Source organism: Bordetella genomosp. 2 (assembly GCF_002261345.1).
In the GTDB taxonomy this organism is placed as follows: domain Bacteria; phylum Pseudomonadota; class Gammaproteobacteria; order Burkholderiales; family Burkholderiaceae_B; genus Bordetella_A.
In genome coordinates, this window is sequence record NZ_NEVT01000009.1 from 281,342 (window position 1) to 336,064 (window position 54,723).

The 54,723-nt window shown below is 68.2% G+C and carries 58 protein-coding genes (2 of these 58 only partly in view); 26 read left to right on the forward strand and 32 right to left on the reverse strand.

Going from position 1 to position 54,723, the window contains the following annotated elements:
* The 3 genes in view from dapF to xerC are tightly spaced (at most 41 nt apart) and all read left to right on the forward strand, a layout consistent with a single transcriptional unit that may run on beyond the window.
* Positions 1-508 carry the 3' portion of a diaminopimelate epimerase gene (dapF, locus tag CAL24_RS22755; RefSeq protein ID WP_094808000.1) on the forward strand. The gene continues 407 nt to the left of window position 1, outside the view, so 508 of the gene's 915 nt are visible here — the last part of the coding sequence; its start codon lies beyond the left edge, outside the window; its stop codon occupies positions 506-508.
* 37 nt (positions 509-545) lie between these two features.
* A complete protein-coding gene (locus CAL24_RS22760) occupies positions 546-1,220 on the forward strand; it encodes a DUF484 family protein (protein ID WP_028354420.1) in 675 nt (224 codons plus the stop codon).
* Positions 1,221-1,261: 41 nt separating this feature from the next.
* A complete protein-coding gene (xerC, locus tag CAL24_RS22765) occupies positions 1,262-2,236 on the forward strand; it encodes a tyrosine recombinase XerC (protein WP_094808001.1) in 975 nt (324 codons plus the stop codon).
* Positions 2,237-2,249: 13 nt separating this feature from the next.
* Here xerC and CAL24_RS22770 read toward each other — a convergent pair whose 3' ends face one another.
* From CAL24_RS22770 to CAL24_RS24195, 7 genes are all read right to left on the reverse strand, one after another.
* Positions 2,250-4,325, reverse strand: a complete 2,076-nt coding sequence (locus CAL24_RS22770) for a TonB-dependent receptor domain-containing protein (RefSeq protein WP_170947153.1) — start codon at positions 4,323-4,325, stop codon at positions 2,250-2,252.
* Positions 4,326-4,467: 142 nt separating this feature from the next.
* Entirely contained in the window at positions 4,468-5,499 is a 1,032-nt protein-coding gene (locus tag CAL24_RS22775) for a nickel/cobalt transporter (protein WP_094808003.1), read from the reverse strand.
* Positions 5,496-6,086, reverse strand: a complete 591-nt coding sequence (locus CAL24_RS22780) for a DUF1007 family protein (protein ID WP_249278618.1) — start codon at positions 6,084-6,086, stop codon at positions 5,496-5,498. The genes CAL24_RS22775 and CAL24_RS22780 overlap by 4 nt, the downstream gene beginning before the upstream one ends.
* 41 nt (positions 6,087-6,127) lie before the next feature.
* Positions 6,128-7,141 (reverse strand): metal ABC transporter solute-binding protein, Zn/Mn family, encoded by a 1,014-nt coding sequence (locus CAL24_RS22785; protein ID WP_094808005.1) that lies wholly within the window; start codon positions 7,139-7,141, stop codon positions 6,128-6,130.
* A gap of 12 nt (positions 7,142-7,153) precedes the next feature.
* Positions 7,154-7,981 (reverse strand): metal ABC transporter permease, encoded by an 828-nt coding sequence (locus CAL24_RS22790; RefSeq protein WP_094808121.1) that lies wholly within the window; start codon positions 7,979-7,981, stop codon positions 7,154-7,156.
* A 44-nt stretch (positions 7,982-8,025) separates the two neighbouring features.
* Positions 8,026-8,763: a metal ABC transporter ATP-binding protein gene (locus CAL24_RS22795; RefSeq protein ID WP_094808122.1), complete on the reverse strand. Its 738-nt coding sequence runs from the start codon at positions 8,761-8,763 to the stop codon at positions 8,026-8,028.
* Positions 8,763-8,912 (reverse strand): hypothetical protein, encoded by a 150-nt coding sequence (locus CAL24_RS24195; protein WP_170947154.1) that lies wholly within the window; start codon positions 8,910-8,912, stop codon positions 8,763-8,765. Before CAL24_RS24195 ends, CAL24_RS22795 begins: the two co-directional genes overlap by 1 nt.
* A gap of 153 nt (positions 8,913-9,065) precedes the next feature.
* On the opposite strand from CAL24_RS24195, the gene CAL24_RS22800 reads away from it, so the two are divergent.
* From CAL24_RS22800 to hslU, 5 genes are all read left to right on the forward strand, one after another.
* Entirely contained in the window at positions 9,066-9,575 is a 510-nt protein-coding gene (locus CAL24_RS22800; RefSeq protein ID WP_028354428.1) for a Fur family transcriptional regulator, read from the forward strand.
* 241 nt (positions 9,576-9,816) lie between these two features.
* Positions 9,817-10,917 (forward strand): CobW family GTP-binding protein, encoded by a 1,101-nt coding sequence (locus CAL24_RS22805; RefSeq protein ID WP_094808006.1) that lies wholly within the window; start codon positions 9,817-9,819, stop codon positions 10,915-10,917.
* A gap of 56 nt (positions 10,918-10,973) precedes the next feature.
* Positions 10,974-11,438 (forward strand): RNA polymerase-binding protein DksA, encoded by a 465-nt coding sequence (dksA, locus tag CAL24_RS22810; protein ID WP_012251620.1) that lies wholly within the window; start codon positions 10,974-10,976, stop codon positions 11,436-11,438.
* A 163-nt stretch (positions 11,439-11,601) separates the two neighbouring features.
* A complete protein-coding gene (hslV, locus tag CAL24_RS22815; protein WP_028354431.1) occupies positions 11,602-12,141 on the forward strand; it encodes an ATP-dependent protease subunit HslV in 540 nt (179 codons plus the stop codon).
* Positions 12,142-12,180: 39 nt separating this feature from the next.
* Entirely contained in the window at positions 12,181-13,515 is a 1,335-nt protein-coding gene (gene hslU / locus CAL24_RS22820) for an ATP-dependent protease ATPase subunit HslU (protein ID WP_028354432.1), read from the forward strand.
* Between the two features lie 41 nt (positions 13,516-13,556).
* Here the strand turns inward: hslU and CAL24_RS22825 are convergent, their stop codons facing one another.
* Positions 13,557-13,889, reverse strand: coding sequence for a copper-binding protein (locus CAL24_RS22825; RefSeq protein ID WP_432759303.1), 333 nt, complete (start codon positions 13,887-13,889; stop codon positions 13,557-13,559).
* 135 nt (positions 13,890-14,024) lie between these two features.
* Here CAL24_RS22825 and CAL24_RS22830 point away from each other — a divergent pair, with 135 nt between their 5' ends.
* The 4 genes from CAL24_RS22830 to rfbC are packed head-to-tail and all read left to right on the forward strand — an operon-like array spanning position 14,025 to position 17,110.
* On the forward strand, positions 14,025-14,585 hold the full coding sequence (locus tag CAL24_RS22830; RefSeq protein WP_094808008.1) for a cob(I)yrinic acid a,c-diamide adenosyltransferase: 561 nt from the start codon (positions 14,025-14,027) through the stop codon (positions 14,583-14,585).
* Between the two features lie 16 nt (positions 14,586-14,601).
* On the forward strand, positions 14,602-15,663 hold the full coding sequence (gene rfbB / locus CAL24_RS22835; protein WP_094808009.1) for a dTDP-glucose 4,6-dehydratase: 1,062 nt from the start codon (positions 14,602-14,604) through the stop codon (positions 15,661-15,663).
* Entirely contained in the window at positions 15,660-16,568 is a 909-nt protein-coding gene (rfbD, locus tag CAL24_RS22840; protein ID WP_094808010.1) for a dTDP-4-dehydrorhamnose reductase, read from the forward strand. The genes rfbB and rfbD overlap by 4 nt, the downstream gene beginning before the upstream one ends.
* Complete coding sequence (gene rfbC, locus CAL24_RS22845; protein WP_094808011.1) at positions 16,565-17,110, forward strand: dTDP-4-dehydrorhamnose 3,5-epimerase; 546 nt, start codon at positions 16,565-16,567, stop codon at positions 17,108-17,110. The genes rfbD and rfbC overlap by 4 nt, the downstream gene beginning before the upstream one ends.
* A 243-nt stretch (positions 17,111-17,353) precedes the next feature.
* Here the strand turns inward: rfbC and lipA are convergent, their stop codons facing one another.
* The 6 genes from lipA to CAL24_RS22875 all read right to left on the reverse strand — a co-directional run bounded on the left by lipA (position 17,354) and on the right by CAL24_RS22875 (position 22,325).
* Complete coding sequence (lipA, locus tag CAL24_RS22850; RefSeq protein WP_028354437.1) at positions 17,354-18,352, reverse strand: lipoyl synthase; 999 nt, start codon at positions 18,350-18,352, stop codon at positions 17,354-17,356.
* Between the two features lie 67 nt (positions 18,353-18,419).
* Positions 18,420-19,061 (reverse strand): lipoyl(octanoyl) transferase LipB, encoded by a 642-nt coding sequence (gene lipB, locus CAL24_RS22855; RefSeq protein WP_094808012.1) that lies wholly within the window; start codon positions 19,059-19,061, stop codon positions 18,420-18,422.
* A 17-nt stretch (positions 19,062-19,078) separates the two neighbouring features.
* Positions 19,079-19,354: a YbeD family protein gene (locus CAL24_RS22860; protein WP_094808013.1), complete on the reverse strand. Its 276-nt coding sequence runs from the start codon at positions 19,352-19,354 to the stop codon at positions 19,079-19,081.
* Positions 19,355-19,375: 21 nt separating this feature from the next.
* On the reverse strand, positions 19,376-20,242 hold the full coding sequence (locus tag CAL24_RS22865) for a D-amino acid aminotransferase (RefSeq protein WP_028354440.1): 867 nt from the start codon (positions 20,240-20,242) through the stop codon (positions 19,376-19,378).
* A 57-nt stretch (positions 20,243-20,299) separates the two neighbouring features.
* Positions 20,300-21,541: a D-alanyl-D-alanine carboxypeptidase family protein gene (locus tag CAL24_RS22870; RefSeq protein ID WP_051439412.1), complete on the reverse strand. Its 1,242-nt coding sequence runs from the start codon at positions 21,539-21,541 to the stop codon at positions 20,300-20,302.
* Between the two features lie 124 nt (positions 21,542-21,665).
* The gene (locus tag CAL24_RS22875; RefSeq protein WP_094808014.1) at positions 21,666-22,325 is read right to left on the reverse strand and encodes an alpha/beta hydrolase; all 660 of its coding nucleotides are present in this window, start codon (positions 22,323-22,325) and stop codon (positions 21,666-21,668) included.
* A gap of 89 nt (positions 22,326-22,414) precedes the next feature.
* Between CAL24_RS22875 and CAL24_RS22880 the strand changes: the two genes are divergently transcribed.
* Genes CAL24_RS22880 through CAL24_RS24200 form a run of 3 tightly spaced genes read left to right on the forward strand, consistent with a single transcriptional unit; the run spans position 22,415 to position 24,229 of the window.
* Entirely contained in the window at positions 22,415-23,266 is an 852-nt protein-coding gene (locus tag CAL24_RS22880) for a biotin--[acetyl-CoA-carboxylase] ligase (RefSeq protein ID WP_094808015.1), read from the forward strand.
* Positions 23,263-24,069: a type III pantothenate kinase gene (locus tag CAL24_RS22885; protein ID WP_028354444.1), complete on the forward strand. Its 807-nt coding sequence runs from the start codon at positions 23,263-23,265 to the stop codon at positions 24,067-24,069. Before CAL24_RS22880 ends, CAL24_RS22885 begins: the two co-directional genes overlap by 4 nt.
* Positions 24,070-24,079: 10 nt before the next feature.
* Positions 24,080-24,229, forward strand: coding sequence for a hypothetical protein (locus CAL24_RS24200; protein ID WP_094808016.1), 150 nt, complete (start codon positions 24,080-24,082; stop codon positions 24,227-24,229).
* Between the two features lie 29 nt (positions 24,230-24,258).
* Here CAL24_RS24200 and CAL24_RS22895 read toward each other — a convergent pair whose 3' ends face one another.
* Positions 24,259-25,140 (reverse strand): LysR family transcriptional regulator, encoded by an 882-nt coding sequence (locus tag CAL24_RS22895; protein WP_028354445.1) that lies wholly within the window; start codon positions 25,138-25,140, stop codon positions 24,259-24,261.
* 86 nt (positions 25,141-25,226) lie between these two features.
* On the opposite strand from CAL24_RS22895, the gene CAL24_RS22900 reads away from it, so the two are divergent.
* The 5 genes from CAL24_RS22900 to CAL24_RS22920 all read left to right on the forward strand — a co-directional run bounded on the left by CAL24_RS22900 (position 25,227) and on the right by CAL24_RS22920 (position 29,923).
* The gene (locus CAL24_RS22900; RefSeq protein WP_028354446.1) at positions 25,227-26,072 is read left to right on the forward strand and encodes an HpcH/HpaI aldolase/citrate lyase family protein; all 846 of its coding nucleotides are present in this window, start codon (positions 25,227-25,229) and stop codon (positions 26,070-26,072) included.
* Between the two features lie 25 nt (positions 26,073-26,097).
* Positions 26,098-27,306, forward strand: coding sequence for a CaiB/BaiF CoA transferase family protein (locus CAL24_RS22905; RefSeq protein ID WP_094808017.1), 1,209 nt, complete (start codon positions 26,098-26,100; stop codon positions 27,304-27,306).
* Between the two features lie 37 nt (positions 27,307-27,343).
* A complete protein-coding gene (locus CAL24_RS22910) occupies positions 27,344-28,348 on the forward strand; it encodes a cyclase family protein (RefSeq protein WP_094808018.1) in 1,005 nt (334 codons plus the stop codon).
* A gap of 58 nt (positions 28,349-28,406) precedes the next feature.
* Complete coding sequence (locus CAL24_RS22915) at positions 28,407-29,384, forward strand: tripartite tricarboxylate transporter substrate binding protein (RefSeq protein WP_094808019.1); 978 nt, start codon at positions 28,407-28,409, stop codon at positions 29,382-29,384.
* An 86-nt stretch (positions 29,385-29,470) separates the two neighbouring features.
* Positions 29,471-29,923, forward strand: coding sequence for a carboxymuconolactone decarboxylase family protein (locus CAL24_RS22920; RefSeq protein ID WP_028354450.1), 453 nt, complete (start codon positions 29,471-29,473; stop codon positions 29,921-29,923).
* 22 nt (positions 29,924-29,945) lie between these two features.
* Here the strand turns inward: CAL24_RS22920 and CAL24_RS22925 are convergent, their stop codons facing one another.
* The 11 genes from CAL24_RS22925 to CAL24_RS22970 all read right to left on the reverse strand — a co-directional run bounded on the left by CAL24_RS22925 (position 29,946) and on the right by CAL24_RS22970 (position 42,540).
* Positions 29,946-31,241 (reverse strand): 3-deoxy-D-manno-octulosonic acid transferase, encoded by a 1,296-nt coding sequence (locus CAL24_RS22925; protein WP_094808020.1) that lies wholly within the window; start codon positions 31,239-31,241, stop codon positions 29,946-29,948.
* A 53-nt stretch (positions 31,242-31,294) separates the two neighbouring features.
* The gene (gene waaC, locus CAL24_RS22930; RefSeq protein ID WP_094808021.1) at positions 31,295-32,317 is read right to left on the reverse strand and encodes a lipopolysaccharide heptosyltransferase I; all 1,023 of its coding nucleotides are present in this window, start codon (positions 32,315-32,317) and stop codon (positions 31,295-31,297) included.
* 78 nt (positions 32,318-32,395) lie between these two features.
* On the reverse strand, positions 32,396-33,484 hold the full coding sequence (locus tag CAL24_RS22935; RefSeq protein WP_094808022.1) for a glycosyltransferase family 2 protein: 1,089 nt from the start codon (positions 33,482-33,484) through the stop codon (positions 32,396-32,398).
* Positions 33,484-34,659 (reverse strand): UDP-galactopyranose mutase, encoded by a 1,176-nt coding sequence (gene glf, locus CAL24_RS22940; protein ID WP_094808023.1) that lies wholly within the window; start codon positions 34,657-34,659, stop codon positions 33,484-33,486. Before glf ends, CAL24_RS22935 begins: the two co-directional genes overlap by 1 nt.
* Positions 34,660-34,662: 3 nt before the next feature.
* Positions 34,663-35,841: a hypothetical protein gene (locus CAL24_RS22945; RefSeq protein ID WP_094808024.1), complete on the reverse strand. Its 1,179-nt coding sequence runs from the start codon at positions 35,839-35,841 to the stop codon at positions 34,663-34,665.
* Positions 35,842-35,970: 129 nt separating this feature from the next.
* A complete protein-coding gene (locus tag CAL24_RS22950) occupies positions 35,971-37,389 on the reverse strand; it encodes a glycosyltransferase (protein ID WP_094808025.1) in 1,419 nt (472 codons plus the stop codon).
* Positions 37,390-37,396: 7 nt separating this feature from the next.
* Positions 37,397-38,677 carry an ABC transporter ATP-binding protein gene (locus CAL24_RS22955; RefSeq protein ID WP_094808026.1) on the reverse strand — a complete coding sequence of 427 codons (1,281 nt, stop codon included), beginning with the start codon at positions 38,675-38,677 and terminating at the stop codon, positions 37,397-37,399.
* On the reverse strand, positions 38,667-39,494 hold the full coding sequence (locus CAL24_RS22960; RefSeq protein ID WP_249278620.1) for an ABC transporter permease: 828 nt from the start codon (positions 39,492-39,494) through the stop codon (positions 38,667-38,669). The genes CAL24_RS22955 and CAL24_RS22960 overlap by 11 nt, the downstream gene beginning before the upstream one ends.
* A 30-nt stretch (positions 39,495-39,524) precedes the next feature.
* The gene (locus tag CAL24_RS22965) at positions 39,525-40,307 is read right to left on the reverse strand and encodes a glycosyltransferase family 2 protein (RefSeq protein WP_170947155.1); all 783 of its coding nucleotides are present in this window, start codon (positions 40,305-40,307) and stop codon (positions 39,525-39,527) included.
* Positions 40,304-41,419 carry a hypothetical protein gene (locus CAL24_RS24205; protein WP_170947156.1) on the reverse strand — a complete coding sequence of 372 codons (1,116 nt, stop codon included), beginning with the start codon at positions 41,417-41,419 and terminating at the stop codon, positions 40,304-40,306. The genes CAL24_RS22965 and CAL24_RS24205 overlap by 4 nt, the downstream gene beginning before the upstream one ends.
* A gap of 11 nt (positions 41,420-41,430) precedes the next feature.
* Positions 41,431-42,540, reverse strand: a complete 1,110-nt coding sequence (locus CAL24_RS22970) for an MraY family glycosyltransferase (RefSeq protein WP_028354457.1) — start codon at positions 42,538-42,540, stop codon at positions 41,431-41,433.
* A gap of 386 nt (positions 42,541-42,926) precedes the next feature.
* Between CAL24_RS22970 and CAL24_RS22975 the strand changes: the two genes are divergently transcribed.
* From CAL24_RS22975 to CAL24_RS23000, 6 genes are all read left to right on the forward strand, one after another.
* Complete coding sequence (locus tag CAL24_RS22975) at positions 42,927-44,198, forward strand: O-antigen ligase family protein (RefSeq protein ID WP_051439421.1); 1,272 nt, start codon at positions 42,927-42,929, stop codon at positions 44,196-44,198.
* A 49-nt stretch (positions 44,199-44,247) separates the two neighbouring features.
* On the forward strand, positions 44,248-44,814 hold the full coding sequence (locus CAL24_RS22980; protein ID WP_028354459.1) for a CoxG family protein: 567 nt from the start codon (positions 44,248-44,250) through the stop codon (positions 44,812-44,814).
* 109 nt (positions 44,815-44,923) lie between these two features.
* Positions 44,924-46,297: an MFS transporter gene (locus CAL24_RS22985; protein WP_038853495.1), complete on the forward strand. Its 1,374-nt coding sequence runs from the start codon at positions 44,924-44,926 to the stop codon at positions 46,295-46,297.
* Between the two features lie 14 nt (positions 46,298-46,311).
* Positions 46,312-47,199 (forward strand): DMT family transporter, encoded by an 888-nt coding sequence (locus tag CAL24_RS22990; protein WP_028354461.1) that lies wholly within the window; start codon positions 46,312-46,314, stop codon positions 47,197-47,199.
* Between the two features lie 162 nt (positions 47,200-47,361).
* On the forward strand, positions 47,362-48,552 hold the full coding sequence (locus tag CAL24_RS24250) for a hypothetical protein (protein ID WP_212591754.1): 1,191 nt from the start codon (positions 47,362-47,364) through the stop codon (positions 48,550-48,552).
* Positions 48,525-48,929, forward strand: coding sequence for an SCO4402 family protein (locus CAL24_RS23000; RefSeq protein WP_028354462.1), 405 nt, complete (start codon positions 48,525-48,527; stop codon positions 48,927-48,929). Before CAL24_RS24250 ends, CAL24_RS23000 begins: the two co-directional genes overlap by 28 nt.
* A 222-nt stretch (positions 48,930-49,151) precedes the next feature.
* Here CAL24_RS23000 and clsB read toward each other — a convergent pair whose 3' ends face one another.
* The 6 genes from clsB to CAL24_RS23030 form a co-directional block, all read right to left on the reverse strand.
* Positions 49,152-50,363 (reverse strand): cardiolipin synthase ClsB, encoded by a 1,212-nt coding sequence (clsB, locus tag CAL24_RS23005; RefSeq protein WP_028354463.1) that lies wholly within the window; start codon positions 50,361-50,363, stop codon positions 49,152-49,154.
* A complete protein-coding gene (locus CAL24_RS23010; protein ID WP_028354464.1) occupies positions 50,360-51,220 on the reverse strand; it encodes an endonuclease/exonuclease/phosphatase family protein in 861 nt (286 codons plus the stop codon). The genes clsB and CAL24_RS23010 overlap by 4 nt, the downstream gene beginning before the upstream one ends.
* A 105-nt stretch (positions 51,221-51,325) precedes the next feature.
* Entirely contained in the window at positions 51,326-53,113 is a 1,788-nt protein-coding gene (gene aspS / locus CAL24_RS23015; RefSeq protein ID WP_094808028.1) for an aspartate--tRNA ligase, read from the reverse strand.
* 39 nt (positions 53,114-53,152) lie between these two features.
* Positions 53,153-53,794: a DUF502 domain-containing protein gene (locus CAL24_RS23020; RefSeq protein ID WP_028354466.1), complete on the reverse strand. Its 642-nt coding sequence runs from the start codon at positions 53,792-53,794 to the stop codon at positions 53,153-53,155.
* Between the two features lie 20 nt (positions 53,795-53,814).
* On the reverse strand, positions 53,815-54,129 hold the full coding sequence (locus tag CAL24_RS23025; protein ID WP_094808030.1) for an FmdB family zinc ribbon protein: 315 nt from the start codon (positions 54,127-54,129) through the stop codon (positions 53,815-53,817).
* 145 nt (positions 54,130-54,274) lie between these two features.
* Positions 54,275-54,723: the 3' end of a putative Na+/H+ antiporter gene (locus tag CAL24_RS23030; protein WP_094808031.1), read on the reverse strand. It continues 844 nt past the right edge of the window; only the last 449 of its 1,293 coding nucleotides appear in the window; the start codon falls outside the window, past its right edge — the gene reads right to left on this strand; it ends in the stop codon at positions 54,275-54,277.

Sequence of the window (54,723 nt, forward strand, 5' to 3'; positions counted from 1 at the left end):
GCCGTTCGACACCAGCGGGCTGGCCGCCACGGAACAGGGGCAGGATACCCTCTGGCAGCTCGACCTGCCCGACGCGCCCGCCGGCCTGCCGTGCAGCGTGCAGGTGTCGGCCGTGGCCATCTCCAACCCGCACGCCGTGCAACAGGTCGATGACGTCGACACCGCGCCGGTGGCCGCCATCGGGCCGCTCATCGAACGCCATCCGCGCTTCCCCAGGCGCGTCAACGTCGGCTTCATGCAGGTGGTCGACCGCCACGTCATCCGGCTGCGCGTCTACGAGCGCGGCGCCGGCGAAACCCTGGCCTGCGGCACCGGCGCCTGCGCGGCGGTGGCTGCCGGCATCCGGCGCGGCCTGCTCGACTCGCCCGTGCGCGTGCACACGCGCGGCGGCACGCTCACGGTCGACTGGAACGGCGAACGCCTGCGCATGACCGGCCCCGCCGCCTCGGTCTTTTCGGGCCAGGTCGATATCGACAAACTGGTCTTTTCCCTGGCCCTTGGCCGCTAGCGCGGCTCCCTTCAGCGCCAACAGGCCCTACACGCTCATGACTGACACCGCTCTCACCGCCCAGGACGTGGCGGCTTTCCTGCAGGACAACCCGGATTTCTTCGTCCAGCACGCCGAGGTCTTCGCCACGCTGCGCGTGCCTCACCCGCATGGCGCGCAGGCCATTTCGCTGGGCGAGCGGCAGATCCTCACCCTGCGCGAACGCAATCGCGAGCTCGAATGGCGGCTCAACGAGCTGGTGCACCAGGCCGATTCCAACGAGGCCATCGGCGATCACGTCGCGCAATGGTGCTGCCGCCTGCTCGGCGAGACCGACCCGCAGCACCTGCCCGGCGAAATCGCCCTGGGCCTGGCCCAGCAGTTCGACCTGAACCACGTGGCGTTGCGCTTGTGGAACCTGGCGGGGCTGCCGCCCACCGGCTACGGCGAACCGGTCTCCTCGGACGTACAGGCTTTCGCCGACAGCCTCAAGGCCCCCTATTGCGGCCCCGACACCGGTTTCGAAGCGGCCGGCTGGCTCGACGCCAAGCCCCAGTCGCTGGCCCTGGTCCCGCTGCGCCTGGAGGCCGACCAGCCCAGCGTGGGCCTGCTGGTGCTGGGGTCGGACGACCCCGAGCGCTTCAGCCCGGAAATGGGCACGGTCTTCCTCGAGGCCATCGGCCGGCTCTCCTCGGCGGCGCTGCGCCGCCTCGCCACCTCGGCCGACCGCTGATCCCGGCACATTCGGTGGCCGCCCATCCGTCCGCAACCGCCATGACGACCACCGAATCGCCCCCGCCGCTGCCGCAGCCGATGGACGCCTGGCTGCAGCACTTGCGGGCGTACCGGCGCTATTCCCCCCATACGCTGGACGGCTACCGGCGCGACCTGCGCCAGCTGGCCGCGCTGGCAGGCGCGGCGCGCCTGCCGCTGGAGCAGCTCGCCAACGGCCACATCCGCCAGTTCGTCGCGCGCCTGCATGCCCAGGGCCTGGGGCCGCGCAGCCTGGCGCGCACATTGGCCGCCTGGCGCGGCTTCTATCAATGGTGGGCGCCGGTCGCGGGGCTGCCCGGCAATCCGGCCAGCGGCGTGCGCGCGCCCAAGGCGGCGCGCGGGCTGCCCAAGGCCCTGTCGGTGGAACAGGCCCAGGCCCTGCTCGACAACACGCCCGCGCGGCTGGCCACCGAGCCCGCCGCGCTGCGCGACCAGGCCATGTTCGAACTGCTGTATTCCAGCGGCCTGCGGCTGTCGGAACTGGTCGGGCTGGACCTGCGGTACGAGCGATCGCCGGATTACGAATCGCGCAGCTGGCTGAACCTGGCCGACGCCGAAGTCACCGTGCTGGGCAAGGGCGGCAAGCGGCGCAGCGTGCCGGTGGGCCAGGCGGCCCTGGCCGCGCTGCAGCGCTGGATCGAAGCGCGCCCCCAGCTGGCGGCCGCGGCGGCAACGCCGTCCGACGCCGCCGCCCTGTTCGTCGGCGCGCGCGGGCGGCGCATCGCGCCGCGGGTGGTGCAGCTGCAGCTGGCCAAGGTCGCGCAGGCCGCCGGCCTGCCGGCCCACGTGCATCCGCACGTGCTGCGCCACAGCTTCGCCAGCCACGTGCTGCAATCCGCGCAGGACCTGCGCGCCGTACAGGAGATGCTGGGCCACGCCAACATCTCCACCACCCAGATCTACACCCGGCTGGACTTCCAGCACCTGGCCAAGGCCTACGACCAGGCGCACCCGCGCGCCGGCCGCAAGTCCTGACGCCGGCCCGGGGTCAGTACGTGACCCGTACCCCCAGCATCACGCTGCGGCCCGGCAAGGGGGCCACGCGCGAGATGAACGAGGCATGGTTGTAGGCCAGCTTGTCCAGCAGGTTGTTGCCGCGCACATACACTTCGTAGGCGGCCTCGGCGCCCAGTCCGCCGCGATAGCTGACCACCGCGTTGACCATGTCATAGCCGGGCGTGCTGGACTCGTAGTCGGCCAGGTCGTTCTGGCGGAACACATGGTAGTACTCCACGCCGCCCGACCACTGGCGCCATTTCGCGTCGGCGCGCAGGCCCAGGCGCGCGGCCGGGATGCGCGGCAGGTTGCCGTCGCCGCCGGTCAGCTTGCCGCGCACATAGTCGCCGAACACCGCCGCCGAGAACACCTTGGTGAACTGGTGGCGCACCTCGCCTTCCAGGCCGGCGAACTCCGCGTCGTGCTGCGTGTACTCGATCAGGCGGAAGTCCTCGAACTGGTCCAGCGTGTCGGCGTAGATGTAGTTCTTCACGCGGTTGTGGAAGGCGCTCAGGCTGAAGGTGGTATCGCCCGCGTGCTTGCGCAGCGTCAGGTCGATGTTGTGCGAGGTTTCCTTGCCCAGGTCGGGGTTGCCGATCTCATAGGTATTGGTGGCCAGGTGCACGCCGTCGGCGTACAGCTCCTGCGCCGACGGCAGCCGCTGCGAGCGCGACAGCGACAGGGCCAGCGAATACTGCGGCGCGAAGTCCCAGATGGCGGCGGCCGACAGCGAGGTGCCGGACTGGCTCGAGCGCGGCTGCCCGCCCTCGGGTGAAATGCGCTGCCAGTCCTGGCGCGCGCCCACCTCGAAGCGCCAGTCGGCCAACCGATACTCCTCCAGCAGGAAGATGCCGGTCGAACGCGTTTCGCTGCGCGGCAGGAAGGCTTCTTCACCGTCGGCGCTGAAATCGCTGAAGGCGTTCTGCATGCCGATGACGCCGCGCCAGCCGTACAGCGGCTTGTGCTCCAGCTCCAGGCGCGCATCGTAGCCGCGGTTCTTGAAGGTGGTGCCGACTTCGCCGCCTTCGATTTCCTGGTGCTGGTAGTCGGTCAGCCCGCCGCGGAAGCGCACTTTCTCAAAGCCGGCGAACGGCTCGCGATACTCGGCGCGCAGGTCGACCCGGTCGCTGCGCAGCTTCACATACGGCACGCCGCCGTGCTCATGCTCGTGATCGTGCCCGTCGCCGTGCTCATCGCCGTGCTCGCCTTCGCCATGATCGTGGCCGTCATGCCCGCCGCAATGCAGGTGCGAGCCGTGCGGGTGGCAACCCTCGTATTCATGATTGTGGCCGGGCAGGCCATACTTGCTTTCCAGGTATGTATAGGCCACGCCGACGTAGCCGCGCGGCGTCACCCAGGACAGGCCGACGCTGCCTTGCGCCGATTCGCTGTACGAGCCCTCCAGCTTGCCGCCAGGCCAATCGGGCACGTCGTAGTCGCTGGTGCGGCGCTTCATGCCTTCGACCCGCACCGCGAACTGGCCGGTGCCCGCGGTGATGCCGACCGCGCCCGCGCGCTCGCGAGTGCCGGTGGCGCCGCGCACTTCCGCCTCGGCCTCGACGCCGCGTTCCGGCACCGCGGTGGGAATCTTGCGGTCCAGCACGTTGACCACCCCGCCAATGGCCCCGCCGCCGTACAGCAGCGTGGCCGGCCCGCGCAGCACTTCGATGCGCTCGGCCAGCAGCGGCTCGGTCGTCACCGCGTGGTCGGGCGAAATGCCGGAAGCATCCATCAGCTCGGACCCATCGGACAGCACCTTGACGCGCGGCGCGGTCTGGCCGCGGATGACCGGCCGGCTGGCGCCGCCGCCGAACGTGTCGGAATGAATGCCCGGCAGGCCGTTCAGCGTATCGCCCAAGGTGCCCTGGCGGCGCTCGATCAGCGCGTCGCCATCCACCACCAGGGCCGGCAGCGCCATGCTGTCGGCGTCCAGTCCCAGCGGGCTGGCCGAGACGATGACCGGCGCCAGCGTGGGCGCCGCGTCCGGCGCGGCCGGCTGCTGCGCCTGGACCGCCGGCGCCAGGGCCAGAGACAAGGCAAGCGCCAGGGGCTGCGGTTTGAAATCCATTTCCCTTCCCATGAACGTTATATCATTTCAAAACTAGCGAATGATATAACATATCACCTCGATTTACAGCAGAAAATCGCGTGCCTGGGGAAGGCAGGCAGGGCCGGCCGCGCCACGCGCGGCGGCTGTCATGAAGGCGGGTTCAGGCGCCGCCGGCGAGCTGCCCGCCCAGCAACAGCAGGCCCAGCAGCAAAATGGAGAGGGCGGCCAGCGCCTCGATGGCCATGCGCGCGCGCGCCGCGCCGGCGGTAGAAAGGCGGGCGCTGAAGCGCGTGGCCGCGCTGCCGGCCAGCACGGCGAACACCGCCAGCAGCGCCACGGTCAAGCCCGTGCCCAGGCCCATCGCCAGGGCCGCTGCAATGCCGGCCACGAAAAACCCCTGCGACAAGGCGAACACCAGCACGATGAGCGCCCCGCTGCACGGCCGCAGGCCCATCGCCAGGATGGCTGACACGGCCTTGCGCCATTCGAGCGCGCCGGCGACCTGCTCCGCGGCGGGCGCGTGCGCATGCCCGCAACCGCAGGCGCCATGATCGTGCGCCGCGGCGTGCCCGTGAGCGTGGCCATGGCCATGGCCATGTTCATGCGCATGCGCATGCGCCGGTGCATGAGGAGGATCCCGCCGCGCGCCGCGGCGCAGCCAGGGCCGCACCGCCTTGGCCCAGACCAACCAGGCTCCCAGCAGGGTGATCAACACATAAGACGCGGTTTCCAGCCAGCGAGTGGCGCGGTTCATGGCCGGCGCGGTGGCGTGCAGCAGCCACGCCAACACCGCCACCAGCGCGATCGCCACCAGCGCCTGCAACAGCGCCGACAGCAAGGCCAGCACCGCGCCGTTGCGGGCGGTCTGGCGGTTGGCCAGCACGTAGGAGGCGATCACCGCCTTGCCGTGACCGGGCCCCAGCGCATGGAACACGCCGTACGCGAACGACAGCCCCAGCAGGCCCCATGCCGCCGTGCCGTCGGCCTGCCAGGCGCGCACCGCGCCGGTCAGTTGCCGATAGAAATGCGTCTGCCAGGCCGACACCTGCCCGAACAGCGCCGCCAGCCAGTCCGGGCCGGCCCAGCCGGCGCCGCTCTCCGGCACGCCGAATGGATGCGCGCCCTGTGCCCACGCCAGCCCCGGGGCCAGCCACAACAACAATAGCCATGCAACGGCGCGCGACCGGCTCATCGACACGCCACCTCGACGCGGTGAGTCAGGCCCTTGGTGATGGCGAACAGTTCTTCCGGCAAGGCGTCCGGGTCGGCCGGGATGGCGGCCAGTTGCTGCATGGTCTTCCAGTCGAGTTCGCGCGGCGGCTGGTAGGCCGGCGCGCAGCCGGCCGGCGCGTCGGCCAGGGCCACGGCGCCCGGCGCGTCGAACGCGTAGGCGACGAAGTAAGTGGGATCGTAGATGTCGAACCGCACGCCCTGCGCGCCCGGCGCCACCGGCTGCGCCAGCGGCAAGGTGAACGACAGGGTCAGGCGCTGGTCTTGCGGATTCCAGCGCACCGTCGCGTCGCGCGGCTCGCCAAACGCCAGGGTCTGCCCGCCCAGCGTCGCGCGCGTGAAATAGTGCGAGATCGGCTCGCCCAGGGCGCTCATCCAGTCGCGCGCCATGCCCTGCAGCGTCTCGGCCGGCAGGCTGCCGTCGGGGCCTTTTTCCAGGCCCTGGGTGGTATAGGCGCCGAACATTTCATCGAATTGCCAGTCCTGCTGGATGGCGGCGATGCGCCCCTGCGGGTCGAACGCAATGCGCGCCCGGGCGTCGATCCACATATGCGGATGAGCCTGTACCGCTGGCGCAGTGCAGGCCATGATCAGCGCGGCTGCAAGGCCGCGGAAAGCTGGCGCGCATTCCATTCGAACATTCCCAGATAGGTCGCGGCCGGCTGTCCGGACGGCGCCAGCGCATCGGAGTACAGCGTACCACCGACTTGCGCGCCCGTTTCCCTGGCGATCTGGCGCACCAGCGCGGGGTTGGTGATGTTCTCGACGAACAGCGCGGGCACGCGCTCGCGCTTGACCTGCTCGATGATGCGGGCCATGTCGGCGGCCGACGGCTCGGCGTCGGTGGACAGCCCCGCCACGGCGATGAAACGCACGCCGTAGGCGTCGCCGAAATAGCCGAAGGCGTCGTGCGAGGTCACGACCTGCCGGCGCTCGGCCGGCAGGGCCGCGAACATGGCGCGGACCTGCGCATCCAGCGCCTCGATGCGGGCGATATAAGCCTGGGCGCGCGCCTGATAGGCGGAGGCCCGCGCCGGGTCGGCGGCCGCCAGCCCGGCGGCGATATTGCGCACATACGCCGCGCCATTGGTCAGGCTCTGCCAGGCATGCGGGTCGACGTCGCCGTGGTGATGATGCCCGCCGCCCGCCGCATGACCATGGTCGTGGTCGTGGTCGTGGTCGTGGTCGTGGTCGTGGTCGCCATCATGATGATGGCCATGGGCGCCGGCGTCCAGCTTGCGCGGCGAGATGCCCGCCGACGCCGTCACGGTCCGCCCCGCGAACCCGGCCGCCTTCGCCAGGCGCGGCAGCCACGCCTCGAAACCCAGGCCGTTCTCCACCAGGACCGCGGCCTTGGCCAGGTCGCGCGCCGCCGCCGGAGTGGGCTCATATTCATGCGCATCGCCGTCCGGCCCGACCAGCGTGGTCACCGCCACATCGTCGCCGCCGACGATGCGCACCATGTCGCCCAGCACCGAGAACGTGGCCACCACCGGCACGGGCGATGCGCCGCGCGCCGCCAGCGGCGCGGACACGCAAGCCGCGCCCAGGGTCAGCATCATCAATACGCGGCGCCGCGCCTGGGCGGCAAAGAATCCATGCATGTCGTTCTCCTATTAGCGGTATGACGGCCGGCGATGCCAGACCAGGTGGTGCAGCAGGCCGCCCTGCGACCCACAGGCGACGGACACCAGGTAGAGCAGCCCCGCCGCCAGGATGATGGCCGGCGAGGCGGGCAGGTTGTAGTGGTACGAGACCAGCAGCCCGGCGATGCCCGCGACCACGCCCAGCGCCGCGGCCAGCACGATCTGCGCGGCCGCCGTGGGCAGCCAGAAGCGCGCCGCCGCGGCGGGCAGCATCATCATGCCCACCACCATCAGCGTGCCCAGCACCTGGAAGCCGGCCACCAGGTTCAGCACCACCAGCACCAGGAACACCATGTGGGCCAGCGTGCCTCCGCCCCCGCTGGCCCGCAGGAAGCCCGGGTCCAGGCATTCCGCCACCAGCAGGCGGTACAGCACGGCCAAGATCAGCAGCGTAGCGCTGGCCGCGCTGGTCACCAGCAGCAGCGCCGCGTCGTCCAGTCCCAGCACGGTGCCGAACAGCACATGCAGCAGATCCATGTTCGAGCCGCGCACCGACACCAGCAGCACGCCCAGGCCCAGCGATATCAAATAGAACGCCGCAAAACTGGCGTCTTCGCGCAGCGGGGTCAGGCGCGCCACCAGGCCGGCCAGCAGCGCCACCGCCAGGCCGGTGACCAGGCCGCCCAGCAGCATCGCGCCCCATGACAAGCCGGCCAGCAGGAAGCCCGCCGCCACGCCGGGCAGGATGGCGTGCGACATCGCGTCGCCCATCAGGCTCATGCGGCGCAGCACCAGGAACACGCCCAGGGGCGCGGCGCCCAGCGCCGCCGCGCAGGTGCCCGCCAGGGCGCGGCGCATGAACCCATAATCGAGGAATGGCGCGACCGCCCAGTCGAACAGATTCACAGCCACGGCCCCGCGGCGCCGCGCGCGGCGGACAGGTTGGCGGCCGTCAGCACCTCGCCGGTGGCGCCCCAGGCCACCGGCCGCCCCGCCAGCAGCAAGGTGTGCGAGAAATGGCGCCGCACCAGCCCCAGGTCGTGCAGCACCGCGATCACCGTGCGGCCTTCGCGGTGCAGGCTGCACAGCAACTGCATCAGCGTATCGGCGGTGTCGCTGTCGACCGCGGCGAAGGGTTCATCCAGCAGCAACACCTGGGCATCCTGCACCAGCAGCCGCGCGAACAGGGCCCGCTGCATCTGTCCGCCCGACAGCGTGCCGACGATGCGGCCGGCCTGGTCGGCCAGCCCGACGGTTTCCAGCGCCTGCCAGGCGCACCGCGTCTCCCGCCGCCCGAAGCCGCGCCAGGCCCCGACGCGGCGCCAGGCCCCCATGGCGACCATGTCCAGCACCGTGACGGGAAACCCGCGATCCAGGTCGGCCGCCTGCGGCAGCCAGGCCAGCCGCGCGCGCTCGGCCGCGGCGACCCGCACCGTGCCGGCCAGCGGCCGCAGCAGGCCCATGATGCCCTTGACCAGCGTGGATTTGCCGGCGCCGTTCGGCCCCACGATGGCCGTCATCGAACCGCGCTCGAAGCCGCCCGAGACGGCGCGCACGGCCGGCTGCCCGCGCCAGCCGAAGGCGGCCTCGTGCAGCGCAATGACCGGCGCGCCAGCGCCGGATTCCGCCCGCGGGCCCATCAGGCGGGGCCCCACCAGCCCAGCGCCCAGCCGGCCAGCGCCCATAGCGCCGCGGCGGCGGCCAGGGCGATGGCCAGCCGGCCGGCGGCCGAGGCGCGCAGGGCGGAGCGAAGAGGCCGGGCGGAGACGGCCGAAACATTGTGAGACATATTCGAGAGCAAGATGCTGCAACAAGAACGAGGGCAAGCCCATCGCACCATAATGTTATATCATAACAAACATGGCATGCCGCCGGGCCGGCAGTCCCCGCCGGCCGCGTTTTCTGCTACCTTCGCGTAAATTCCCGCACTGCCCGGCCTCCAATGTCTACCTCATCCCGCTCGACCCGCTCCGACCCCATAGCCGAGCAACTGCGCACCGCCGAATCGCTCTGTGCACAGCGCGGCCGGCGCCTGACCCCCATCCGTCGCAAGGTGCTGGAATTACTGCTGCGCCACGGCCGCAGCCTGAAGGCCTATGAATTGCTCGACGCCATGCGCGCCGTGCATCCCGGCGCGGCGCCGCCCACCGTCTACCGCGCGCTCGAGTTCCTGATGGACGAAGGGCTGATCCACCGCCTCGATGCGGTCAATGCCTGGACGGCCTGCCACGACGCGGCCGGCGCGCCGCACGACCTGCTGGTAGTCTGCACGGGCTGCGGCGCCGTGGCCGAGGTCAGCGACCCGGCCATGAGCCGCCAGCTGGCCGAACGGGTGGCCCAGACCGGCTTCGCGCTGGCCACGCACGAGACGGAAATCCGCGCCTTGTGCCCCCAGTGCCAGCAGAAGCAGCCGGCCGGCGCCCACCACCACCATCACGGCCATACGCACTGAGCGCGCAAGCGGAAAAATCACGCCGCTTGAATTTCCGCAATACATCCCCATATAACTCTATCTATTGGATTGCGGCACCGTTTCCGGGCGCCCTGCCGGGGCATTTGCCAGGGTTGGCCCGGGGTTTGCCCCCCCGCCCTTACTGTGCTGTAATCCTGCGTCCGGCCGCAACAGTGGCCGCCCGTAGTCCGCGCCCGAGCCGCGCCCCTGCGCCTCCGCGCCTTCAGCTTTTCGCCTTGCCATGAATACCCAGCGCAGTTTGGACAAAATGGTTCCCGTCACCATCCTCACCGGCTTTCTCGGTGCGGGCAAGACCACCCTGCTCAAGCGCATCCTCACCGAATACCACGGCCGGCGCGTCGCGGTCATCGAGAACGAATTCGGGCCGGAAAGCATCGACAACGATCTGCTCGTGCAAGACAGCGAGGAAGAGATCATCGAGCTGAGCAACGGCTGCGTGTGCTGCACGGTGCGCGGCGACCTGATGCGCACCTTGTCCGACCTGCGCGCCAAGCGCGAGGCCGGCCAGCTCAGCTTCGAGCGCGTCATCCTCGAAACCACCGGCATGGCCAACCCCGGCCCGGTATGCCAGACGTTCTTCATGGACGACGACATTGCCGAGTACTACCGCCTGGATGCGGTGGTCACCGTGGTGGACGCCAAGCACGGCATGGCCACGCTCGACGCCCAGACCGAAGCCCAGAAGCAGGTCGGCTTCGCCGACCGCATCCTGGTCTCGAAGAAAGACCTGGTCAACGAGGCCGACTACGAAGCGCTGCGCGCCCGGCTGGTGCGCATCAACCCGCGCGCGCCCATTTCGCCGGTCAACTTCGGCGACGCCGACCTGAAGTCCATCATCGACATCAGCGGCTTCAACCTGAACTCCATTCTCGACATCGACCCGGACTTCCTGGCCGATGAACACCCCGACGCCGCGCACAGCCACGCCCACGGGCATGACCACGACCACGATCATGACCACGAAGGCGAATGCGGCGACCATTGCCATCACGATCACCACCATCATCACCACCACCACGACGACGAGATCGGCGCGTTCGTCTTCCGCTCCAACAAGCCCTTCGATCCCGCGCGGCTCGAGGAATTCCTGGGCGGCGTGGTGCAGGTGTACGGCCCCGACCTGATGCGCTACAAAGGCATCCTGTACATGAAGGGCATCAACCGCCGCATGCTGTTCCAGGGCGTGCACATGATGATGGGCGCCGAACCCGGCAAGCCGTGGACCGCGGCCGAAAAACCATTCACCAAGATGGTCTTCATCGGCCGCAAGCTGCCCCAGGAGATTTTCACCCGGGGCTTGGAGCAGTGCCTGGCAGGCTAATGCCGCCATCCCGACGCGCGACCCGCGCCAGGATCGATTCATAGTGGAGTGTTTTCATGGCTACCAAGGCAGCAACCAAAAAATCAAGCAAGTCGACGAGCGATACGGCGATTGATCTGCCCAGCGAGGAAGAATTGCTGGCCATGCCCGAGTCCGACTACATGAACGAGCGCCAGCTGGCGTTCTTCAAAGAGCGGCTCAAGCAACTCGAACAGGACATCCTGGCCAACGCCGGCGAGACCACCGAGCACCTGCGCGAAACCCAGTTCGTGCCCGACCCGGCCGACCGCGCCACCATCGAGGAAGAACACGCGCTCGAGCTGCGCACCCGCGACCGCGAGCGCAAGCTGCTCAAGAAAGTGCAACAGTCTATTGCCCGCATCGACAGCGGCGAATACGGCTGGTGCGAGGAAACCGGCGAACCCATCGGCATTCCCCGCCTGCTGGCCCGCCCCACCGCCACCCTGTCGCTCGAAGCGCAGGAACGGCGCGAGATGCGCCAGAAGCTGTACGGCGACTGAGCCCGTCCCTGCTTATCGCCCGCCTTGCCAGGGCCGCCGCGGAGCACCGCGGCGGCCCTTTTCCATTCCGCTGCCGGGTGGATAATGGACGACGCGGCCGCGGCCGCCGCGCCTTGAAATCGCCCGCTTCGCCCCCAGCTAGGGCCTTCATAGGAAGGAAAGCATGGAACAATTTCACGCCACCACCATCGTCTGCGTGCGCCGCGGCAACCGCGTCGCGCTGGGCGGCGATGGCCAGGTCACCCTGGGCAACGTCGTCATCAAGGGCACGGCCCGCAAGATCCGCCGCCTGTACCACGACAAGATCCTGGCCGGCTTCGCCGGCGCCACGGCCGATGCCTTCACCTTGCAGGAACGCTTCGAAGCCAAGCTGGAAAAGCACCAGGGCAACCTGATGCGCGCCGCCGTCGAACTGACCCGCGACTGGCGCACCGACCGCGTGCTGCGCCGCCTGGAGGCCATGCTGATCGTGGCCGACGCCGAGCACACCCTGGTGCTGACCGGCAACGGCGACGTCCTCGAACCCGAGCACGGCCTGGCCGCGATCGGCTCGGGCGGCGCCTACGCCCAGTCGGCCGCGCTGGCGCTGCTGCGCAATACCGAGCTGTCGCCCCAGGAGATCGTCAAGCAGTCGCTGGAGATCGCCGGCGACATCTGCATCTACACCAACCAGAACCACGTCATCGAAACCCTGGGCGACTAAGCCGCCGGCGCAAGCCGGCCGCAGCAAGGATTCCGCTTTATGTCCGCATCCACCATGACCCCCGGAGAAATCGTCTCCGAGCTCGACAAGTACATCATCGGCCAGAACCGCGCCAAGCGCGCGGTGGCCGTGGCGCTGCGCAACCGCTGGCGGCGCCAGCAGGTGGCCGAGCCGCTGCGCCACGAGATCCACCCCAAGAACATCCTGATGATCGGCCCCACCGGCGTGGGCAAGACCGAGATCGCGCGCCGCCTGGCGAAGCTGGCCAACGCGCCGTTCATCAAGATCGAAGCCACCAAGTTCACCGAGGTCGGCTACGTGGGGCGCGATGTCGACACCATCATCCGCGACCTGACCGAATACTCCATCAAGCAGACGCGCGAGCTGGAGATGCGGCGCGTGCGCACCCAGGCCGAGGATGCCGCCGAGGACCGCATCCTCGACGTGCTGGTGCCGCCCGCGCGCAACGCCGCCGGCCAGCCGGACCGCAGCGAAGAAGGCAGCGCCCGCCAGACGTTCCGCAAGCGGCTGCGCGAGGGCAAGATCGACGACCTGGAAGTCGAGATCGAGGTCGCCCAGCCCATGCCGCAGATGGACGTCATGACGCCGCCCGGCATGGAAGAAATGGCCGAGCAGCTGCGCGGCATGTTCGCCGGCCTGGCGCGCGACAAGAAAAAACCCAAGAAAATGAAGGTCAGAGAAGCCTTCAAGCTGATCGTCGAGGAAGAGGCCGCCAAGCGCATCAACGAAGACGACCTGCGCACCGCCGCCATCGCCAACGTCGAGCAGAACGGCATCGTGTTCCTGGACGAGATCGACAAGATCGCCGCGCGCCAGGAAACCGGCGGCGCGGACGTCTCGCGCCAGGGCGTGCAGCGCGACCTGCTGCCGCTGGTGGAAGGCACCACCGTCAACACCCGCTACGGCATGGTGCGTACCGACCACATCCTGTTCATCGCCTCGGGCGCGTTCCACCTGTCGCGCCCCTCGGACCTGATCCCCGAACTGCAGGGGCGCTTCCCGATCCGCGTCGAACTGGAATCGCTGTCGGCCCAGGACTTCGTGCGCATCCTGTCGGACACCGACGCCTCGCTGATCAAGCAATACTCGGCGCTGCTGGCCACCGAAGAAGTGCAGCTCGACTTCACGCAGGACGGCATCGAACGGCTGGCCGAACTGGCGTTCTCGGTCAACGAGCGCACCGAGAACATCGGCGCGCGGCGCCTGTACACGGTCATGGAAAAGCTGCTGGAAGAGCTGTCGTTCGACGCCGCCGCCAGCAGCGGCAAGACGATCAAGGTCGACGCCGCCTACGTGGATGCGCAGCTGTCGGAAGCCGCCGCCAGCCAGGACCTGGCGCGCTACGTGCTGTAACCAGGGCTGGCGCGCGGCCCGGCGGGCCGCGCCGCGCCGGCCTACTTGCTGATTTCCGTGACGACGTAGCTGCCGTTCTTGCGCGTCGCCGTGAAGCGCACGCTGTCGCCGGCCTTGATGCCAGCCAGCTGGGCCGGGTCGGCCTGGTACACCAGCGTCATGGCGGGCAGGCCCAGGGCCGAGATCTCGCCGTGCTTGATCGTCACCTTGCCGGCCGCGGCGTCCACCCGGCGCACCTCGCCGCTGGCGCTGGCGGTGGCCTGCGTCTCCTGGGAAGCCGCCTGGGCGGGCGCCGGACCGGCGGCCCACAGGGCCAGTCCCGCGGCGGCCAGCAGCGCCAGGGCCCCCATTGTGCGCGCTCGTTTCATCTGCATTGCTCCTTGTTGCCTGCGGCGCCGGCAAACGGCGCCGTCCGTACAGGTACAGGATAACGCGTTCGCGCGCCCGGGCCCGGCACTACACTAGGGCTTTGTCCGCTCGACAACACCTCCAGACCCAAGGAATCCGCAATGGGCAACCGACTCTCCGCCATCGCCACCCGCACCGGCGACGATGGCACCACCGGCCTGGGCGACGGCAGCCGCACGCCGAAAGACGCGCCGCGCATCGCCGCGCTGGGCGACGTGGACGAGCTGAACAGCGTCATCGGCCTGCTGCGCGCCGAACCCCTGCCCGATGCGGTCCAGGCCGACCTGGACACCATCCAGCACGACCTGTTCGACCTGGGCGCCGAACTCTGCATTCCCGGCCACACGGCCATCGAGCCGGACCAGCTCACCTTCCTGGACCAGCGCCTGGCGCAGTACAACGAGGCCCTGCCGCCGCTGCGCGAGTTCATCCTGCCGGGGGGCGGCCGCGCGGCCGCGCTGGCGCACTTGGCCCGCACCGTGGCGCGCCGCGCCGAGCGTTCGGTGGTGGCACTGGGCCGCGACGAACCCGTCAATGCCCCGGCGCGGCAGTACCTGAACCGGCTGTCGGACCTGATGTTCGTGCTGGCGCGGCACCTGAACCGCGCCCAGGGCACGGGCGATGTATTCTGGACCAGCAAGCATTCGCGCGTGCAACCCTAGGGCGATCGGATCTTCCATGAGCATTCTCGTCACCGGCGGCGCGGGCTTCATCGGCGCGAACTTCGTGCTGGACTGGCTCGGCCGGACCGATGAGCCGGTCATCAACCTCGACAAGCTCACCTATGCCGGCCACGCCGGCAACCTGGCGAGCCTGCGGGACGACCCTCGCCATCTGTTCGTGCAGGGCGACATCGCCGACGCCGCGCTGGTGGCCGACCTGCTGCGCAGGCACCAGCCCCGCGCGGTGCTGAACTTCGCGGCCGAATCGCACGTCGACCGCGCCATCCGCGGACCCGAGGCCTTCATCCAGACCAACGTCGCGGGCACCTTCCAGCTGCTGGAAGCGGTGCGCGCCTACTGGAACACCCTGGCGGGCGAGGCGCGCGATGCGTTCCGCTACCTGCAAGTGTCCACCGACGAGGTCTACGGGTCGCTGGCGCCCGGCGCGCCGGCCTTCGCCGAAGGCGATCCGTACCGTCCCAACAACCCCTATTCGGCCAGCAAGGCGGCCGCCGACCACCTGGTGCGGGCCTACGGGCACACCTACGGGCTGCCGGTGCTGACCTCGCATTGCCCCAACAACTACGGCCCGCGCCAATTCCCCGAAAAGCTGATCCCGCTGCTGATCCACCGCGCGCTGGCCGGCCAGCCGCTGCCGCTGTACGGGGACGGCGCCCATGTGCGCGACTGGCTGTATGTCGAGGACCACTGCGCCGGGCTGCGCCGCGTCCTGCAGGCTGGCGAGCCCGGGCAGGCCTACCATATCGGCGCCGGCCAGGAACGCAGCAACCTGCAGGTGGCGCAAGCGCTGTGCGCCCTGCTCGACGCCTGCCGGCCCCGCGACGGCGGGCGCTCGTACCACGAGCTGATCACCTTCGTACGCGACCGGCCGGGCCACGACCGGCGCTATGCCATCGACGCCGGCAAGATCCAGCGCGAATTGGGTTGGCGCCCGGCGCACGACTTCGAGTCGGGGCTGCGCGCCACCGTGCAGTGGTACCTGGACCATGCCCAATGGGTGGCGGACGTGGCGGGCGGCGCCTATCGCCAGTGGATCCAGACCCAATACACGCCATGAAGATACTCTTGCTCGGCGCCACCGGCCAGGTAGGCAACGCGTTGCGGCGCACGCTGCTGCCGCTGGGCGGCGTGGCGGCGCCGCCGCGCGCGCAGGCGGACCTGGCCGACCTGGACGCGCTGCGGGCCCTGCTGCAGGCGCAGGCGCCGCGGGTGATCGTGAATGCCGCCGCGCACACGGCGGTCGACCGCGCACAGGAGCATCCGGGCGAGGCCTTCCGCGTCAACGCCGAGGCGGTGGCGGTGCTGGCCGCGCACGCGCGGCAGCACGACGCGCTGCTGCTGCACTATTCCACCGACTATGTCTTCGACGGTCTGAAGGCGGACGCCTATCGCGAAACCGATGCCGCCGCGCCGCTCAATGAATACGGTCGCTCGAAGCTGGCCGGCGAAGAAGCCATCCGGGCCAGCGGCTGCCGCGCGCTGATCTTGCGCACCAGCTGGGTATACGGCGCGCACGGCCGCAATTTCGTCAAGACGGTGCTGCGGCTGGCGCGCGAGCGCGACGAGCTGCGCGTGGTGGACGACCAGCACGGCGCCCCCACCTCGGCCGAGCTGATCGCCGACGTGACCGCGCTGGCGCTGGCCGCCTACGGCCGGCACCAGCTGGCCGAAGGCCTGTACCACTTGAGCGCGGCCGGACGCGCCAGCTGGCACGACCTGGCGCGCCGCACGGTCGAGCGGGCCCGCCGCAACGGCGCGCCGCTGCGGCTGCGGCCCGAGCGCATCCGCGCCATCGCCACGGAGGACTATCCCCTGCCCGCGCCGCGGCCGCGCAATTCGCTGCTGGATACCGGCCTGCTGTCCGGCGCGCTGGGGCTGGACCTGCCGGACTGGACCGTGCACCTGGACCGCACGGTAGACTGTCTGACCCGCCCGTTCGACGCCCTGTCCGACGCCTCATGAAAATCACGCCCCTGGCCATTCCCGATGTCGTGCTGATCGAGCCGGATGTATTCAGCGACGCGCGCGGCTTCTTCTACGAGAGCTACAACGCCGAGCGCTTCGCGGCCGCGCTCGGCCGCCAGCCGCGCTTCGTGCAGGACAACCACTCGCGCTCGGCGCGCCACGTGGTGCGCGGCCTGCATTACCAGATCCGCCAGCCGCAGGCCAAGCTGGTGCGCGCGATCGTCGGCGAGGTCTACGACGTGGCGGTGGACTTGCGCCGGTCCTCGCCCACTTTCGGGCGCTGGGCCGGCGCCCTGCTGTCGGCCGACAACAAGCGCCAGCTATGGATACCGGAGGGCTTCGCGCACGGGTTCATGGTGCTGTCGGACGCCGCCGAGACCCTGTACAAGGCCACCGACTACTATGCCCCGCAGCACGAGCGCTGCCTGCGCTGGGACGACCCGGCCATCGGCATCGAGTGGCCACGCACGGCGGACGTGATCGTGTCGCAGAAAGACGAGCGCGGGCTGGCGCTGGCGGACGCGGAGACGTATCCGTAAGCGGCGGGGCATGGCGGGCTGGGAAGGTGTCTCGGAAGGTGTCAGACACCCCGCGAGACGCCCCACGCAGGCAACGACCGCCGCATGGGGTGTCTGACACCTGGAGCGCGTTGCAGGGCGGAGGCGTCAGACACCGCAGGGTGCCTGACACTTGTAGACACCTGGATGGTGTTGCATCGTGGCGGTGTCAGACACCTTCCGGTGTCTGACACCTGGGTACGCACCTGTGCAGTTGCGCCGCGTTCAGTTGACGCCGGCCGCGTGTGCCTGCTCGTCGGCGTGGTACGACGAGCGCACCATGGCGCCCACCGCCGCGTGCGAGAAGCCCATGGCGTAGGCTTCGCGCTCGAACATGGCGAAGGTGTCCGGGTGCACATAGCGCAGCACCGGCAGGTGATGTTCCGACGGCTGCAGATACTGGCCGATGGTGAGCATGTCCACGCCATGGGCGCGCATGTCGCGCATGACCTGCAGGATTTCTTCGTCGGTTTCGCCCAGGCCCAGCATCAGGCCGGACTTGGTCGGCACTTCGGGGTGCAGCTGCTTGAACTCGGCCAGCAGCTTCAGCGAATGCGCGTAGTCGGAGCCCGGGCGCGCCTGCTTGTACAGGCGCGGCACGGTTTCCAGGTTGTGGTTCATGACGTCGGGCGGACCGGCGTTCAGGATGGCCAGCGCGCGCTCCAGGCGGCCGCGGAAATCGGGCACCAGGATCTCGATGCGCGTGCTGGGCGACAGGGCGCGGATGCGCGAGATGCAGTCGACGAAATGGGCGGCGCCGCCGTCGCGCAGGTCGTCGCGGTCGACCGAGGTGATCACCACGTACGACAGCTTGAGCGCCGCGATGGTGCGCGCCAGGTTCTCGGGTTCGCTGGCATCGAGCGGGTCGGGCCGGCCGTGCCCCACGTCGCAGAACGGGCAGCGGCGCGTGCACTTGTCGCCCATGATCATGAACGTGGCCGTGCCCTTGCCGAAGCATTCGCCGATGTTGGGGCACGAGGCCTCTTCACAGACGGTGTGCAGGTTGTGCTCGCGCAGGATGCGCTTGATGTCGTAGAAGCGCGAGCCCGGCGCGGCCGCCTTGACGCGGATCCACTCGGGCTTCTTCAGGCGCTCGGCCGGCACGATCTTGATGGGAATGCGCGCGGTCTTGGCCTGCGACTTCTGCTTCTGCGTGGCATCGTAGGCGGCCGGGGCGGCGGCCTGCGATTCGTTCGAGGAATGGGAGGGCTCGAGCGTGGACATTCGTCACCTTCGTCTTGACCGCTCGCCGTTCGGGAAAACACCGCGCGATCCGAGAGAAAAAGGCATTTTAGCGCGTTGCGTCCTGCGGCCGCGGCAGCGCGGCCAGCAAGCGGGCCGCCAGGCGCTCGCCCACGGCCGCCAGATCGTGCCGCGCGCCGCATACAGCCATGTCGACAGTACGCAGGCCTTCATAGCCGCAGGGGTTGATGCCCAGGAAGGGCGCCAGGTCCATGTCGACGTTCAGCGCCACGCCGTGATAGGCGTAGCCGTTGCGGATCTTGATGCCCAGCGCGGCGATCTTGGCCAGTTCGCCGCCCGGCCCCTGCGGCACGTATACGCCCGGTGCGCCGGGTTTGCGGCAGGCGCCGGCGATGCCGAAGTCGGCCAATGTGCCGATGGCCGCCGCTTCGAGCAGCTGCACGTATTCGCGCACGAACAGCCCGGCGCGGCGCAGGTCGAACAAGGCGTACGCCACCACCTGGCCGGGCCCGTGGTACGTGACCTGGCCGCCGCGATCGCACTGCACCACCGGAATGGCGCCGGGATTGAGCAGGTGTTCGGGCTTGCCGGCCTGGCCCAGCGTGTAGACGGGCGCGTGCTCGCACAGCCAGACCTGGTCGGCCGTGCCGGCATGCCGCGCGGCGGTGAACGCCCGCATGTCCTGCCATACCGGCGTGTAGTCCGCCGGCCGGGGCAACCACTTGATCATGGCGTGCGCCCGGCCGCCTACAGGACGATCGACACCATGGGGTGCCCGTGCAGCGCCCGATACAGGTTGTCGAGCTGCTCGCGCGAAGTGGCGCGCACGGTGAAGGTCAGGCCGATGTAGTTGCCGCCCTTGCTGGGCCGCATCTCGACCTTGGCCGGATCGAATTCCGGATCGAACTGCAGCACGACGTCGGTCATGGTCTGCGCGAAATCGGGATGCTGCTTGCCCATGACTTTGATGGGAAAGTCGGACGGGTACTCGATCAGCGAGTCTTCGGGCGGGATATGGTGCATGGCGGATCGGCCGCGTAGGGCCTACAGGGCGGCGATACGGGCATCATAACCCGCGCGGATCCGGGCATAAACGGGGCCAGGCTTGCCGCTGCCCACCGGTTTGCCGTTGTAGGACGTTGCCGGCAACACCTCTTTGGTGGCCGAGGTCACCAGCAGCTCGTCGGCGGCGGCCACTTCGTCCTCGGTGATGCGGCGTGCCTCGAACGGGATGCCGGCCTCGGCCGCCAGCTCGCCCATCAGGCCGTAGCGGATGCCTTCCAGGATGAGGTTGTTCTTCGGCGGGGCCAGCAACTTGCCGTTCGACACGACCCAGATATTGCTGGACGAGCCTTCGGTGAGGAAGCCATCGCGGAACTGCGCGACTTCGTCCGCGCCAGCCTCGACCGCCTGCTGGCGCGCCAGCACGTTGCCGAGCAGCGAGACCGACTTGATCTCGCAGTGCAGCCAGCGCTCGTCGGGAATGCCGATCAGGCTGATGCCCTGCTCGCGCTGCGCCGCCGAGGGCGGATTGAACACCGTGGCCATGCCGAACACGGTCGGCGGCACGGCCTGCGCCGGGAAAGCGTGGTCGCGCTTGTAGACGCCGCGCGTGACCTGCAGGTACACGATGCAGGTGGGGGTAGCCGAACGGCTGGCCAGCTGGCCGATGAGATCGAGCCAGGCCGCGCGGTCCATCGGCTGCGCGATGCGCAGCGCCTTCAGGCTGCGATCCAGGCGGTCGAGGTGCTCGGTCATGCGGAACGGCTTGCCGTCGTAGACCGGCACCACCTCGTAGATGCCGTCGCCGAAAATGAACCCGCGGTCCAGCACCGAGATCTTGGCCTCGTCGGCCCGCATGAACTCGCCGTTGAGATACACCTGGCTGTCGCCCGGCATGCCCGGAATCATGGATGGCTCCTCAAAAGGAAAAAGGGGCGGCACGCCCGCCCCGCAATGGCTGGATGATTATTGGAACTTGCGCTTGACCATGTCGACCAGGCGGCCAAAGAAGCCCGCGCGCTCGACGTCGCTCTGCACCACCAGCGGCTCGCTGCGCAGCGTCTTGCCATCGAGCGTGAGCTGCAGCGTGCCGACCTGCTGGCCCTTGGACAACGGCGCGACCAGGGGATCGGTGCGCTGCGCCACCGGCTTGACCTCGGCCGACTTGCCGCGCGGCACGGTCAGCCACACAGGGCTGGGCGGCCCCAGCTTGACGGTCTCGACCGTGCCTTCCCAGACGCGCGCGTCCAGGCCGGGCTGGCTCTGGCCATAGAGCTGGACCGTATCGAAATTCTGGAAGCTCCAGTTCAGCAGCTTCAGGCTTTCCTCGGCGCGGGTGGCCTCGCTGTCGGCGCCGGCCAGCACCGTGAGCACGCGCCGGTCGCCGCGCAGCGCCGTCGACACCAGGCAATAGCCGGCCGCCTCGGTATGGCCGGTCTTCATGCCGTCCACGGACGGGTCGGCCCACAGCAGGCGGTTGCGGTTGGGCTGCGTGATCTTGTTGTAGGTGTACTCTTTCTGCTTGTAGTAGTGGTAGTAGTCGGGGTGATCCTTGATCAGCGCGGCCGACAGGATGGCCAGGTCGGCCACCGTGGTCATGTGCTGCGGATCGGGCAGGCCGGTGGCGTTCATGAAATGCGTATGGGCCATGCCCAGCCGCTCGGCTTCCTGGTTCATCAGGGCGGCGAAGGCCGACTCGCTGCCGCCCACCGCCTCGGCCAGCGCCACCGAGGCGTCATTGCCGGACTGCACGATCATGCCCTGGATGAGCTCGTCGACCGTAACCGGCTTGCGCGGCTCGATGAACATGCGCGAGCCGCCGGTGCGCCAGGCATGCTCGGACACCGGCACCTGCTGTTCGAGCGTGAGGCGTTTTTCCTTCAGCGCATTGAACACCACGTAGGCGGTCATGATCTTGGTCAGCGAGGCGGGCTCGATCTGCATGTCCGGGTTGGACGATGCCAGCACCTGGCCGCTGTTGACGTCGATGGTGATCCAGGCGCGCGCGGCGATAGTGGGCGCCGGCACTGCCGACAGTTCCGCGACGGGCGCCACGGCCGCGGCGGGCGCCGAGGCGGTGGCGGGGCCCGCCGGCTGCTGCTGCGCCCAGGCGGGCGCGGAAGCCGCCATCAGCGCCGACAACACGGCGCCTGCGAGCGCGCGGCGGGGGAACGCAACAGAAGACGGAAAGGAACGGTTTTTTTTCATCGGCAAAGAGTCCACGATCAAGGGCCCCCGGCTTGGGGGGCAAAAAGCTGCATCATTATAGGCAGGGGATGGGACCGCGACGGCGCGGCAACGTTCCGCGCCGCATCCGGCAGGTAACGCGATGCTACGCCTGGTCGAGCGCGACCTTGAGCCGCGCCTGCACCAGGGCGCGCAGCACCAGCAGCTTGCCGTGGAAGAAATGCGACGCGCCGGGCACGACCACCACCGGAATGTCGCGCGGCCGGGCCCAGTCGAGGGTTTCCGACAGCGGCACCACGTCGTCCTGCTCGCCATGCACCATCAGGGTATCGGCCGGCACCGCGATTTCGCCTTGCTGAAAGCGCTGCACCGCGGCGCCCATCAGCATCAGCGCAGCAGGCAGGGTGGGATCGCCGGCTTCGGCCAGGCCGGCGTAGGTCTGCGCGGCCACCGCGGTGCCGAACGAAAAGCCCGCCAGCACCCACGGCGCCGTGGCCAGGTCGGGATGGCGTTCGCGCATTTGCGCCACCAGCGCCAGCATGTCGCGGGTTTCGCCGCGCGCCTTGTCGAACTCGCCTTCGGACTGGCCCACGCCGCGGAAATCCGGCCGCACCGCCACCAGGCCATGCTGCACGCAGGCGCGCGCGATGGTCGTGACGACCTTGTTGTCGCGCGCGCCCCCTTGCAATGAATGGGGATGCAAGACCAGCGCCCAGCCGCGCGGCGCCTGCGCGGGCCAGTCGATGGCGCAATCGATGCGGCCGGCCTCGCCGGTGAAGATCTGGGTTTCGGTGCGTGCGGGCATGGATGAAAGCTGTCGGAAAACGCGTAGACTGCATGTTACCAACCCGCGCCGCGGCCCGGCCTGGCGCGCATGCCCTTACAATCGCCGCCATGCTTATCGATGCCCGCCATACCGAGCTACCCGCGCCCGAGGCGCTGGCGCGCGAACTGTCCGCGCGGCTGGACGGTTTCCAGGACATCGCCTGGACGGCCAGCACCGGCTCCACCAACGCCAACCTGCTGGCGCGCGCCCGCGCCGGCGCCGGCTCATGGCTGCAGGGCACCCACCTGCAGCAGACCGGCCGCGGGCGGGCCGGCCGCACCTGGCAGAACCGCGTCGGCGCGGCCCTGATGTTCTCGTGCGCCTTTCCGGTCCGCATGCCGGCCGGCCGCCTGCCCGCGCTGTCGCCGCTGGCCGGCCTGGCGGCTTGCGAAGCGCTGCGCCTGCTGGCCGGCGGCGCCGGCGGCCTGTGCGTCAAGTGGCCCAACGACGTGCAATGGCACGACGCCAAGCTGGCCGGGGTCCTGGTCGAATCGACCCGCGATCCGCACGTGCCGGGCGGCTACACGGTGGTGATCGGCATGGGCCTGAACCTGCGCGACGCCGACACCCTGTCGCAGGCGCTGGGCCGCTCCGTGGCGGACTGGAGCTGCGTCATCGAGCAATCCGGCAGCCGGCCGGTCAGCGCCGCCGACATCGTCTGCGCGGTCGCCGCCGCCTGGCGCGAGGCGGTGCGCGAACTGGAAAGCAGCGGCTTCGGGGCCTTCGGCCGCCGCTTCGACGCGGTCGACGCCCTGGCGGGACGCGCCGTCAATGTCGTGGACCAGGGCACGGTGCTGTTCAGCGGCACCGCGTGCGGCCTGGACGACCAGGGCCGCCTGCAGCTGCAGACCGCCCAGGGGCTGGTGCCCGTCTCGGTCGGCGAAGTGTCCATCCGCCCGCAAACCACGGCCCCAGCATGATCCTGCTCATCGACTCCGGCAATAGCCGCCTCAAAGTGGGCTGGCTGGACCCCGACCACCCCGACAGCCCGCGCGAGCCGGCCGCCATTGCCTTCGAGACGCTGGACCCGGACGCCCTGGGCGACTGGCTGGGCACCCTGGCGCGCCGCCCGGCGCTGGCGCTGGGCGTCAACGTGGCCGGGGCGGCGCGCGGCGACGGCATCGGCGCGGCGCTGGCGCGCCACGGCTGTCCGGTGCACTGGATCACCTCGCGCGCCGAACTGCTCGGCCTGCGCAACCGCTATACCCAGCCCGCCCAGCTCGGCGCCGACCGCCTGGTATCGCTGCTGGGCGTGCGCAGCCGCCTGCCGCGGGACCACGCGCCGTTCGTGCTGGCCTCGTTCGGCACCGCCACCACCCTCGACACGGTCGGCCCCGACGATGTCTTCATCGGCGGGCTGATCCTGCCCGGCCCGGCCCTGATGCGCAGCTCGCTGGCGCGCGGCACCGCCAACCTGCCGCTGGCCGACGGCCCGGTCACCGCCTTCCCGACCGATACCCACCAGGCCATCTCGTCCGGCGTCGCCGCCGCGCAGGCCGGCGCCGTGGCGCGCCAATGGCTGGCCGCCTGCCGGCATTTCGGCCGGCAGGCCGACATTTATGTGGCCGGCGGCGGCTGGCCCGAGGTACAACAGGAAACCGAACGCCTGCTGGCCGAAGCGGGTGGCGCGGCCGGCGCTCCGCCCGCGCCCGTCTACCTGGACCGCCCCGTGCTGGACGGCCTGGCGCTGCTGGCCGCGCAGCCGGACCCGCAAACCTTCTGAGCTTTCGCCCATGCGTGTGCTTTTCGTGCTGATCGTGGTCGCCAACCTGTGGGTCTACGCCCTGGGGCAGGGCTGGCTGGGCGGCCGGCCCGACGACGCCGGCCGCGATGCCGCCGCGGGACAGGAGCTGCACCCCGAGCGGGTGAAGATCCGCCCCTGAAGCCAGGGCTCTTTCAGAATGAGCAGGCCCTAGCCCGGCAGCCGCGCGTACTGCACCACCGCCGTTTCCCGGAACGCTTCGATCAGCGCCAGCCGCGGCGACCCACGCGACCAGATCAGGCCGAAACGGCGCGGCTCGCACGGCGCCGGCAGGTCCAGCGTGGCCAGCCCGAGCCGTTCGATGACGCCATTGGTCGAGCGGGGCAGGATGGCCACGCCCAGGTCCCGGCTGACCATCACGGCAATCGATTCGATCGCGTTCAACTCGAACCGGTCGCGCGGCGTAATGCCGACGCGACGCAGATAATCGTCCACATGGCGCCCGCTCCAGTCGCTGCGCCGATAGCGGATGAACGGTTCGCTCGCCAGCAGGCGGTGCGGATCCGCGCCGGCATGGCGCGGCGCGGCCGCCAGCACGTAGGGTTCTTCGCGCAGCAGTTGCCAGCCCAGGCTTTTGGACAGCGGATAAGGCGCCTCCAGCGCGATCGCGGCATCCAGTTCGCCGCTCTCGATCGCGGGGTAGAAGCGCGCCGAGTGTCCCGGCTGGATCTCGACGTTGACCAGCGGATGACGCCGCACCAGTTCCTCCAGGATGGCCGGCACCATCGAATTCAAGGCGGTGTTGCCCGCGCCCAGCCGGAGCTCACCCATGACCTCGTCGGAGCGGGCCAGATAGCGGATCTGTTCGATGCGTTCCAGTACGTCGCGCATGGGCGCCAGCAATTCGGTCGCCTTGGCGGTCAGGTGCACCGTGCGGCCGGCGCGCGCCACCAGCGCGGCGCCCAGCTCCTGCTCCAGCGCGCGGATCTGTTGCGCCACCGCGCCGTGGGTCAGGCCCAGCCGGCGCGCGGCCTCCGCCATCGAGCCGTGGCGGGCCACTGCGATCAGGGTCGTCAGGAAATCGGTGTTCATGATGATAGATATTCTATCGTCTGATCATACGCCGCCTTTCCCCTGGCGCGGGCAGGCACCACCAGAATACGGGTCAGGAGACCCTCATGAGAAGCAAGCTGTTCGTCCCGGCATCGCGCCCGGAACTCTTCGACAAAGCCGTGAACAGCGCGGCGGACGCCCTGTCTTTTGACCTGGAGGACGCGGTCGCGCCGGAGTGCAAGGAGTCGGCGCGGGCCGGGCTCGCGGACTGGCTGGCGGAACCGGGCCGCGCCAGCCAGCTGAAGCAACATGCAAAGAAAATTATCGTCCGCGTCAATGCAGTCGATACACCGCACTTCGCCGGCGACCTGGCGGCCCTGGCCAGGCTGCCGGTTGATATCCTCAATGTGCCCAAAACCGAAAGCGCCGCTGCGGTGCGCGCCGCCATCGACGCGGCGACGCAAGCCGGCTTCAACGGCGACTTCCTGATCAATGTCGAGACCCCGCTCGGGCTGGCGCGGGCAGCCGAGCTGGCAGGCGCCCATGAGCGCGTCGCGGGCCTGCAGTTGGGCCTGGCCGACCTGTGCGAGCCGCTCGGGATCGACCGCTACCAGCCGCGCACCCTGCACGCGCTGATGCTGGCGCTGCGTGTGGCGGCCGGCGCCGCCGGCAAGTTCGCCATGGATGCCGCATACCCGCGCGTGTCCGACCCGGACGGCTTTCGTGCCGAGGCGCAGCTGGCCCGCTCGCTCGGCCTGCTGGGCAAATCCTGCATCCATCCCAGCCAGATCGCCATCGCCAATGACGTTTTTGGCTTCAGCGCCGCGGAAATCGACGCCGCCCAGCGGATCGTGGCCGCCAGCCGCGCACATCCCGGCGTAGGCGCGTTCCTGCTGGACGGCAAGATGATCGACGCCCCCTTCGTGCGCCGCGCCCGCGACGTGCTGCTGGCCGCCGGCCGGCCCGCCTGAGCCGACCTCTTACACAGACTGGACCATGACATCACACGTTTCCCCGGACGGCCTGCCGCTGGCCGGCATCAAAGTGCTGGACCTGAGCGCCTACATTGCCGGCCCCTATGGTTGCGCGCTGCTCGGCGACATGGGTGCGGAGATCATCAAGATCGAACCGCCGGAAGGCGACAACCTGCGCAAGTATCCCTCCACGCTGGCGGCGGAGAGCCGCGCGTTTCTGGGCATTAACCGCAACAAGCGCGGCCTTTGCCTCAATCTCAAGAGCGAGCCGGGCTACGAGGTGCTGACGCGCCTGGTACGCGAAGCGGACGTATTGGTACACAACTTCCGGCCAGGCGTGCCCGAGCGGCTGCGCATCGATTACGCCACACTGGCCGCGCTGAATCCCCGGCTGGTCTACTGCGCCATGACCGGCTACGGCGCGAAGGGTCCGATGGCCCGCCATGCCGGCTACGACCAGGTGCTGCAGTCGATGACGGGCATGTGCGCCTCCCAGGGCAAGGCAGATGGCCCGCCCGAGATCCTGTACGGCTCGGTGGTCGACTATTACGGCGCGGCGCTGATCTCCAACGGCGTCGCGGCCGCCCTCTACCAGCGCGAGCGCACCGGCCGGGGCCAGGCCATCGAAGTGTCGCTGCTGGGCGCCGCGCTGGCGATGCAGTCGGCGCGCCTGGTCTACGCCGAGGGCGAACCCCTGCACATCGAACGCGACATGCGTTCGGGCGGGATCACAGGCATCCACCCCACCGGCGAGGGCTACCTGTACATTTCCGCCAACACGCCCCATTTCTGGCAGGCGCTGTGCACCCACCTGGGCTTGCCCGACTTGGCCGGGCATCCGGATTACGACACCGTGAAAAAGCGCGCCGCCCAGGCCGCCGTGCTGATCCCCCTGGTGCGCCGGGCGCTGGCGGCCGACACCGCGCGCAACTGGGCCGAGCGTTTCGGCCAGAGCGTGCCTTGCGCGGTGGTCAACCGGGTGGAGGACATGTTCGATCACCCCCAGGTCCGGGCCATGGGCTTTCTGCGCGAGTATGAGAACACCCAGGCGGGCAAGTACCTGGGGCTGGCGCGCTGGGCTCACTTCGGCGCGCAGGATGAAGCCGCGCCGCCTTCCGCTCCGGCCCCCGGCGCGCCGGGCCTGGGCCAGCACAGCCGCGCGATCCTGGCCGACCTCGGCTATGCAGACGCGGACATCGAACGGCTGCTCCGCGAAGCAGCGGTGCTGTAGGCTGCGTCCCGTACCAAGATCAAAGGAGACATCCACCATGGAACCGGCTTCGCGCTACAGCCGCCGGCCCGACGGGTCGAACTGGGGGGATTTCGGTCCCGACGACCAGCTGGGCACCCTGAATTTCATGGACCGCCAGGCGCGGCTCGCCGCGATCGCCGAAATACGCGAAGGGCTGTCTTTTTCATTGAGCCTGCCGCTGACCGTGCCGCGCGCGCCGGTGCTCAACCCCAGGCGCAAAGGCCCGGTTATCCGGCCGGCCGAGAAGACCGGCGTGCCGGTCTACCGTTATCCCCTGGCGCGCGATGTGCCCGGCGCCACGGACGTCATCAGCGACGACAGCGTCACGCTGTCGCCGCAGTATTCCACTCAATGGGACGCACTCGGCCATGTCAACACGCTGTTCGATGCGCATGGCAACGGCACGGCTGCTCCCGTCGGCTACAACGGCTTCACAGTGAGCGAGCCGCATGCCGACGGCTTCGCCGGCACGCGCGACCTGTCGATCGCGCCCATGGCACGGCATGGCATCCAGGGGCGCGGCGTGCTGGTCGACCTGCGCGCGCACTTCGGCGACGCACAGCGCAAGGTTTCGCATGCCGACCTGATGGCGGTCATGCGCAGCGATGGCATCAGCGTGCGGCCGGGGGACGTACTGTGCCTGCACACCGGCCTGGCGGATCTGGCGCTTACCCTGGACGATGCCGAGCAGGAGCGCCTGCGCACCAGTTGCGCGGTCCTCGACGGCGACGACCCGGCGCTGCTGGCCTGGATCAAGGACAGCAGGATCGCCGCCATTGCCGCCGACAACCACGCCGTGGAGTTGCGCAACCACAGCCTGCGCGCCGGCCAGGGAGCGCTCCTGCCGCTGCACGAGCAATGCCTGGTCAAGCTGGGCCTGCCGCTGGGCGAGCTCTGGCATCTGACCCCCCTGGCGCGCTGGCTGCGCGAACACGGCCGCCACGCCTTTTTCCTGACCGCCGCGCCCATCCATGTCCCGGGACTGGTGGGCGCTCCGGTCAACCCCATCGCGACCGTCTGACGACGGCGCACCACAACCGAGAAATCACTGAACGTCCCCGCACAGGAGGAGGATAAACATGAGCAAAACCACGACATGGCGCTGGAGCGCGCTGGCGGCCGCCGCCGCGATCGGCCTGGCCGGCCTGCCGGCACACGCGGCCGGGTATCCGGGCGAGCCGATCACCCTGGTAGTGCCGTATTCGGCCGGCGGCGGCGCCGACAACGCCGCCCGCATCATCGCCGAGGGCATGAGCGCGGTGGCCGGCCAGAGCGTAGTGATCGAGAACAAGGGCGGCGCCAGCGGCTCGATCGGCGCCGCCTATGTGGCGCGCGCCAAGCCCGACGGCTACACCGTCCTGTACGACGCTTCCGCCTTCGCCATCAACCCCGTGCTGCGCAAGCTGCCCTATGACGCCAAGAAGGATTTCATCCCGGTCTCGCAAGCCGTGACCGTGCCCAACATCCTGGTGGCGGCGACCGGCTCGGCGTTCAACAGCCTGCCGGACTTCATCCAGGCGGCCAAGGCCAAGCCGGGCCGCTACACCTATGCCTCGTACGGTCCGGGCAGCCTCGCCCAGATGGCCGGCGAACTGCTGAAGAAGGACGCGGACATCGACGTCCTGCACGTGCCCTACAAGGGCGGCGCGCCAGCCATCGTCGACGTCATGGGCGGCCAGGTCGACGTGTATTTCGCCAACGCCGCTTCCAGCCTGAACTACGTGACGGGCGGCAAGCTCAAGGCGCTGGCCATCTCCTCGGCCCGGCGCATGCCCGAGCTACCGGACGTGCCGACCGTCGCCGAGGCGGGCATCGCCGATTTCGACGTCGCCGAGTGGAACGGTTTCTTCCTGCCCGCCGGCACGCCGCCGGAGGTCGTCGCCAAGCTGCAGGATATTGTGCAGAAAGCGCTGGCACGCCCCGAAACTCGCGACAAGCTGGCCAAGCTGGGCCTGACCGCCGTGGGCTCCAGCGCGGTAGACTTCGCCCAGTTCATCGCCGCCGAAGAAGCCCGCTGGGCGGATGTGGTCAAGGCCAACCACATCAGCGTGAACTGAAGCAGATTCGTGCGCGCAGACGGCCGGGAATCTTCCCGGCCGTTTTTCTGCCCGGCATGACGCCATCCACCCTGGGGGAATGCACCATGAGCCGCAAAGACGATTTCGAACAAGGCCTGGCCAACCGCCGCGCCGTGCTGGGCGATGCCTGGGTCGAACGCTCGCTGGCACGGGCCACCGGCTTCACCGCCGATTACCAGAACCTGATCACCCGCTACGCGTGGCACGATATCTGGAGCCGCCCGGGCCTGCCGCACAAGTCGCGCCGCATGATGGTGCTGGCCGTGACGCTCGCGCTGGGCCGCTGGGAAGAATTCGAGCTGCACGTGCGCGCCGCCCTCACCGCCGCCGATGCCTCGCGCTTGACGCCCGACGAGCTCAAGGAGGTGCTGCTGCAGAACGCCATCTATGCGGGGGTGCCAGCCGCCAACACGGCCTTCAACCTGGCCCAGGACATTCTGCGCGAGGTCGCCGGCGACATCGGCTACGCCCTGGAGCCTGCCGACCCCGCCGCGGCGGACCCCTTGGCCGGCGGTTGACGCCGGTCGCCCGCCGCCACGCCTATAACCAGCGCGCCAGCGCCGCCAGCGTACGCTGCGTGGCGCCGGCGTGCCCGGCCGCCCAGCGCCGGGCGGCCTGCCCCATGGCCTGGCGGCGCGCGTCGTCGTCCAGCAGCGCCAGCGCGGCATCCAGGGCCGCCGGGGCATCGGGCGCGCGCAGCGCGGCGCCCGCGGCGATGGCGTCCTCGGCCGCCTGCTTGAAATTGTCCGTATGCGGTCCCACCACCACCGGCACGCCGGCCGCGCAGGCCTCGATCAGGTTCTGCCCGCCCAGGGGCGCAAAGCTCCCCGCCACGATGGCGACATCGGCGGCGGCATAGTAGAACGCCATCTCGCCCAGCGTATCGCCCAACACGGCGTCGACCTCGCCCGCCACCGGCGGCAGCGCCTGGTCCGGCGCCGCGGCCCGCGACCGCCGCACGTGGACCAAGCCGGCCGCGCGCAACTGCGCATCGGCCTCGTCGAAGCGCTGCGGGTGCCGGGGAATCAGCAGGTACAGCACCGGCCGGCCGCCGCCCGCGCGCGCGCGCATGGCGGGCGCGAACATCGCCTCCTCGCCCTCGCGCGTGCTGGCCACCGCCACGACCGGCCGGCCGAGCGCGCGGCGCCAGGCCTGCCCGGCCTGGACCTGGTCCGGCGGCAGGGCCAGGTCGAATTTCAGGTTGCCGGTCACCTGCACGGCGCGCGCCCCGGCCTGCTCCAGGCGCCGGGCATCTTCGGGCGTCTGCGCCAGCACCGCGTCCAGGCCCGCCAGCGCCTCGCGCAGCGCCCGGCCCAGCCACGCCGCCTGGCGCAGCGACGAGGCCGAGAAACGCGCGCTGACCAGCGCCATGGGCACCCCCAGGCGGCGCGCCTGAGCCAGCAGGTTGGGCCACAGCTCCCGCTCGATCAGCAGGCCGCAGCGCGGCGCATAGCGGGCCAGGAAGCCGCGCGCCGCGCCCGGGAAATCGTACGGCAGCCAGGTCTGGCGCAGTTGCCCGGCGGCGATGGCGGCCGGGAACAGGCGCGCCCCTTCGGCCCGGCCGGTGGCGGTCGTATGCGTCAGCAGCACCGGCAGGCCGCGGTCCAGCAGCGCCTGCACCAGGGGTTGGGCGGCGCGGGTTTCGCCCAGGCTGACGGCGTGCACCCACACCGGCGGCCGGGCAAATGGCGCCGGGGCGGCGGAATCGGCCCGGCCGAAGCGCGCGGCCGAGAAAATGCCCCAGTCGCCGCCGGCGCGCCGGGCGCGGCGCGCCATCCACAGCCAGGCCAGCGGCGCCGCCGCGTATAAAGCCAGGGTATAGACGCCGCGCCGCATCTCAGCGCGCCACAGGGCGGCGCCCGGCCTGGAAGGCGGCGGGCCGGCCCATGTCAGCCTGCCGCCAGCGCCTGGCCGACCGAGGCCAGCACCGCCTCGCGCGAAGGCGGAGCGCCGCGGTCTCCCAGGCTGGCCGTGAAGCTGGGCCCCACCAGGGGCGTGCGCACCGGGGTGGAGGCGCGGTAGATACCGATGGTCGGCCGGCCCAGGGCGGCCGACAGATGCGTCAGGCCGCTGTCCAGCCCCACCATGAGGCGCGCGCCGGCCAGCTGGCGGGCGATGGCCGTCAGGTCCATGCGCGGCAGCACTTCCGCGCCGTCGATGCCGGCCACCAGCGCCTGGGCGCGCTCGGCTTCCTGCGGATTGCCGGCCAGCAGGCGCAGGGTGCAGCCCGCCTCGCGCAGGCGCGCGAAGACGGCGCGCCAGTCGTCTTCCGGCCAGAGCTTGTCGTCGCGGCTGGCCGACGGCATGATGACCGCATAGCCGTAATCGGTGTTCAGATGATGATGCGGGCGCGCGCACTGCTCGGGCGCCGCGGCGCACGCGCGGGCCTCGGCCTGTGCCTGTCGCGCAAACGCCTGCAAGCCGAAATCGGGCGGCCCGCTATAGGTGTAGCCGAAAGTCAGCGCGGCCAAGGTGCGCTGGCGTATGACGGCCGGCTGCCAGAACTCCACCCGGTGGCGCACCTGGTAGAACAGCGAAGCCAGCGGCTCGCGGGCCGAACGCCAGTCCAGCCCATGGCGCACGCCGCGCGTCTGGCGCACCAGCCAGGCCGATTTCAACAGGGCCTGCATGTCCAGCACCACGTCGTACTGCACGGCGCGCAGCCGCTCGGCCAGGGCCCGCCGCTCGGCCTTCACCGGCTCCGACCACCAGGCCTTGCGCCAGCGGCGGTGCGCCACCTTGATGACCTCGTGGACAGCCGGATGCCAGGCGGGGATTTCGGCAAACGCCTCTTCCGCGACCCAGTCGATCACGGCGTCGGGCACATGCCGGGCAATGTCGGAAATAGCCGGCAGCATGTGCACCAGGTCGCCAAGCGACGATGTGCGGACGATGAGAATGCGAGTAGGCATCAAAGCGGGGCGGTGCGGTAGAAGCAGGAAATGTACAACACAACGAACCCTGGACGCCCGCCGAGCCGGCCACCAGCCTCAGAGCACCGACCCCACGCGGGCGCGGACGCGATGCTTGACGGCGCGATAGGCGCGCAGCGGAAAGGCCAGCATCGCCTCCACGCCGCGATCGACCTTGCCGAGCAAGGCCATCAGCTTCCAGAACGCAACGATGGGTATGTAGTTCAGCGCGCGGGCTATCTTCACGCCGCGATGCACTTTGCGCCCGAAGATGTCCCAGGCTATGCCGGTTTTCAGCCAGTCGGCCCCGAAATTCTCGTCCGCAACCGCGAAAATCTCGCGCAGGGCCCGCAGCCGGGGATAGCCGTGCAGAGTCTTGACGCGCTGAATCCAGGCCACGCAATGCATGCCCACATACCACATGAGCTGCTGGCGCTTGGCATCGAACTGCCCCTTCTTGCGATAGAAGGCCAGCATGTCCTGCAGCGCGGGGACGATGTTCAGTATGCGCTTATCCGTCTGCTGCATCGACTGGGTGGGCCGGGTGATGTCGTAGTTATAGAGCTCCTTATCTACATAGTAGATTTTCTTTGCAACGAGGTAGCTCTTGGGCGCAAAGTTCGCATCGGCGAAGAAAATGCCCGGCAGCAACCGCACATCGGGGTCGGCGAAAACGGAGCGATGGTAGATCCGGCCGCAGGGCGTCGCCCAATTCCGATACAACAAGTCGCGGTCCTGCGCCGATAGTTCGCGCTCCGTCTCGAACGGCACGGGCTTGAACGGCTGGGTACGGTCGCTGAAGCAGTAGCGCAAGTTGCCGATCAGCAGGTCGGCGCCGGTTTCTTGCGCCTTGTCGTACATGAACTCGATCGCGTCGGGGTCGAGGAAATCGTCCCCGTCGACGATGATGATGTACTCGCCGGTCGCACGGTCAATGCCGTAGTTGCAGGCCGCGCCATGCCCGCCGTTGGGCTTGATGAACGACTTGAACATGGCCGGATACTGCGCCACGTATTCATCGATGATCAGTTGGCTGTCATCGGTGCCGCCATCGTTGACGACAAGTACTTCGATGTCCTGGCAAGTCTGCCGGGCCAGCGAGGCCAGGCAGCGTTCGACATAGAACTCCAGGTTGTATACCGGTACGACTACGCTTACCTTCGGCATTACTTCGACCCGCCCGCGAATTCTTTTTCATAGACATCGAGCGCACGCTCGATGATGTTGTTCATGTCGTAGTAGCGGTATTCGGCCAGCCGGCCCACCAGCTTGAGGCGTTCGAACGACTCGGCCAGCTTCAGGTACTTGGCGTACAGCTCGGCGTTGCTGTCCTTGGGTATGGGGTAGTACGGGATGCTCTTGGAAGGCACGCGCCGGTCGTATTCCTGCGGGTACTCTTTCATGATGGTCGTCTTGGCCGGCTTGACGTCCATCAGGTGCTTGTACTCCGTAATACGCGTGTAGGCCTGGGTATTGGGGTAATTCACCGTGGCGGTCGGCTGGTAGTAGTCCATGTCGTGCGTCTCCAGGTCGAAGCGCAGCGACCGGTACGGCAGCTCGCCATAGCAGTAACCGAACAGCTCATCCAGGGCGCCGGTGTAGATCACCGTGCCATCGAACGGGCGGCCTTCGAACAGCACGGCGCCGGTATCGGCCTGCAGGCTCAGCAGCTGGCTGGCCTTGGTGTTCAGGCGCACCTCGATCAGCGGATGGGCCAGCATTTTCTCGAACATCGCCGTGTAGCCATCCTTGGGCAAGGCCTGGTGGCTTTCCTGGAAATACCGGTCGTCGTACGACAAGTGCACCGGCACGCGCGCCGTGATCGTTTCGAAATCCAGGTTCTCGGGCTTGTCGCCCCACTGCTTGGTGGTGTAGTTCAGGTAGATATTCTGGAAGATGAAATCGCCCAGCTCGCGGATGCGCGGATCGTCGTGCTTGCGCAGCACCGACACCGGCACCTTGACGTCCATGCCGAACTCGCCGACCAACAGGTCCTTCAATTCGGCCGCCTGGTCCGGCAGCAGCTTCTCCAGCGAGGTCAGGTTGAAGGGCACGGGCACCAGTTGGCCCTGCACTTCGGCCAGCACGCGATGCTGGTACGGATGCCAGCCCGTGAATTGGGAGATGTATGCCAGCACGCGCGGGCTATTGGTGCGGAACAGGTGCGGGCCGTACTTGTGCACCCGTATGCCGTGCTCGTCCTGGTAGTCGTACATGTTGCCGGCCACGTGGTCGCGCTGTTCGATCAGCAGCACGCGCCGGCCCTGCTGGGAGGCCAGGCGCTCGGCCAGGATAGAACCGGCGAAGCCGGTGCCTACGATGATGACGTCGTAATTGCTCATGTCTCAAACCTTCAGTACCGACCGGATCGCGCTTTCCATCTGCGGCGCCACCTTGTCGACGGTGTACTCGTTGTAAACCGAATAATCGGGGGTGATTTTCTTGTCTATGTATCGTTTCAATACATAGGCGATGCGGTCGATGCGGGCGTCTGCAACGAGATTCCCGGCCCGCGCCATGATTTCGGCAGTGGGCCCCTTGGGCATCGTGACTGAGGCTATCGGCCTGCGCGCGCCCATGTAATCCGTCAACTTGCCCGGAAAAAACGGATTGCAGTCCAGGCCGTCTTCCTCCGGGGAGAACAGCCCGTCGATCAGCAGCAAGGCGTCCGCCTCGCACATCAGGCGCAGGCTCTCCGCATAGGACACCGGTTTTTCGAACCGCACGTGGCTGGAATTGCGCATTGCAGCATGCTGCTGCAGGTCCTGCGCGCCGGGAGAGGCGCCATAGAATCGTATCTCGAAGCGGCTGTGATACTCGGGATAGATTTCAAGCAGGCGATCCACCGCGCGGAGAACCGGCGTAGCCGTACGCTTGATGTAGTACAGCATGCCCAGGTGGGAAAAAACGAACTTGTCGTTACTTTGCGTTGCCGTTTGCGGGTACATCCGCGGGTCGAAGCAATGGGGAATGACCACAGCCTTGTCCGCCAGAGGCGCCAAATCGCCGGTGAACATGAGATCGCGCTGGTAGCTATTGTTCAGAATGACGCGATCGGCCTGGCGCAGGGTGTCGCGTTCGATGGCGCGGTCTTCGGCCGCCAGCGGGAAGCCCCGGGTTACATACGGATTGCGCACGAACAGGTCGCCGAAATAGGCAATCCAGGGCAGTTCGGGATGCAACTTCTTGATTTCTGCCGCTGCAGCGTGACTGACCAGCTCATTGGAATGCGAAATGATGAAGTCGAATTGCTCGCCTGACCGGGCATAAGCATCGAGCACGGCGCGCACGAAAGCCGCGCGCGCCGACTCGGTGCGCGGATTGGCGTGATCCACCTTGACTTCGATCCGCTCTATGTCGGTGGATGCGTACTTCAGTACCTGGTCGTCACGCCGGTCGCGCGCGGCCTGGACCACCGTATACGAGATATTCGTGTCCTTGATGCGCTTGAAAAAGTCCAGATCGGCCGAGCCGATATAGGGCGCGAAAAACCACGAGACAGCAAATCCTTTCAGTTTCTTCATTCCTTTCCACATCCTTGCCGGCCTTGCTCCATGCTGCGGTGACGCAATCCGTGCGGTTACATGCTTCTAGTTATTCCTGCCGGACGCTGGGCGCACTTGCGGTCAGCCCACCTGCACCCGCCATCGCGGTCAATCGTGCGCGCCTTTCTTCATCAGACGTGACCACCAACCCTGCGACTCCGCCCTCTCCTGCTCCGCTTGCCGCAACGCATCGAGCTGGCTGCTTAACCCGGCAATCCGTCGCTGGCTCTCCGCCAGGGAAACGGCTACCGACGCCAGGTCGTCTCTTTCAGTTCGCCACTGGGCTCGCTGGAAGTAAAAACCATATGATGCCGCCAACGCTGGCGAAAAATGCCGCGCGCCGTGCACTACACGGCCAATCTCGTAAAACAGGGTATCCGATTGCAGATAGGGCGCGGGGTCCGACTGCACGGTTTCAGACTGGATAAGGGCGTGCAGCGTGGTCGCGAGCGGCGCCGCCGATACGTGCAGGGCGGCGAGCTGCTTCGAAAAGTTCTCCCATACCGCAGATTCCGCATGGCGCTGCCCGACTTTCCGGCACAGTGCCGCATCGCCTGCAGGGTGTCTTGCCAATTGCCCGCGCAGTTCTTCCGCGGAAATATTGGGCAGGCTGCGTCCCGAAAAATTGGCGACGGCGGCGGCTTCGAACAGCCCGTCGTCGACCATGCCCTTCACTCCGTCGTAGCCAACCAGGCAGCACCGCTGCCCTGCCGCCAGGCCTTCAAGCAATACGCGTCCCATGCCCGCCACGCCGCCGCTGGCGCGCATCAGTTCCGCCACATCGGCGCGTACCCCCAGGAAGCGCACATAGTCCGTCAAGCCGTCCTGTGTGAGCTGTTGTTGCAGCACAGCCTGCGCCGGCCCTTCGCCGACGACGTCGATACCTGGCAGGCCGGCTTGGCGCGCAAGGCTGACAAACTGGCGGATACCCACGATCTTGAACGGATCCAGGCGGCTGACTACCAGCCAGCGCGCCGGCTCGGCGGTCGATGGTTGTGGGCGAAAAGCGTGAGAGTCCACTGCATTCGGCTGCATGACGAGCCGGTCGTCATGCACATAGACTGCCGCCAGCGACCGAACCTCTTCCGAAACGGCAATCACGCGGTCGGCGTGAGCCAATATCACGCTGCCGAGCAGGAAATCATTGAGCGGCCCGTACCCCGCGCTCAGCGAACTGGGTCCATGTAGCGTCGCCACATAAGGCAGGCTTTCGAGCTTGGCTGCCAGGAAGGCGGGAAAGAGGCTGATGAAGGGATGCGCGTGCACGTGCGTGATAGCGTGCTGCCGCATGAACTCGCGCAGTGTGCGCGTTGAATGCAGCAAATCTGCTGCACTGGCCGCGGCGCTCAGCCGCAGGCCGCTACACTGCCCGACGAGCTCGGCAGGCAAGAGCTCAGGCCGAGGCTCACCGCCGCATGCCAGGTACACATCCCAGCCCAGCTGCGACAAGATGCGCACCTGGCCGCGAATGTATGTCTCCAGGCCTCCGACGTCGAATTGTTCGGTAATGATCAACAAGGAAGGCATGTGCCGCTCACAATTTGGCGACGCTGACCGACGAGCGCAGCGCTGCAATGCCGCCGCCGCGCAATGGCCGCTGGCTGATCTTCAGAATAATGGCATCCGTCTTGCGGTCCAGGTATTCCATGTGCGCCTGCGTCACCTCCTCGGCAATGGCCAGGGTCGCGAAGTACGTGCCTTCGCCCAGGGTCAGATCCAGGTCGAATTCGATCCGCAGTCGATCGCCGCGCTGCGGCGATGGGTAACTGGTGCCGTGATACATGGTGCTCGTGCCAAATGCCGACACGCCTTCGATAGTGCGGATGAGCAGCCCGGCCTGCAGCATTGTAATGGGAGCGAACACGTCGACATCGACAGTGATCACGGCCTTTTGTCCGCTCTGGAAAGCTTCGCAGGGCTCGCCTCGCTCGTCGCGAGCCTGCCATCCCCTGATGAGCGCCCGGGCATCGCCGTCTTCAGCAGCCTGTTCAGGCTGCTCGGCCGGCGATGCGCTCTCTGCGTCGGTAGCCGCCTGTTGCGGCTGGCTGGCATTCAGGTAGCGCAGGTAAGTCTTCTCGTCCGAATAAAGCAGCGCATGGTACTGGTCGATGACTTCCTTGGCCGGCCCGAGCGCATGCAGTTCGCCGCGATGCAGCAAGGCGGCGCGCTGGCAGAATTTTTCCACCGTCGAGGTCGAGTGCGTCACGATCAGGATCGCGCAGCCGGCGGCGCGCAGGCCTTCGATATAGTCGAAGCACTTGCGCTGGAATTTCTCGTCGCCCACCGAGAGCGCCTCGTCGACGATCAGGATGTCCGGCTGCACGCAGGCCTGCACGGCGAATGCCAGCCTCACGTACATGCCGCTGGAATAAGTCTTGACCGGCTGGTCCAGGTGCTCGCCGATGTCGGCGAACGCCGCGATCTCGTCGAAGCGGGCGTCCATCTGCGCCTTGGAGAATCCCAGCACGGAACCGTTCAGGTACACATTTTCGCGGCCAGTGAATTCGGGATTGAAGCCGGAGCCGAGTTCGAGCAGGGCCGCCAGCTTGCCCTTGACATCCACATCGCCCGTAGTGGGCGAGAGCGTGCCGGCAATGATCTGCAGAAGCGTGCTCTTGCCGCTGCCGTTGCGCCCCAGGATGCCCACCGTCTCGCCCTTGCAGACATGGAGGGACACGTCGCGCAGGGCCCAGAACTCCTTGAAGTACTGGCGCCGGCCGAACGACAAGAATTGCAGCAGGCGATCACGCGGCTGCGCGTACATCTCGAAGCGCTTCGAGACGTTGTCCACCGAAATTACGCGTTCACAAGACATCGGCGAACCCTTTCCTCGTTTTCTGGAACCATGCGAAACCCAGCATGGCGACCGCGATCGCGGCGATCATATATAGCGTCCAGGTGTCCCAGGCAATCGGCTTGCCCCAGAACAGCACATCGCGCCCCTGTTCGATGATCAGCGTCAGCGGGCTGATGTGCAGGAAGGGGCGATAGCGCTCGGGCAGGATCTCGGCCGAATAGAAGATCGGCGACAGGAACATGAGCACCGTGGTGACGATGCCGATGAATTGCGTGACATCGCGCAGATACACGCCCAGCGCAGCCAGGAACCAGCTCAGGCCCAGCGTCATGATCGCCAGCGGCAGCACGACCAGGGGGAACAACAGCACGGTCGGGTGCGGCACGCCGAACAGGATCACATAGAAAATCAGCCATACCAGCAGGCTGATCAGCATGCGGAACAAGGCCGAGCCGAGCGACACGCAGGGCAGGACTTCCAGCGGGAAGACCACTTTTTTCACGTAGTTGGCGTTGCCCAGGATGAGCGAGGGCGCGCGGTTGATGCATTCGGCGAACAAGTTGAAGATGATCAGGCCGGCGAACAGCACCAGCGCGAACTCCGCCTTGGACTCGCTGCCGCCGGGCCAGCGCGCCTTGAACACCACGCTGAACACGAACGTATAGACCAGCAGCATCAGGACCGGGTTGAAGAACGACCACAGCAGGCCCAGGGCCGAGCCGCGATAACGCCCGATGACTTCGCGCTTGACCAGGTTGCCGATCAACTGGCGATGGGTACCCAGGCTCTTGAGCAGGTACAGCAGCGAAGGATTATGTTTTGATAGCCTAGACACGAACGTCAGCTTCCACTTGAATATGACCAGTCATTGAAACATGCCGCACCATGCGCAGCGCTTGCGCAGCGCATTGACCGCGTAGCACGCGAACAGCCAGGCGCTGCGTGCCACCGACAAGCCCAGCGTCTGCCGGTAGATGCGCCACTGCCAGCCGGCCGCGCGCAGCTTGTTGCCGGACAGCGAGCCCGCGCTGGCGCGGTAACGCGCCAGGGGCTCATCCGAAGGCGTGGCGCGGGCCTCGCCGACACGCTCGATGGCATGCAGCCAGAAAAGATAGTCCTCGTGGCGCACCGGCTCGAACCGCAAGTCGGCCAGCTCGGCCCGCCGGAAAATGCCGGTCAGATTGCCGATGTGGTTCGACGTGAGCATATCGGCATATCGGACCACGGCGGGCACGCGCACCCGGGACAGCTCCCGGCCATCATCGTCGACGCGCAGGTAGGCGGCATAAGAAATGGCCGCGCCGGACTGCTCCATGAAGGCCAGCTGGCGCGCCAGCTTGGCGGGCTCCCAGGTGTCGTCGCTGTCCAGGAACGCCACATAGCGGCCCCGCGCCATTTCCAGGGCACGGTTGCGGGCCGCCGCGACGCCCTGGTTGCGCGGCTGCCGTTCGTGGCGAATGCGCGCGTCGCGCTGCTGGTAGGCGCGCACGAGGCCGGCGGTTCCGTCGGTCGACGCATCATCGACGACGATCAATTCCCAGTCCTGGCAGGTCTGGGCCAGGACCGAATCGATCGCCGCGCCGATGAAACGCCCGGCATTGTACGCCGGCATGACGATCGAGACGGCGGGCGGATGCTCATGCGTCATGCGCCGCCCCTTTTCAGCAGCGCACGGATGCGCGCCACATAGACCCCGCAGTAATACTCCTGGAAGTACGAGGCATAGCGTTGCCGCCATAGCGCGCGCGCCTGGGCCCCCGCCTGGCGCACCGCCGGCCCGGTAAGCCCGGCCAGCCATTGGCGCAGCGCGTCCGCCCCCGGCGGCAGCGCCCACCCGGTGCCGTGCGCCTGGACCCGGCGTCCGGGCGGCGTGTCGCTGGTAGTGACCAGGGCGCGGCCCAGCATCAGGTGCTCATAGTATTTATTGGGGGAGGCGTAGGCATGGTTGGAGACCGAGGGGTAGTAGCATGCCGCGATGATGTCGGTGTCCGCCATCAGCGCCAGCCCCTGCTCGCTGGGCATCGGCCCGTGGAAGAATACGTTGGCGTGCCGGCGCGCGGCGGCGGCGAAGTCTTCCTGCAGCGCGCCGTAGCCGGCGACGTGCAGTTCGACATCGTCGCGGCCCGCGCATACGACCAGCAGGTCCTCCAGGCCCCGATGGCGCGCCTCCAGCACGCCGAAATAGCCGATCTTCCAGGGCGGCCGGGCCGGGCTGGGCGCCGGCTCGGGCATGTCGACATGCGGCACGTTCTCCAGCACCAGTACGTTGCCGCGGCCGGCCGGGATGCCGTGCTGCGCCAGCCGCTCCTCGCTGGCCAGCAGCGTGAGCGGGGCCCCCAGGGCCAGGCGGCGTTCCAGGGCATCCAGGATGCGCCCGGGCCAGCCACCGATGTTGCGCACCGCGGTGTACTTGTCATAGATGTCGAACACCAGGCGGCGCCGGAACAGCGCGCAAAACAGCCAGCAGGCCAGCGCGCAGTCGAGATCGACGGCATGGACCACCTGCGCGCGCGCGCGATGGCGGACCAACTGCCGCAGAATGTACAGATTCCAGAGCAGCAGGGCGGCCGCGTTCGACCAGCCTGCTCCCAGCCGCGCACGCCGCTCGAAATAGTCGCAGCGGGAATCCGGCGCGGCGGCCGCGCCAGTCTTGTTCCAGCCGATGAAGCGCCACGACAGGCCGGCCGTATCCAGCGCCTTGAAATACTTGCCCAGGCGCGCATCCAGGTCGGCAATATAAGAGCGTACGAATATCACCATGCCGTACTGTCTCAGGCCCTGTGGCGCTTTTTCTTTTTCAGCACCATCCACTTCGGCATGCGGAACAGCACCAGGCGGCGGTACAGCACCACGTAGGTCACCGAGAACGCCGCCACACAGACCATCAGCATGACGGGCAGTTGCCAGAACAGCACCGCGGGGATCACCGCCAGCGACGACAGCAGCCACAGGTACGGCGACGTCAGCGAATTGCGCCAGGTCAGGTGGTGCGCCTCGCGCGAGCCTACCGCCCAGCGCACCACGCGCTTGTAGATCAGCATGTGCAAGTGCACGCCATCCGGCGCGCCGGGCGAGCGGCCGCGCAGCCAGCGCTTGCGGTAAATGGAGAACAACGTCTCGAAAATGGGATAAATGCACAACAGCAGCGGGAACCAGGCCGACACTTCGGGGTGGCGCGCCAGCAGCAACACGGACAGCTCGCCGATCATGAACCCCAGGAAATAGGCGCCGCCGTCGCCCAGGAAAACATGGCCGCGCGGATAATTCCAGATCAGGAACCCGACCACGCCGCCCAGCATGCCCAGGGCCACGATCAGCAGCATGCGGTCGCCCACATAGAAACAGACGTAGGCGAAGCCGGCGAAGATCATCGCCGACACCACCGCCGCCAGGCCGTTGTAGCCGTCGATGATGTTCAGGGCGTTGGCCGCGCCGCTGATGGCCACCATGGTGAAGACGAACGAGACGATGCCGAACTGCAACAGCCAGTCCAGGCCGATGATGTCCACCCGCGTGACGGCCGCCCCCAGCAGGAAGTAGGCCAGCGCCCCGGACGCCATGGCCAGCAGCAGGCGGGTGAGCACCCGCACGCTCTTGGTCAGGTCCTCGGCCAGCCCGCCCAGGAAGGCGGGCGCGGCCGCCAGCATCAGCAACAGCAGTTCGGGCAGCTCCTGCGGTTCGCGCACGGCTGCCACCATACAGGTGGTCGCCATGGCGACCACCAGCGACACGCCGCCAATGCGCGGCACGGGCTTGGCGTGATACTTCTGTACGCCGTCGAGTTCATAGTCGATGGTCAGGCCGTTGTGCCAGAAGCGGCACCGGACAATCAGCGCAGTGAACACCAGCGAGGTAAGGAACGCTGTCAACAGATATTGCATATCAAGGCTATGTAAAGACCGGCCCGGAGCCGATCCCGGGCGGATTGTATGGGTTGGCGCCCTTGCGTGGTGTTTCCGGATACTGGATTGGTCCGCAGATGTTAGTCTGCCGACCGGCCCTGCAAGCGGGAGTTTCGCGCCTATTTGCCGGCAAATTACGCCATCTCAGTTATACTTGCCGCGCAAAACGCCCATTCAGCGGCGCTGCAGCCTTCCATTCGGTACGTCCGGTAACTCAAGCTGCACCATTGCCCGTCCTCCTTTGCGTATTCTCGATGCAAATCCTGGGCAATTGGTTATATTTTATTTCATTTGCATTATCTTGTAGTATTTGTTGCAGCAGACGGTAGCCCTTCATGCTGCAAGCGGCCCGGACGGCCATCTCCATGACGCATTCCACTCTACGCCATGCTTCCCTGCTGGTCACCGTTCTGGTGGGCCTGCTGCCCGTGCTGACATTGACCGTGGGCGGCGGCAGCGGGCTGTTTTATCTGCTGTCGCTCGCCTGTCTCGTCATTATCGCGGCCACGCCGGCGCCGCGCCGCCTGGCGCCCATGCGGCCCTATCGCTGGCTGATCGCCGCGCTGTGCCTGCCGCTGGCGGCAGCCTTGCTCAGCCAGTGGCTCAATGCCGAATGGGGCGGCGCCGAGGTCGAGCGCGGGCTGCGCATCGCCCTGGGCTTCCCTTGCCTGGCGGCGGCCTTCCTGCTGGTGGAGCGCGAGCGGCTGCGCCAGTCTGCCTGGGGTCCGCTGGCGGCGGGCGTGCTGGCCACGGCGATTGTCGCCTACCTGGCCGGCCCGGCGCTGAAGCGTCCGCTCACGCCCCAGTTCAACGCGGTCGGCTACGGCAACCTGATGCTGTTGATGGCCGTACTGGCGGTCTATAGCGTGGGCTGGCAGCTGACGCGCCATCCGCGGGCGGAGCGCGCGCTGAAAATCGCCGTGGCGGCGCTCACGTTCGCCGGCTTCGTGCTGACCCAGACTCGCACCGGCTGGATGGCGATCCCCGTATTCGCCCTCATCGGGGTGGCGCTGGCGGGATGGCTGCGCCGGCCGCTGCGGGCCCTGGCGGCGCTGGCCGGCATCGGGCTGGTGGCGCTGGCCATCGGCGCGTCCAGCCCGGCGCTGCGCGACCGGGTGCTCAAGGGCGCCCAGGAAATCCAGCAGTGCATGACGGTCGACCCCACCGCCGATACCTCCATGTGCATTCGCCTGCAGCTGTGGGGCGCCTCATGGCACATGATCAAGAGCGACCCCTGGTCGGGCATCGGCGGCGGCTCCAGCTTCAACGACGCACTGCAGCAGCGCGCCGCGGCGGGCGCGGTCTCGTCGTACGTGGCGCGTGATTTCGGCGAGCCGCACAACGACATCCTGATGGCGCTGGTCACCTACGGCCTGCCCGGCGGCGTGGCGCTGCTGATGCTGTACTTCGCGCCGGCATGGCTGTTCGCGCGCCGGCTGAGCCTACGCGTGCCCCAGCCCGAGCGCGTCGCGGCCGCCATGGGCCTGGCGGTGTGCCTGGGCTTTGCGGTGTTCGGGCTGACCGAACTGATGTTCCGGGGCATGCGCTCGGTCAGCCTGTATATCACTTTGATTGCGCTATTCACCGCATTGTCTGCGCCAAACCCTAGTCAAACCCGGCATTTAGCGCCAGAATAGGTTCCAAAGCGGTTGACAAAAGGGTCCACAGGCTCGCAAGGAGACTGTCATGCGCATTGCCGATGCTCAATGGATTCCCGCCACGCAGCACCAGACCTGGGATGCCCTGCTGGATCCCGAGGTGCTGCAGAAGTGTCTGCCAGGATGCGTCAAGGTGGAACGACGAACCCCCACCGAATACGCACTGGCCATCCACGCCACGGTGGGTGGCATGGATGCCGACTACGAAGGCGAGATCCTGCTTTCCGACCTCAACCCGCCGCATAGCTGTACGCTGGCCTTCGAAGGCAAGAGCGAAACCGCCTGCCTGGCCATCGGCACCGCCCAGGTCACCCTGTCGCCCAAGGACCACGGCACCCGGCTGGCCTACACCGTGGCCGCCATGGCCGGCGGCACGCTTGGCAAGGTGGGCGAGCCGGCCTTGATGAAGGCCGGCGGCAAGCTGGTCGGCAAGTTCTTCGCGGCGTTCATCGACCACATGGCCAAGCTGCCGCGCACCGCGCCGCCGCCCGAGCCCGAAGAGCCGGAACGCGGGCTGGCCGCGTCGCGCTGGTCCTGGCTGGCGGTGGCCGCCGTGGTGCTGGTGATCCTGGGGTATCACGCCTTCTACAAATAAGTGTTATCCCTAACAGGCTGGTGATATGCTTGGCGCCATGACGACGCCAGCCTCACCTGCGCCCGACACTCCCCCTTCCGACCCTCCCCGCTCGCGGCGCGACCTCCTGATGGCCATGGCCGGCGTCTCGGCCACCGTGGTGCTGGCCGCCTTCGACTCGACCATCGTCAGCACCACCTTGCCGCGCGTGGCGGCGGCGCTCAACGGCATGGCGCTGTACGCGTGGGTCGGCACCGGCTACCTGCTGGCCACCGCCGCCTCGATCCTGATCTTCGGCCGCCTGGGCGACCTGTTCGGCCGCAAGCCGCTGATGCTGTTGTCGGTATCGATCATCGCGCTCGGTTCGATCGCCTGTGGCCTGGCGCAATCCATGCTGCAGCTCATCGCCTTTCGCACGCTGCAGGGCATCGGCGGCGGCATGATGATCGCCACCGCTTTCGCCGCTCCCGCCGACCTGTTCCCCGACGCCAAGGAGCGCGTGCGCTGGCTGGCGCTGGTGTCGGCGGCGTTCGCCATGGCCAGCGGCATCGGGCCGCTGCTGGGCGGCGCGGCCACGCAGGCGCTGGGCTGGCGGGCCGCGTTCTTCATTTCCCCGCTGGCGGCGCTGGCGGCGCTGTTCCTGCTGGCGCGCTATTTCCCGCGCATCCGCCCGCTGCACGCGTCCCAGGGCGGCCAGCGGGTCGACTGGGTCGGCAGCATCCTGCTGGTGGTCGCGGTGGGCGCGCCGCTGGCGGCCATGGAGCTGGCCTTCGCCCCCGGCGAACACGCGCACCCCATGCTGGCGCTGGCCCTGGCCCTGGCGGGCGCGGCCGCCATCGCCCTGCTGCTGCCCTACGAACGGCGGGTGGCCTCGCCAATATTTCCGCTGCGGGTGATCGCCAGCCGCGAACCGCAGCTGCTGAACCTGGCCGGCCTGGCGGTGGGCGCGGTGATGTTCATCCTGATCTTCTACAGCCCGCTGCTGCTGCAGCACGAAATGGGCTACACCCCCAGCCAGGCGGGCCTGCTGCTGACGCCGCTGGTGGCCGCCATCCCGATCGGCAGCATCGTCAATGGCCAGCTCTTTCCCAAGCAGAGCGAGCCGCAGCGCCTGATGGTGTTCGGCGGCTGCCTGCTGGCGGCCGGCTCGCTGATGGTGCTGATGTTCGGTCCGGACACCTCCACGACCTGGATCCTGGCCGCCTTCTTCGTCAACGGCATCGCGCTGGGGTTCATGCTGCCCAACCTGACGCTGTTCATGCAGATGCTCAGCGAACGGCGCGACGTGGGCGTGGCCTCGGCACTGGTGCAGACCACGCGCGCCATCGGCAGCGCGGCGGGCACGGCGCTGGTCGGCATCGCCATCTCGCGCAGCTCGGTGCTGGACGGGGTGCGCATCGGCCTGGTGGCCTGCGCGGCGTTGGCGCTGGGCAGCGCCTACCTGGCGCATCGCGTCAAAATGAAGAACGTCCTGACCCGCGCCACCAACCGGCGCAAACACTGATCGGAACCTGATCCATGCGTCATCGCGACTTGCTGGACCTGCTGCTGCTGGCAGCGGTATGGGGCGGCTCTTTCCTGTTCATGCGGGTCGCCGTGCCCGAATTCGGCCCCGGGCCGCTCATGGAGCTGCGCGTCGGGCTGGCGGCGCTGACGCTGCTGCCGCTGGCCTTGCTGCGCGGCAAGCTGCCCGTCATTGCGCGGCACTGGAAAGCCGTGCTGGTGGTGGGCACGCTCAACTCCGCCATCCCCTTCCTGCTCTATGCGTACGCCGCGCAGTCGCTGGGCGCGGGGTTCATGTCGGTGGCCAACGCCGTCACGCCGGTATGGGGCGCCGTGATCGGCTGGCTGTGGCTGAAAGACAAGCTGCCCTGGACCCGCGCCCTGGGCCTGGCCATCGCCCTGCTCGGCATCGTGGTGCTGGTCTGGGACAAGCTCGATTTCGGCGCCGGCGGGGATGGGCCCGCCGTGCTGGCGGCGGTCTCCGCCCCGCTCTTCTACGGCATTGCCGCCAACTGGACCAAGCGCTTCCTGGGCGAAGTGGATGCCTTGTCGAACGCCACCGGCAGCATGGTGGCGGCGTCGCTGGTGCTGGCGCCGCTGGCCATCGCCGGCTGGCCCGCGCAGCCGGTATCGTGGCAGGCCTGGAGCGCCACCGTGGCGCTGGCCCTGCTGTGCACCGGCATCGCCTACATCATGTTCTTCCGCCTCATCGCCAGCGTCGGCCCCACCGGCGCGGTCAGCGTCACCTTCCTGGTGCCGGTGTTCGGCGTACTGTGGGGCGTGTGGTTCCTGGACGAAGTCGTCACCGGCCAGATCCTGGCCGGTGCCGCGGTGATCCTGGTGGGCACCGCCCTGGCGCTGGGGCTGGTGCGCTGGCCGAGGCCGCGGGCCCAGGCAAGTTGATGCTCCTGCGCGGAGACAGGCGCCGCAATGTCAAATTGAAACAAGCGAGACAAATTTTGTAGTTGCCTGATGCTCCGTGGCAAAGGTTGCTAGCATGCCGCTGCCCCGGCGCGGCACGCGCCGGGGCGCGCTGCACCGGTTCCCTCCCACAACGGCAGCCCCATGGACGTCAGATCACTCGAAAGATCGGGAAAGGTCGCCGCTCTGCGCGGTGGCGGCGAACTGTTGCTGATCGGCCCCAACCACGTCTTCGACGGCATCGCGCCGGCGCTGATCATCCGCGACGCCTCGCGCCTGCGCGCGGTGCTGTATCCGCACCTGCGCAACGACAGCTCGCTGACCAAGCTGGCCACGCTGTACCGCCAGCTGGTGTGCACCGGCTCGGTCGGCGGCCACTATTCGCCGCAGCAGACCACCGACCAGATGGTGACCCTGATGCAGTACGGGCACATCGCCGCGGTGGCGCTGCCCGACACGTCGGGCAACGACGGCACCGGCAACACACAGCCGATCAGCCCGGCCGAGAACCCGCCGGGCCCGGTCTCGCAATGGTCGCTGGCCGACCGCTTCGGCTACGTGCTGCGCCACTCGACGGAGCATATGTCGGACGCCATGGCCCGCGAAGTGCGGGACAAGCTGCTCGACCCGGGAACGCTGGCCACGATAGTCGGCGTGCTGGTGGTGTGGGCCGGCTCGCATGCGGTGGGAGTGGGTTTCGTGGCCGACGCGGCGTTGCTGGCCATCGGCTTCGCGCTGGCGGGCTGGGCCATCTTCGACGGCATCAAGTACTTGGCGCGCTTTTTCAACCTGACCATGAATGCCTCCAGCGAACTCGAGCTGAACGAGGCAGCCAGGCAGTTCGCCGAGGGCGTCACCGCCATCGGGGTGGGCGCGCTGATCGGCCTGCTGACGCGCGGCGCGAGCAGGCTGGCGCCGCGGCCGGTGGGGCGGTCGACGCCGCGGCCGGCCGCGGAAACCCCGCAAACGCCGCGGCAGGCGGCAGACACCACCGCGGCCAAAGGTCCCTCCACGCGGCCGTGGAGCCCGTCACGCACCGCGCAAGATAAAATTCCGAAGGATTGGGGGGAAGGACTGCCGAACCGCAAGGGTGCCGGTTATCGCTGGCAAGATCCGTCGAATCCCGGCAATGGCGTCCGGATCGATCAAGGCAACCCGCTCAGTACCTACCCGACCCAGCAAGTCGATCACGTGGTGGTCCGCTCCAACGGACGTGTACTGGGTCGCGATGGCCTGCCGTTGCCCGGCACCGGCAGCGTTAAAGCGAACCCGGAGTTGTCACACATCCCTCTCAGCGAATATGAAAAATGGAAGACCTGGAACACTCCGGATTGATGTATCCGAACATGCGGCAAGAACTGCTGGAATATCTGGACGGTTTGGCCGACAGGGACTACCAGCAGAAGGTATGGGTACGAGGCGAACCCTACCCCGGCGTCGAGCACGATGAACTGGACTATGCGCTGCATTTCCTGTTCGACGATACGGATTTGGCCAGCACACCAGAAAAGTCGATCGGCGTGTTCCTTTTCAACGATGATGAGGCACGCGCGGTCCATTCCGTCGCCCAGGCCCTTGACGCGCTGCTGACCCAGTATGGCGTCAACCTGAGCGATGCAGAGTATCTGGCGAAACCCGAGTGGACCCAGGTTGTCGACGCGGCCAGGCTGGCACTGCAAACGCTGAAGAAGGCGGACCCGGCTGCCACATGACAGCGCCACGGCACCCATCATGCGGAGCCGTGGCCGCGCTGGCCCGGCCGATCCCGGCTCGGCCATGTTCGGCAAGAACGGCGCGCACATCGTGCCGGCCAATCCAGTACCGTGGCGATCATGGACGCCCGACAGCTCATGAATGCCTCCCGGCTGATTGCCCGGAACCACCTGGCCGACAGTGTGAACTGACCATGGGCGAAGGCAAGCCCCGCGCCTGACTCAGTACTCCCCGGCGCGCCCCGTCAGCGCCACGCCGATGCGCAGCAAGGTGTACGACACCGCGTCCGCGCAGCGCCGCAGCCAGCCGCGGCGCTGGTAGTCGAGCGTCCGCACGAAGCGCCCGCCGTCGGCGATGGCGTCCTCCAGGCGGTGCTGGAGGTCCCAGGCGAACGGCTGGTCGTCGACCAGCACGTTGGCCTCGCGCGCCAGCAGCAGGCTGAACGGATCCAGGTTGGACGACCCCACGGTCGCCATGTTGTCGATGACCGCGACCTTGGCGTGCAGGTAGCCCGGCATGTATTCGTAGATTTCGATGCCGCCGCGCAACAGCTGGTCGTACAGGGCGCGCGTGGCGTGATACTGCATGCGGTATTCGACCTTGCCCTGCAGCAGCAGGCGTACCCGCACGCCCCTGGCGGCGGCCTGCAGCAACGCCTTGCGGAACTTGCGGCCCGGAAAGAAGTAGGCGTTGGCGATCAGGATGTCGCGCCGCGCGTGCTGGATGCCGTACAAGTAGGCGCGCTCGAAGGTCTGGCGGAAGCGCAGGTTGTCGCGCAGCACCAGGGCGGCGCGCTGGCCGTCCGCCGATTCCGCGGGCGGCGTGGGCGGCCGGCCCAGCCGCATGCGCACCCAGTCGCGCGGGTGACGGCGCAGCCGCGCCCAGTTCATGCGCACCCACAGCAAGTCCTGCGCGTGGATCGCGCGCGCCACCAGCGACCCGCGCACTTGCACCGCAAAGTCGAAACGCGGCCCCGGAATGCCGTCCACCGGATCCAGGTCGTCGAAATCGTCGACGATATTGATGCCGCCGATGAAGGCGACCTCGCCATCCACCACCGCCATCTTGCGATGCAAGCGGCGCAGGCGGCTGCGCGACGGCACCAGCCGCGCGTACCAGGGCGGTTCGGGACGATAGATGCGGCCGCGTCCGCCCGCCGCCACGATGCGGTCGACAATGCCCTGGGCCGTCTCGGCGCTGCCGAAGCCGTCGAGCACCACGCGCACCTTGACGCCGCGCCGCGCCGCCTGCTCCAGGCTGTGCAGCACGCGCCGGCCGGTGCGGTCGAGCAGGAAGATATAGGTTTCGAGATGCACGCTGGTGCGCGCGGCGTCGATGGCGCGGCACAGCGCCGGGAAAAAATCGGCGCCATTCTGCAGCAGTTCGATGGCGTTGTCGTCGGTCCAGTCCAGCTTGACGATGTCGGCCTTCACGGCAGCTCGAGCTCCGCCAGCAAGGGTGCGTGGTCGGACAGGCGGGCCCATTCGCGGCCCCGCAGGACGCGCGCGCTGCGCACGGCGAAGCCGCGCTGGTAGATGCGGTCCAGCCGGAACCAGGGAAACACCGCCGGGAAGGTGCGCGGCGGCGGCAGCGGGCAGTAGGCGCCGCCCATGCCGAGCTGGTTGCTGCGTTCGAGTATGGCCACGTTATTCGGCACGCCGCGCAGCGCGTTGCCCAGGCGCCTGACCGAGTCGCGCAGGCGCGGCAGCTCGCCCCCGTGGGTGCGCGGGGCATGCGAGAACACTTCGTACAGCCCCAGTTGCTGCACGAACAGCGGCGCCAGGCGGTCGCCCCAGTCGTTGAAGTCGCCCGCGACCAGGATGGGGTCGCCTTCCGGGACCATGCGGGCGATGCGTTCGGTCAGGGCGGAGATCTGCCGGCTGCGGCTGCCGGCGAACAGGCCGAGGTGCACCACGAAACAATGCACGTCGCGGCCGTCCACGTGGATGCGCGCGTGCAAGAGGCCGCGCTGCTCCAGGCGGTGGTCGGAGATGTCCTGGTTCTCGTGTTCGAGGATGGTGTAGCGCGACAGCAGCGCATTGCCGTGGTCGGTGCGGTTGCGGATGGCGTTGCAGCCATAGGCCACGTCGAGCCGCAGCGCGGCGGCCAGCGACTCGTGCTGGGCGTCGAGGATCGACTGGTGCTCGTTGCGGCCCTGCACTTCCTGCAGGAAGACCAGGTCGGGACGCAGGCCGTACAAGCCAAGCCGCAGGTCGTTCAGCGATTCGCGCCGGCCCAGTGAGGAGCGGCCCTTGTGGATGTTGTAGCTGACTACGCGGATAAGCGACATAAACCGAATGGCGCCCTTTCAGTGCGGAGGCGGCGGCGCGGGCCGCGCGCCCCGGGAAGCGGACCGGCGCCGCCCGTGCGGCGGCGCCCGGCGTCTGCTATTACTTTACTTCACTTCCACATTGCGCAGGCGGATGTGCAGCTCGCGCAATTGCTTCTCGTCGACCTCGGACGGCGCCTGCGTCAACAGGCACTGCGCGCGCTGGGTCTTGGGGAAGGCGATGACGTCGCGGATCGATTCGGCGCCGGTCATCATGGTGACGATGCGGTCCAGGCCGAAGGCGATGCCGCCATGCGGGGGCGCGCCATATTGCAGCGCGTCGAGCAGGAAACCGAATTTCTCGCGGGCTTCCTCGGGGCCGATCTTGAGGGCGCGGAACACCTTGCTCTGCACTTCCTCGCGATGGATACGCACCGAGCCGCCGCCGATTTCCCAGCCGTTGAGCACCATGTCGTAGGCCTTGGCGTAGGCCTTGCTGGGATCGGATTCGAGGAAATCCTCGTGGCCGTCCTTGGGGCTGGTGAAGGGATGGTGCGCGGCGGTGTAGCGGCCGTCTTCCTCGTCGTACTCGAACATGGGGAAGTCCACCACCCACAGCGGCTTCCAGCCGTCGGAAGCCAGGCCGGCCTTCTTGCCGAACTCGCTGTGGCCGATCTTGACGCGCAGCGCGCCGATCGCGTCGTTGACCACCTTGGCGCGGTCGGCGCCGAAGAAGATGATGTCGCCGTCCTGCGCGCCGCTGCGCTTGAGCAGTTCGGCCAGCGCGGCATCGTGCAGGTTCTTGACGATGGGCGATTGCAGGCCCTCGCGGCCCTTGGCGGCCTCGTTGACCTTGATGTAGGCCAGGCCCTTGGCGCCGTAGATGCCCACGAACTGCGTGTAGGCGTCGATCTCGCTGCGCGACAGCTCGGCGCCGCCGGGCACGCGCAGGGCCACGACACGGCTGCCCGGCGCCGTGGCGGCGGCCGCGAACACCTTGAAGTCGACATCGCGCATGACGTCGGTGACGTCGGTGAATTCCAGGTTGACGCGCAGGTCGGGCTTGTCGGAGCCGTAGCGCTGCATGGCCTCGGTCCAGGACATGATGGGGAACGGCGACGGCAGTTCGACGCCCTGCACCGTCTTGAAGACGTGGCGGATCATGTCTTCGAAGATCTGGCGGATCTCGACCTCGTTCAGGAACGAGGTCTCGCAGTCGATCTGGGTGAATTCCGGCTGGCGATCGGCGCGCAGGTCTTCGTCGCGGAAGCACTTGGTGATCTGGTAGTAGCGGTCGAAGCCCGAGACCATCAGCATCTGCTTGAACAGCTGCGGCGACTGGGGCAGCGCGAAGAAGTGCCCGGCGTTCACGCGCGAAGGCACCAGGTAGTCGCGCGCGCCTTCCGGCGTGCTCTTGGTGAGCATGGGGGTCTCGATGTCGATGAAGCCCAGCTGGTCGAGGAACTTGCGCACCTCGATCGAGACGCGATAGCGCAGCATCAGGTTGCGCTGCATCTGCGGGCGGCGCAGGTCCAGCACGCGGTGCGTCAGGCGGGTGGTTTCCGACAGGTTGTCATCGTCGAGCTGGAACGGCGGCGTGATCGAGGCGTTGAGGATCTCGACTTCCTTGCACAGCACCTCGACTTCGCCCGAGGCCAGCTCCGGGTTGGCCGTGCCTTCCGGACGCAGGCGCACCAGGCCGGTGACGCGGATGCAGAACTCGTTGCGCAGGCGTTCGGCGGTGGCGAAGGCGGCATTGTCCGGATCGAACACGATCTGCGCCAGGCCGGCGCGATCGCGCAGGTCGATGAAGATGACCCCGCCGTGGTCGCGGCGGCGGTTCACCCAGCCGTACAAGGTGACAGTCTGGCCGAGATGATCGCGGCAAACCTCGCCGGTGTAGCAGGTACGCATTGCGGGATGACTCCTAGGTGCTGTGTTCAGCGTAAAAGGTTACGAATCGGCGGAAGGGGCCGCCGGGATGGGGGCGGCTGCCGGGGCCGGTTGGGCCGGCGGCGCCACGACGCCCATGGAAACGATGTACTTCAGCGCGGCATCCACGCTCATCTGCAGCTCGATGACGTGGTCGCGCGGCATCATCAGGAAAAACCCCGAGGTGGGGTTCGGCGTGGTGGGCACGTACACGCTGACGTGGTCGCCGGGCAGGTAGCCGGCCACTTCGCCGCCGGGCGTGCCGGTCAGGAAGGCGATGGTCCACGAGCCGGCGCGCGGATACTGCACCAGCACCGCCTGGCGGAACGCCTGGCCGTTGGGCGCCAGCACCGTATCGCTGACCTGCTTGACCGAATTGTAGATGGAACGCACCAGCGGGATGCGGCCCAGCAGGGCCTCCCATTGCTCCAGCAGGGTGCGGCCCAGCAGGTTGGCGGCGAACACGCCCGTCAGCAGCACCACCACGATCACCAGCGCGAACCGGAAACCGGGGATATCGATGCCCATCAGGGATTGCGACGACAAGAAGCTGGGCACGAAGCCCTCCAGGGTGGCGACCAGCAGGCCCAGCACCCAGACGGTGATGACCAGGGGAACCCAGATCAGCAGCCCGGTGATGAAGTACTTCTTGATGACGCGCATGCCCATCGGCCTGTGGCGTATCAGGCCGAGGCCGCGGGCGCCGGCGTGGACGCGGCCGGCGCGGCGCTGTCGCTCTTGGCGGGAGCGTCGGCCTTGGCGGCCCCGCTGTCGGCCGTGGCGCCGCCCGACTTGGCCGCGCCCTGGCCGCCCGAGCCATTGCGAAAATCAGTGACGTACCAACCGGAGCCCTTGAGCTGGAAGCCGGCGGCCGTGACCTGCTTGGCAAAGGTGTCCTGGCCGCATTCGGGGCAGACCGACAGCGGCGCATCGGAGAACTTCTGCAGCACGTCCTTGGCATGGCCGCAGGCGCTGCATTTGTAGGCGTAGATAGGCATGGTGGGGGTTTCCAGGCGCACCGGCGCATCAAAAACCGCCATTTCACCACCCGCGACAAGCGGGCAGCGGCCAGGCGGCGCCGGATCAATACGGGAAAGTGTTGAATTTTAGCGGTTTTTCCCGGCGGGGCTGCACCCCGCCGCCCTAGCGTCCCAGCGGCAGCAGGAACATGCCGGCCGCCACCAGGGTAGGCAGCAGGGCCGACAGGAACAGCCGGCCCGCCGAAATGGCCTCGTTGGGGAAATACGGCCGCAGAATCGCATAGCCGGCGGGGTTGGGCGCGTTGGCGATGACGGTGAGGCCGCCGCCCGTGACCGCGCCGGCCACCAGCATGTAGCGCCACAGGTCGCTGGTGCCTTCCACCAGCGACCCCAGGTAGGTCAGCGCCGCGTTGTCGGTAATGGCGGTCAGGGCGGCGGCGCCCCAGAACAGCACGGTGGGCTCCAGCCCGCCCAGCAGGTCCTGCAGCCACCACTTCTGCAGCCCGCCCAGCACCACCAGGCCCGCCAGGAAGAAGCCCACCATCAGGCCTTCGCGGATCAGCAGACGGTCCTGGTGGCGGCGGTAGGCGTGCGAAAAGCCGATGAACATCA

Bases quoted from the DNA above. Each gene is read 5' to 3' on its own strand.
- CAL24_RS22965 (WP_170947155.1), bottom strand. From the start codon at position 40,307: ATGACGCATGAGCATCCGCCCGCCGTCTCGATCGTCATGCCGGCGTAC.
- CAL24_RS22990 (WP_028354461.1), top strand. From the start codon at position 46,312: ATGCGTCATCGCGACTTGCTGGACCTGCTGCTGCTGGCAGCGGTATGG.
- CAL24_RS22795 (WP_094808122.1), bottom strand. From the start codon at position 8,763: ATGGGCCCGCGGGCGGAATCCGGCGCTGGCGCGCCGGTCATTGCGCTG.
- CAL24_RS23025 (WP_094808030.1), bottom strand. From the start codon at position 54,129: ATGCCTATCTACGCCTACAAATGCAGCGCCTGCGGCCATGCCAAGGAC.
- CAL24_RS22955 (WP_094808026.1), bottom strand. From the start codon at position 38,677: ATGTCTTGTGAACGCGTAATTTCGGTGGACAACGTCTCGAAGCGCTTC.
- CAL24_RS24205 (WP_170947156.1), bottom strand. From the start codon at position 41,419: ATGGTGATATTCGTACGCTCTTATATTGCCGACCTGGATGCGCGCCTG.
- CAL24_RS22770 (WP_170947153.1), bottom strand. From the start codon at position 4,325: ATGGATTTCAAACCGCAGCCCCTGGCGCTTGCCTTGTCTCTGGCCCTG.
- CAL24_RS22950 (WP_094808025.1), bottom strand. From the start codon at position 37,389: ATGCCTTCCTTGTTGATCATTACCGAACAATTCGACGTCGGAGGCCTG.
- CAL24_RS22870 (WP_051439412.1), bottom strand. From the start codon at position 21,541: ATGAAAAAAAACCGTTCCTTTCCGTCTTCTGTTGCGTTCCCCCGCCGC.
- CAL24_RS22925 (WP_094808020.1), bottom strand. From the start codon at position 31,241: ATGCGGCGCGGCGTCTATACCCTGGCTTTATACGCGGCGGCGCCGCTG.
- CAL24_RS24250 (WP_212591754.1), top strand. From the start codon at position 47,362: ATGGACGTCAGATCACTCGAAAGATCGGGAAAGGTCGCCGCTCTGCGC.
- CAL24_RS23000 (WP_028354462.1), top strand. From the start codon at position 48,525: ATGGAAGACCTGGAACACTCCGGATTGATGTATCCGAACATGCGGCAA.
- CAL24_RS22980 (WP_028354459.1), top strand. From the start codon at position 44,248: ATGCGCATTGCCGATGCTCAATGGATTCCCGCCACGCAGCACCAGACC.
- rfbD (WP_094808010.1), top strand. From the start codon at position 15,660: ATGAAGATACTCTTGCTCGGCGCCACCGGCCAGGTAGGCAACGCGTTG.
- rfbC (WP_094808011.1), top strand. From the start codon at position 16,565: ATGAAAATCACGCCCCTGGCCATTCCCGATGTCGTGCTGATCGAGCCG.
- CAL24_RS22985 (WP_038853495.1), top strand. From the start codon at position 44,924: ATGGCCATGGCCGGCGTCTCGGCCACCGTGGTGCTGGCCGCCTTCGAC.
- CAL24_RS22975 (WP_051439421.1), top strand. From the start codon at position 42,927: ATGACGCATTCCACTCTACGCCATGCTTCCCTGCTGGTCACCGTTCTG.
- xerC (WP_094808001.1), top strand. From the start codon at position 1,262: ATGACGACCACCGAATCGCCCCCGCCGCTGCCGCAGCCGATGGACGCC.
- rfbB (WP_094808009.1), top strand. From the start codon at position 14,602: ATGAGCATTCTCGTCACCGGCGGCGCGGGCTTCATCGGCGCGAACTTC.
- CAL24_RS23020 (WP_028354466.1), bottom strand. From the start codon at position 53,794: ATGCGCGTCATCAAGAAGTACTTCATCACCGGGCTGCTGATCTGGGTT.
- CAL24_RS22880 (WP_094808015.1), top strand. From the start codon at position 22,415: ATGCTTATCGATGCCCGCCATACCGAGCTACCCGCGCCCGAGGCGCTG.
- CAL24_RS22900 (WP_028354446.1), top strand. From the start codon at position 25,227: ATGAGAAGCAAGCTGTTCGTCCCGGCATCGCGCCCGGAACTCTTCGAC.
- waaC (WP_094808021.1), bottom strand. From the start codon at position 32,317: ATGCCTACTCGCATTCTCATCGTCCGCACATCGTCGCTTGGCGACCTG.
- CAL24_RS22875 (WP_094808014.1), bottom strand. From the start codon at position 22,325: ATGCCCGCACGCACCGAAACCCAGATCTTCACCGGCGAGGCCGGCCGC.
- CAL24_RS22800 (WP_028354428.1), top strand. From the start codon at position 9,066: ATGTCTACCTCATCCCGCTCGACCCGCTCCGACCCCATAGCCGAGCAA.
- CAL24_RS22760 (WP_028354420.1), top strand. From the start codon at position 546: ATGACTGACACCGCTCTCACCGCCCAGGACGTGGCGGCTTTCCTGCAG.
- CAL24_RS22865 (WP_028354440.1), bottom strand. From the start codon at position 20,242: ATGATTCCGGGCATGCCGGGCGACAGCCAGGTGTATCTCAACGGCGAG.
- CAL24_RS22860 (WP_094808013.1), bottom strand. From the start codon at position 19,354: ATGCACCATATCCCGCCCGAAGACTCGCTGATCGAGTACCCGTCCGAC.
- CAL24_RS22895 (WP_028354445.1), bottom strand. From the start codon at position 25,140: ATGAACACCGATTTCCTGACGACCCTGATCGCAGTGGCCCGCCACGGC.
- CAL24_RS23010 (WP_028354464.1), bottom strand. From the start codon at position 51,220: ATGTCGCTTATCCGCGTAGTCAGCTACAACATCCACAAGGGCCGCTCC.
- glf (WP_094808023.1), bottom strand. From the start codon at position 34,659: ATGAGCAATTACGACGTCATCATCGTAGGCACCGGCTTCGCCGGTTCT.
- dksA (WP_012251620.1), top strand. From the start codon at position 10,974: ATGGCTACCAAGGCAGCAACCAAAAAATCAAGCAAGTCGACGAGCGAT.
- aspS (WP_094808028.1), bottom strand. From the start codon at position 53,113: ATGCGTACCTGCTACACCGGCGAGGTTTGCCGCGATCATCTCGGCCAG.
- lipA (WP_028354437.1), bottom strand. From the start codon at position 18,352: ATGTCCACGCTCGAGCCCTCCCATTCCTCGAACGAATCGCAGGCCGCC.
- CAL24_RS22970 (WP_028354457.1), bottom strand. From the start codon at position 42,540: ATGCAATATCTGTTGACAGCGTTCCTTACCTCGCTGGTGTTCACTGCG.
- CAL24_RS22885 (WP_028354444.1), top strand. From the start codon at position 23,263: ATGATCCTGCTCATCGACTCCGGCAATAGCCGCCTCAAAGTGGGCTGG.
- CAL24_RS22945 (WP_094808024.1), bottom strand. From the start codon at position 35,841: ATGAAGAAACTGAAAGGATTTGCTGTCTCGTGGTTTTTCGCGCCCTAT.
- CAL24_RS22920 (WP_028354450.1), top strand. From the start codon at position 29,471: ATGAGCCGCAAAGACGATTTCGAACAAGGCCTGGCCAACCGCCGCGCC.
- CAL24_RS22910 (WP_094808018.1), top strand. From the start codon at position 27,344: ATGGAACCGGCTTCGCGCTACAGCCGCCGGCCCGACGGGTCGAACTGG.
- lipB (WP_094808012.1), bottom strand. From the start codon at position 19,061: ATGATCAAGTGGTTGCCCCGGCCGGCGGACTACACGCCGGTATGGCAG.
- hslU (WP_028354432.1), top strand. From the start codon at position 12,181: ATGTCCGCATCCACCATGACCCCCGGAGAAATCGTCTCCGAGCTCGAC.
- CAL24_RS22830 (WP_094808008.1), top strand. From the start codon at position 14,025: ATGGGCAACCGACTCTCCGCCATCGCCACCCGCACCGGCGACGATGGC.
- CAL24_RS22805 (WP_094808006.1), top strand. From the start codon at position 9,817: ATGAATACCCAGCGCAGTTTGGACAAAATGGTTCCCGTCACCATCCTC.
- hslV (WP_028354431.1), top strand. From the start codon at position 11,602: ATGGAACAATTTCACGCCACCACCATCGTCTGCGTGCGCCGCGGCAAC.
- CAL24_RS24200 (WP_094808016.1), top strand. From the start codon at position 24,080: ATGCGTGTGCTTTTCGTGCTGATCGTGGTCGCCAACCTGTGGGTCTAC.
- CAL24_RS22905 (WP_094808017.1), top strand. From the start codon at position 26,098: ATGACATCACACGTTTCCCCGGACGGCCTGCCGCTGGCCGGCATCAAA.
- CAL24_RS22785 (WP_094808005.1), bottom strand. From the start codon at position 7,141: ATGCATGGATTCTTTGCCGCCCAGGCGCGGCGCCGCGTATTGATGATG.
- CAL24_RS22790 (WP_094808121.1), bottom strand. From the start codon at position 7,981: ATGCGCCGCGCCCTGGCGGGCACCTGCGCGGCGGCGCTGGGCGCCGCG.
- CAL24_RS24195 (WP_170947154.1), bottom strand. From the start codon at position 8,912: ATGTCTCACAATGTTTCGGCCGTCTCCGCCCGGCCTCTTCGCTCCGCC.
- CAL24_RS22915 (WP_094808019.1), top strand. From the start codon at position 28,407: ATGAGCAAAACCACGACATGGCGCTGGAGCGCGCTGGCGGCCGCCGCC.
- CAL24_RS22775 (WP_094808003.1), bottom strand. From the start codon at position 5,499: ATGAGCCGGTCGCGCGCCGTTGCATGGCTATTGTTGTTGTGGCTGGCC.
- CAL24_RS22935 (WP_094808022.1), bottom strand. From the start codon at position 33,484: ATGCCGAAGGTAAGCGTAGTCGTACCGGTATACAACCTGGAGTTCTAT.
- CAL24_RS22780 (WP_249278618.1), bottom strand. From the start codon at position 6,086: ATGTGGATCGACGCCCGGGCGCGCATTGCGTTCGACCCGCAGGGGCGC.
- CAL24_RS22825 (WP_432759303.1), bottom strand. From the start codon at position 13,889: ATGCAGATGAAACGAGCGCGCACAATGGGGGCCCTGGCGCTGCTGGCC.